Consider the following 54866-nt stretch of genomic DNA (forward strand, 5'->3'; position numbering starts at 1 on the left):
GCCGCGGAACGCGAGCGCGAACCGGACGGCGTCCACGTCCTCGGGGTTGGGATGCTCGGGCAGGTAGACCGGCGGAAGCCCTGTCGGGGGCTCCTCGAGCCCCCGAGGTGCGGGCGCCGTCGCGCCGTTGCCCTGCGCACCGGGGCGCCGGCCCGAGGAGGCGCGGCCGACGTCTACGGCGAACCACGCGAGTCCCCCGGCCAGGACGATCGCGACGAAGACGAGGAAGAAGCTCACGCGCCCTCCGCCGTGCCCTCGATGTCCGGATCCTCATCGAAGTCGGGATCGGCGTTGCCGAACATGCCCCCGCGGCGCTCCACGGCGCCGAGGCCCCTGAGGACGTGGTCCACCGCGGTCTCCGGGTCATCCACCACGGCGATGAGGTCGAGGTCGGACTCGGAGATCATGCCCTCGCCCACGAGGGTCGCGCGGATCCAGTCGACGAGCGGATTCCAGAACTCGGAGCCCACCAGGACAATCGGGAACTGCGTCACCTTGCCCGTCTGGACCAGCACCATGGCCTCGAACAGCTCATCGAGGGTGCCGAGCCCACCGGGGAGGACGATGAAGCCGTGGGCGTACTTGACGAACATCGTCTTGCGCGCGAAGAAGTAGCGGAAGTTCACCCCGAGGTCGACCCACGAGTTGAGGCCGGTCTCGAAGGGCAGCTCGATCCCGAGCCCCACGGACGTGCCCGACCCCTCGACCGCGCCGCGGTTCGCCGCCTCCATCGAGCCCGGGCCGCCTCCGGTGATGACGGCCACTCCGGACTCGGCGAGCAGGCGCCCGATGGCCACCCCCGTCTCGTAGTAGACCGTGCCGGGCTTGGTGCGGGCAGAGCCGAAGACGCTCACCGCCGGCCCCAGCTCCGCGAGAGCGCCGAAGCCCTCGACGAACTCGCTCTGGATCCGCATCACCCGCCAGGGATCGGTGTGGACGAAGCGGCCGGCCCCCTTGGTGTCGAGGAGATGCTGGTCCGCGGTGCCCTGCTGCGTCTGGCGCCTGCGCAGCTCGATCGGGCCCTTCCGCCGCCACGGGACGTGGCCTCCGTTGCGTGCCGGGGTCTGCGCGGCGCCCGGCTCGCTGCCCGGCTGGGATTCGGTGCTCATGCACCCAAGGCTAGTCTCGCTTCAATCACGATTCAGGCATGCGGTCGGAGGCCGTCGCGCCGCACTGTTCATTGTCCGATACATTTTCCCTATGACTACCGACACATCGGCGACTGCGCTCGTCTCTGTCAAGGGCGTGAACAAGCATTACGGCCAGCTCCATGTGCTCCAGAACATCAATCTGGACGTCAGCAAGGGCGAGGTCGTGGTGGTCATCGGCCCCTCGGGCTCTGGCAAGTCGACGCTGTGCCGCGCGATCAACCGCCTCGAGACCATCGAGGACGGCGAGATCTTCATCGACGGCAAGAAGCTCCCCGAGGAGGGGAAGGAGCTCGCCCGCCTGCGGGCCGACGTCGGCATGGTGTTCCAGTCCTTCAACCTCTTCGCCCACAAGACGATCCTCGAGAACGTCACCCTCGGCCCGATGAAGGTCAAGGGCGTGGACAAGGCCACTGCCGAGAAGGAGGCCATGGCACTCCTCGAGCGGGTCGGCGTGGGGCACCAGGCCCCGAAGCTGCCCGCGCAGCTCTCCGGCGGGCAGCAGCAGCGCGTGGCCATCGCGCGGGCCCTGGCAATGAAGCCCAAGGTCATGCTGTTCGACGAGCCCACCTCGGCGCTGGACCCCGAGATGATCAATGAGGTGCTCGACGTCATGGTGCAGCTGGCGAAGGAGGGCATGACGATGATCGTCGTGACCCACGAGATGGGGTTCGCGCGCAAGGCCGCGGACCGCGTCGTCTTCATGGCTGACGGCCAGATCGTCGAGCAGGCCAAGCCCGAGGAGTTCTTCACGAACCCGCAGAGCAGCCGCGCGAAGGACTTCCTCTCCAAGCTGCTCACCCACTGACCCTCCATCACTTCCGCCTGCACCCGGGCCACGACGGCCCGAGAAGAAAGGAACGCTCCACCATGGCACTCTTCCGCACCAAGAAGGCCGTGCTGACTGCCGCCACGGCGGCCCTCGCACTCACCCTGTCCGCCTGTGGCGGATCCGGCGGCTCCGGCGGTTCCGGCGACGGCTCCTCGGCCTCGGCCGCCCCGTACAAGGTCGCCAGCAACGTCTCCCTCTCCGGCAGCCCGACGTTCGACAAGATCAAGTCCGCCGGCAAGGTGACGATCGGCGTCAAGCAGGACCAGCCCGGGCTCGGGTTCAAGGACGCGGCCACCGGCGAGTACAGCGGCTTCGACATCGAGATCGCCAAGTGGATGGCCGCCTCGCTGGGCTATGGCACGGACAAGATCGAGTTCAAGCCGATCCCCTCCGCCAACCGCGAGTCCGCCATCCAGAACGGCGACATCAACTTCTACGTCGGCACGTACTCCATCACCGACAAGCGCAAGAAGCTGGTCGACTTCGCCGGCCCGTACTTCGTCACCGGCCAGGGCCTACTGGTGAAGAAGGACAACACGACGATCAACAGCGAGAAGGACCTCGCGGGCAAGAACGTCTGCTCGGCGACGGGTTCGACGCCGATCCAGAACATCAAGGCGAACTTCCCGCAGACCAAGACCACGGAGTTCGACACGTACTCGCAGTGCGTCGAGGCCCTCAAGAACGGCCAGACGGACGCCGTCACGACCGACCAGGCCATCCTCCTCGGCTACGCCGCCCAGGAGCCGGACACCCTGAAGGTGGTCGGCCAGCCGTTCACGACCGAGAAGTACGGCATCGGCCTGCCGAAGGGCGACACGGCGCTGCGGAAGTTCTTCAACGACACGCTGACCAACGGCAAGGACACGTGGCAGAAGATCTACGACTCGACGCTCGGCAAGTCGGGCACGAAGGTCTCACAGCCCGCCGTCGACAACTACTGACAGGCACGGTGGGCGGGGCGCTCGGCGCCCCGCCCACCGCCGTTTCTGCTAGAAAGCGAAGGCTGCCGTGAGCACCCTCCTCGACAATCTCGACCTCTTCACCACCGGATTCAAGAACACGGTCATCCTGTTCGTCGTCTCCGGGCTGTTCGCCCTGATCCTCGGAACGATCGTGGGCGCCATGCGTGTCTCCCCCGTGCCGGCCCTGCGGGCCTTCGGGACCCTGTACGTCAACGTCATCCGCAACACGCCGCTGACCCTCGTGCTGTTCTTCTTCGCGCTCGGGTACCCGAAGCTCGGCCTCCCGGAGATCGACTTCATGACCGCCGCGACCATCGGCCTGAGCCTGTACACCGCGACCTATGTGGCCGAGGTGCTCCGCTCCGGCATCAATACGGTCCCCGTGGGCCAGGCCGAGGCCGCACGCGCCATCGGCCTGCCGTTCACCCAGACCCTCACGCTCGTGATCCTGCCCCAGGCCTTCCGCTCGGTGCTGCCGCCGCTCTTCAGCGTCCTCATCGCCCTTCTGAAGAACACGACCGTGGCCGCAGGCTTCTCGGTCGCCGAGGCCGGCGCGATCCGGGCGAACCTCTCCGAGCGCGGCTACCCCGCGATGGAGGGCCTGCTCTGGGTGGCCCTGTTCTTCGTGATCCTCGTCCTGATCCTCGCCCAGCTCCAGCGCTACTTCGAGAAGAAGTGGAAGGTGGCCCGATGAGCTCCGTCCTCTACGACGCCCCGGGCCGCAAGGCCCGCACCCGCCACCTCGTGCTCGGGGTCGTGGGCACGCTCGTGATCCTCGCCATCCTCGGCTTCATCGTGTGGCGCTTCGCGGAGACCGGCCAGTTCAGCGCCGCGAAGTGGAAGATCTTCACGTTCCCGCTCGTCCAGCGCACCCTCCTCAACGCCGTCGGCGCGACGCTCTCCGCCTTCGCGGTGGCCGCCGTGGGAAGCCTCGTGCTCGGCATCGTGCTGGCCATCGGCAGGCTCTCCGACCGCGTCTGGGTGTCCCGCCCGTTCCACTGGTTCACCGAGCTCTTCCGCGCGATCCCCGTGCTGATCCTCATGATGATGATCTACTACGGGCTCCCGCCGCTCTTCGGCGTGAACTGGCCGCCGTTCGTGGCCGTGGTCGTCGCGCTGATCCTCTACAACGGCTCGGTGCTCGCCGAGGTGTTCCGCGCGGGCATCGAGGCCCTCCCCAAGGGACAGCGCGAGGCGGGCTTCGCGATCGGCATGCGCAAGTCCCAGGTGATGCAGTCCATCCTGCTGCCGCAGGCCGTGCGCTCGATGCTGCCGGTGATCATCTCCCAGCTCGTCGTGACGCTCAAGGACACCGCCCTCGGCTTCATCGTCACCTACAACGAGATCCTGTTCCAGGCGAAGTACTTCGGCTCGCAGGCACAGTACGGCTCGCCGATCGTCCCCGCGGCGATCGTGGCCGGCGTGCTCTACGTGGGCATGTGCCTGATCCTCTCGGGCCTCGCGAAGTTCGCGGAGAGCCGCCTGCGCCGGAGCCCGCGCGTGTCCGGCGGCCGCAAGGGCACGGCCATGGTGGCAGCGCAGGACGCCGCAGCGCAGATCTGAGCCGGCCCCTTCTGGGAGTCACCTTCTGGGAGTCACCTCCTGCGGTCCACCCGCTAGAGGTGACTTCCAGGACGTGACTCCCAGACGGCTTTAACGGCTCCCTGACGGCTTCAGGCCCGGAGCCAGGCCTCGAGGGAGGCGAGGCACTCCCTGATGGCCGCCGCCTCGACCCGCTCGTCGTCCTTGTGGGCCAGCAGCGCGTCCCCGGGACCGAAGTTGACCGCCGGCACCCCGAGCTGGGAGAACCTCGCCACGTCCGTCCACCCGTACTTGGGCAGCGGGTCGCGGCCCACGACGGCGACGAACGCCGCCGCCGCGGGGTGGTTCAGGCCCGGCCGGGCACCAGGAGCGCCATCGGTGCGGACCACCTCGAAGCCCTCCAGGAGGGTCCGCACCGCAGCCTCGGCCTCCTCGATCCCCTTGTCCGGCGCGAAGCGGTAGTTGATGGTGACGGTGCAGCGGTCGGGGATCACGTTCCCCGCCGTCCCGCCGGAGATCCCCACGGCGTTGAGACTCTCCCGGTAGTCGAGCCCGTCCACGGTCACGGTCGCCGGAAAGTAGTCTGCGAGACGGGCGAGGATTGGGGCGGCCGCGTGGATCGCGTTCCGGCCCATCCAGGCGCGCGCTGAGTGCGCCGCCTCGCCCACCGTCGTCGCCTCGACGCGCAGCGTACCGTTGCAGCCGCCCTCCACCGTCCCGTTGGTGGGCTCGAGGAGGATCGCGAAGTCGCCGGCCAGCAGGTCGGGGTGGTTCGCCGCGAGCCGTCCCAGCCCGCTCTTCGAGGCCTCCACCTCCTCGTGGTCGTAGAACACGAAGGTGACGTCCCGGGCGGGGGACGCAGGTGCGGCAGGCGAGGCGCCGGCGTCGTGCGTCCCGGCGGCGGGGAACAGGCGGGCGGCGAGGGCGAGCTGGACCGCCACGCCTCCCTTCATGTCGGTCGCGCCGCGCCCCCACAGCGTCCCCTCCCCCGGCTCCCCGTCCCACGACGACGGCACGGTTCCCCGTGCACCGTCAACGGTGGGGAGCGGAACGGTGTCGATGTGCCCGGCGAGGATGACCCGCTCGCTGCGGCCGAGCCCGGAGCGGGCAACGATCGCGTCGCCGTCGCGCACGACGGACAGCGACGTCTGGGCGCGCAGCGCGCGCTCGATCGCGTCCGCGAGGGCCGTCTCCTCGCCCGAGACGCTCTTGGCATCGATGAGCGCGGCGGTGAGGAGGGCGACGTCCTGCGTCAGGTCAAGGTCCGCGGAGGCTGGTGAAGTCACCCGCCCAGCATAGTTTCTGGCACCCCCTGCGGTGCGGACCGCGGGCGCGGCCGCCGATAGACTGGGAACCATGACTGAGACCCCTGCCGCACCCCGCGCTGCCCACGGCTTCGGCCTCGCCACCATCCACGTGGCCACCTCTGCGACCGGAGCCGATGAGGCCACCGTGCTCGACGTCTGGTTCCCCGCCCCTGCGCTCGGAGAGGCCGCCGAGCACCTCGCGGACGCCGTCGTCGACGCCGCGCCGGCCGAGCTCGTGGACGCCGCGGAGAACGGGGCCGACGCCGATCGGAGCACGCAGACCAAGGTGGTCTTCGTCCAGATCGACCTCGACCAGGCTCCGGCCGACACCGCGGACGCCTACCTGCGCCTCCACCTGCTCTCCCACCGGCTCGTGCGCCCGAACACGGTCAACCTCGACGGCCTGTTCGGCAAGCTGCCGAACGTCGTGTGGACCAACTTCGGCCCGTGCCACCCGGCCGGCTTCGAGGCCACGCGCGCCCGTCTGCGGCGCCGCGGCGCGGTCACGGTCTTCGGCGTGGACAAGTTCCCGCGCATGGTCGACTACGTCGTGCCGTCCGGGGTCCGGATCGCCGACGCCGACCGCGTCCGCCTCGGCGCCCACCTCGCCGAGGGGACCACGGTGATGCACGAGGGCTTCGTCAACTTCAACGCCGGCACGCTGGGCACCTCCATGGTCGAGGGCCGCATCTCCGCGGGCGTCGTCGTGGGCGACGGGACGGATGTGGGCGGGGGCGCGTCCATCATGGGCACGCTCTCCGGCGGCGGCCGCGAGCGGATTGCGCTCGGCGAGCGCGTGCTCCTCGGCGCCAATTCGGGCGTGGGCATCTCGATCGGCGACGATTCCGTGGTGGAGGCCGGACTGTACGTGACGGCCGGCACCCGCGTGCGGATCGGCGGCTTCAAGGACGCGTTCGGCGAGAACGCGGAGAAGGTCGTCAAGGCCGTCGAGCTCTCCGGCCAGTCGAACCTCCTGTTCCGCCGCAACTCGACGACGGGCCAGGTCGAGGCGCTCCCCCGCAACGGCCAGACGGTCGAGCTCAACGAGGCCCTGCACGCCAACTGACGCTCCCCGCGTCCTGGGGCGGCCCGCGCACGTCGCTGGGCCGCCTGTGTCCCCACGCCCACAGCAAGGAGTCGCCGGATGGCCAACGCCCGCAGACTGCGGCGCACGCTCACCGTCCTCGTGGCCCTCGCACTGGCCGGCGTGGGGATCTACATCACCTCACTCGTGCTGAACCGCAACGACAAGCCCATCGTGGAGGGCTGCACGGCGCCGCTCGGCGACTCCCCGCAGCAGCTCGCCACCGACCAGACGGCGAATGCCTCGCTCATCGCCGCCATCTCGGTGCGCCGCGGCCTGCCGCCCCGGGCCGCGACGATCGCGATCGCGACGGCCCTGCAGGAGTCCAAGCTGCGCAATCTCAGCTACGGCGACAGCGCCGGCCCGGACTCCCGGGGCCTCTTCCAGCAGCGCCCCTCCCAGGGCTGGGGCACCGAGGCGCAGATCATGGACCCGGAGTACGCGACGAACGCGTTCTACGACGGGCTGGTCAAGATCAGCGGCTACCAGGACCTGTCCATCACGGAGGCCGCGCAGAAGGTCCAGCGCTCCGGCTTCCCCGAGGCGTACGCCCAGCACGAGGACACGGGCCGCGCCTTCGCCTCGGCGCTGACGGGCCAGTCGCAGGCAGCGCTGACCTGCACCCTCCGCAAGCCGGACGCCGCGGGCGACCCCTCCGCCGTCAAGTCCCAGCTCACGCGGGCCTTCGGCGCGCTGCCCGCGACGGCCGGCGGCCGCACGGTCACCGTGCGGGCGCAGGGCACGCAGGGCTGGTCGGTGGCGCAGTGGGCGGTGGCCAACGCCAAGGCGCTGGCGATCACCGAGGTCGACTGCTCGGGACACAGCTGGATCCGGGACGGGAACAAGGGCTGGACCGACTCGGCCGCGCCCGATGGCACCGTGACCGTGACGGTGGCCGCCGCGCCCTGACGCCGGGCTCTCAGACGAGGATTTCGACGACCGGCGTGAGGTAGCTCCTGAACGCCTCGCGGTCCTCGAGAAGCCCCTGGCTCATGATGACCTTGTCCGCATTGACGAGCCACGCCCGGTCCTCGGACAGCGGGAGCTCGATGATCGTGAGGGCGAAGTCCCTGGCAGACGGGCCCACCTCGAGCTGGCGCTCCTCGACGATCTCCCGCAGCACCGAGGTCGCATCGCTGGCCTCGCGCTCCTTCTCGAGACGCTCGTACTCAGCCCGCCGCTCGCGCGCCCAGGTGAGCGCCGCCCCGAAGTGGGCCTGGAGGGACCGCTGCAGGGCCGGGGTCGTGCCGAAGGCAGGGAACTCGGGCGGCTCGACTGCGGGGCTCATCTCGGGGTGGTTCTCGATGAGGTGCTGCCACCAGGCCTCCCACTCGCGCCGGAGGGCAGGGAGGCCGCCCACGTGCTGCATGAGCTGGTGATGGTCTGCCTCGCGGACCCGGGGCTGCGCAGGGGCCACCGGGGGCATCCCGGCCCCTGTGAGCCCCGCGTGGTCCTTCAGGTAGAGCGCGAGGAGCAGGGGGCCGGACGTGTCCATCGTGATCCGCCAGCCGGGTCCTCCGGTGTGGTGCATGGGTTATTCGCTTCCTTGCCGGTCTTCTCTCAGTGTATTCCCGCCGCGGCACCCGCGGCCCCGGCACCGGCGAGTCCGACGCTGGCGACCTGGGCCCGGACCACCTCCGTGCACAGGTCGGCATCGAGCCACCTGCCGTGCAGCATGGCGTGCAGGCCGAGGCCCTCGACCGTGGCCAGGAGCCGCTCGGCCTCCCGGACGAGGTCCTCCTGCGCGAGCGCGGGACACAGCCGCACCAGCGCGCGGCCCAGCGCCGCCGCGACGGCACGGTGGCTCCGCTCCGCCGGGGGTTCCAGCTCGGGCCGGGTGCGGGCCGCGAGCTTGAACTCGGTCCACACGCACAGGTCCACGGCCCGCGCCTCGTCGAGCGGCAGGAGCTGGCACAGCTGTGCCACACAGCCGTCCTCCGCCGTCCCGTGCGCGGCGGCCCCGGCGGCCTCGAGCCGGCCGAGCACACTGTCGGTAACCGCATCGAACGCATGGGCCGCGAGTTCCGCCGACGAGCCGAAGTAGTGCCGCACGGAGCCGACGACAAGGCCAGCCTCGGCCGCGACCTCCCGCAGCGAGACGCGCCCCAGTCCGTCCGCGATGACGATCCTCTTGACCGCCTCCACGATCTCCTGGCGGCGCAGGGCCGCGTCCACGTTTCTGGGCACCCCCTGTTCCTAGCACACTTGTGCGTCCGCGCGCCTCGGGGCGCCGTCCGGGGCACCGTCTTCGGCCCAGTAATCTTCGGGGATCTCGATAGGATGGGCGCATGCGCATCCTCGTCACCGGCGGCACCGGCTACATCGGCTCCCACACGGTCCTGACCCTCCTGGAGGCCGGGCACGACGTGGTGGCGGTCGACAATCTGTCCAACTCGAGCCCCGAAGCGCTCCGGCGCGTCGGGGAGCTGGCCGGGCGCGAAGCCGCCTTCGTCCAGGCAGACATCACGGACGAGGACGCCCTGGACACGGTCTTCGCCGAGCACTCCCCCGAGGCCGTCATCCACTTCGCCGGCCTGAAGGCCGTCGGCGAGTCGGCGCAGATCCCCCTCGACTACTACTTCAACAACGTCGCCGGCACGATCGCGCTCCTGCGGGTCATGGAGCGCCGCGGCGTGCGCACCATCGTCTTCTCCTCCTCCGCCACGGTCTACGGCGACCGCAACCCCATCCCGTACGTGGAGTCGATGGAGATCGGCGCCATGAACCCCTACGGGCGCACCAAGGAGCAGATCGAGGACATCCTCACCGACCTCGGCGCCTCCGATCCGACGTGGCGCATAGCACTGCTGCGCTACTTCAACCCGGTCGGCGCACACCCCTCCGGCCGCATCGGCGAGGACCCGCAGGGCATCCCGAACAACCTCGTCCCCTTCATCGCGCAGGTCGCGGTGGGCCGGCGCGAGAAGCTCATGGTGTTCGGCGGCGACTACGACACGCCGGACGGCACGTGCCAGCGCGACTTCATCCACGTCGTCGACCTCGCCGAGGGCCACGCCGCCGCCCTGGACTACCTCGGCGACCACGACGGCGTGCACCGGTGGAACCTCGGCTCCGGAACGGGCACCAGCGTGCTCGAGATGCACCACGCCTTCGAGAAGGCCGTGGGCGAGCCGATCCCCTACGAGATCGCACCCCGCCGCGCCGGCGACCTCCCGGCCTTCTGGGCCGACGCCTCCGCCGCCCACGCCGACCTCGGCTGGTCGACCTCGAGGACCATCGAGCAGATGTGCGAGGACCACTGGCGCTGGCAGAAGAACAACCCGATGGGCTACCAGGCCTCCTGACCGGCCCCGGCTCCGAACCGTTTCGGGTACGCATCTCGTCGCCCATAACCCGTTTCGGGTACGAGGAGCGGCGCGGCTTCCGCTCGTGAACCGCGCCCTGCTCGCGGATCCACCAGGGCTCGGCTCGCATTCCGGCACATACGACGACGGCCGGCACCTTCCAGCGGAAGGCACCGGCCGTCGTCGTACCCGAAACCCCCGAATCCCGACGAGATGCGTACCCGAAACGGGCGGTGGGCCGGGGCTGGCGCGGAGGGCGGGAGCGGGGCGGGGTGAAGGGTCAGCGCGCGGGGTAGTCCCGGTGCGCCTCGCCCACGTAGAGCTGGCGCGGGCGCCCGATCTTGGTCTGCGGATCCTTGATCATCTCGCGCCACTGGGCGATCCAGCCCGGCAGGCGGCCGATCGCGAAGAGCACCGTGAACATCTTCTCCGGGAAGCCCATCGCCTTGTAGATGAGGCCCGTGTAGAAGTCCACGTTCGGGTAGAGCTTGCGCTGGATGAAGTAGTCGTCCGCGAGGGCCTTCTCCTCGAGGCGCATGGCGATCTCGAGGAGCTGGTCGTTGCCGCCGAGCTTGCCGAGGATCTCGTGCGCGGTCGCCTTGATGATCTTGGCGCGCGGGTCGTAGTTCTTGTAGACACGGTGCCCGAAGCCCATGAGCCGGACGCCGTCCTCCTTGTTCTTGACCTTCTCCATGAAGTCCTCGGGCTTGATGCCGTCGGCCTGGATGCGGCGCAGCATGTTCAGCACGGCCTCGTTGGCGCCGCCGTGGAGCGGGCCGAAGAGCGCATTGATACCGGCCGAGACGGAAGCGAACATGTTCGCATTCGCGGAGCCGACGAGGCGCACGGTCGAGGTCGAGCAGTTCTGCTCGTGGTCCGCGTGCAGCACGAGCAGGAGGTCGAGGGCCTTGACCACGAGCGGGTCGAGCTCGTAGGGCTCGGCGGGCAGCCCGAAGGAGAGGCGCAGGAAGTTCTCCACGAGGTTCATGGAGTTGTCCGGGTACAGCAGGGGCTGCCCGATGGACTTCTTGTGGGCGTACGCCGCGATGACCGGCAGCTTCGCCATGAGGCGGATGGTGGAGAGCTCCACCTGCTCCTCGTTGAACGGGTCCAGCGAGTCCTGGTAGAACGTCGACAGCGCGGACACGGCCGAGGAGAGCACGGGCATCGGGTGCGCGTCCCGCGGGAACCCGGCGAAGAAGCTCTTGAGCTCCTCGTGCAGCAGGGTGTGCCGGCGGATGCGCTGGTCGAAGGCGTCGAGCTCGGCCGGCGTCGGGAGGTTCCCGTAGATGAGGAGGTAGGAAACCTCCAGGAAGCTCGAGTGCTGTGCCAGCTGCTCGATCGGGTAGCCACGGTAGCGGAGGATGCCCTCATCGCCGTCGATGAACGTGATCGCGGAAGTCGTGGCTGCGGTGTTCATGAAGCCCGGGTCGAAGGTGACGGCGCCCGTCTCCTTCAGCAGCTTCGAGACGTCATAGCCGTCATTTCCCTCGACGGCGGCGATGCGGGGAAGCGGGAGCTCTCCCCCTTCGTGGCGCAGGATGGCGCCATTCATCTCAGTCATGGTTCCCCTTCATGGGTAGCTCGCAACCCTCTAAAGCTACTCCGAGATCCTTCTCCGGACTAATTGATACCGGCGGTCCGGTGGTCTCTGACGGGCCCCGGGGACTGTGCCGGGGCCCCGGACCGCTAGCGCTCGGTGAGCCTCTCGACAGCCGCGTCGATGCGCTCGTCGCTGCCCGTGAGGGCCACGCGGACGAACCCCTGGCCGGCCTCCCCGTAGAACACGCCGGGGCCGACGACGATGCCGAGGCCAGCGAGCCGGCCCACGGTCGTCCAGGTGTCCTCCCCCGCGGTGCACCACAGGTAGAGGCCGGCTTCCGAGTGCGAGAGCGTGAGGCCGAACGCCTCGAGGGCAGGCAGGAGCCGTTCGCGCCGGGACCGGTAGAGGTCCTTCTGGGCGAGGACGTGCGCCTCGTCGCCGAGGGCCACGCGCATGGCCTCCTGCACGGGGTACGGCATGATCATGCCGGCGTGCTTGCGGCTGTTGACGAGGTTGGGCATGAGTTCCGGGGCGCCGGCGACGAACGCCGCGCGGTAGCCGGCGAGGTTGGACTGCTTGCTCAGCGAGTACACGCTGAGCAGGCCCGTGAGGTCGCCGCCGCTCACCCGGGGGTCCAGCACGGACGGAACGGGCTCGCCGCCGCGCTGCACGTCCCACGCGCCCCAGCCGAGCTCCGCGTAGCACTCGTCGGAGGCGACGACGGCGCCGAGCTCGCGGGCACGGTCGACGACGTCGCGCAGCTGGGCGGCATCCCGCACCGACCCGGTGGGGTTGCCGGGCGAGTTGACCCAGACGAGGCGGACCCGGGCCCGGGTGGCCTCGTCGAGCTCCTCGAGGCTGTCCGCGGCGACCGCCGTGGCGCCGGCGAGGCGCGCGCCGATGTCGTAGGTCGGGTAGGCGACGGTGGGCCGGACGACGACGTCGCCCTCGCCGAGCCCGAGCAGGAACGGCAGCCAGGCCACGAGCTCCTTCGAGCCGACCGTGGGCATCACGGCCTGCTCGTTCAGCCCCGTCACGCCGCGACGGCGGGCGAACCACTCGACGACGGCCTCGCGCAGCGCGGTCGTGCCGTGCACGGTCGGGTAGCCGGGGGCGTCGGCGGCGGCGCGCAGGGCCTCCTGCACCACCTCGGGGGTGGGATCGACGGGCGTGCCGATCGAGAGGTTGACCACGCCACCGGGATACTCGGCCGCCGTCGCCCGGTAGGGCGCCATGGCCTCCCACGGGTAGTCGGGCAGGTCGAGGCCGAACTGCCTCGTAGAGCTGGGGCGGTTCCGCACGCTCAGCTGTCGGCGCTCTGCGGCGGCAGGGCCGCCACGAGGGGATGGTCCTTGTGGGTGTTGCCGAGCTTCGCAGCGCCGCCGGGCGAGCCGAGGTCGTCGAAGAACTCGACATTGGCCTTGTAGTAGTCGCTCCACTCGTCCGGGACGTCGTCCTCGTAGTAGATGGCCTCGACCGGGCACACCGGCTCGCACGCGCCGCAGTCGACGCACTCATCGGGGTGGATGTACAGGGACCGCTCGCCCTCGTAGATGCAGTCGACGGGACACTCCTCGACGCAGGCCTTGTCCTTCACATCCACGCACGGCTGTGCGATCACGTATGTCACGGTGCCACCCTCTCTTCCGCCACTACTACCGGGCCGATTGAGCCTATTATCTATCGCCCGGCCGCCGCCACTCCAACGTCATACGGGGCCACCCCGCCCCGCGCCTACGATGGAGCATGCCTTCCACCCCAGCGGACCTCCTCCGTTCCCTCCCGCTCGGCACGCGCGTGGTCGTGCGGGCCAGGGTGCCTGGCGGGTTCAGCGATGCGCTGGGGGATCTGGTGGCGGCCGACGGCGATGCCGTCACCGTGCGCACAAGGCGCGGCACCGCCGTCGTGCGCCTCGGCGACGTGGTGGTGGCGAAGCCGGTCCCGCCCGCGCCGGAACGCCGCGGGCGGCGGCCGCAAGGCTAGGGCTGCACCATCCGCTGGTTGGTGTTGGTGTAGCTGATCGAGTCGGCCGTGGCACCGACCAGGCCCATCGTGACCCTCAGCAGGCCGGGGGCCACGTCGTCGAGCGGCGGAGGTGTGTCGGTGCCGAGCGCCAGGCTGCGGCCGTTGGAGGTCGTCGCGGTGGCCGATCCCAAGTACACGCTGACATGGCCGCTGAGCACCATCTTGTCCGCCGAGGTGACGAGGCCGGGGCCGTTGGCGTGCCGCACGGTGAGCGAGAACCCCGTGATGGTGATCGAGTCCGCCGTGATCTTCAGCACGCGTTCGCCGCTGCCGTCGGCGGTCGGCACGGTGACGATGCCGACCGAGCTCAGGCCCGTGAAGGAGATGTTCTGGGAGCCCATGGAGGCCGGGGTCTTGGTGAAGATCGGCGTCCCGCTGTCCCGCGGCGCGGCCACCGGCGCGGTGGACGTGGGGTCGGGGGTCGCGGTCGAGCTGGGGCTGGACGTCGGTCCCGCCCCGGGAACCGCCGGGAGGCTGGGGCTCGCCCCCAGGCCCGGCAGCAGGGTGCCGGGCACGGCGGGGAGTTCGGGAGCGGCCGGGGCCTGGGTCGGGGTGCCCGGTCCCGGCGCCGAAGGACTCGGCGTCGGGGTGGGGCAGGCGGCCAGGAGCGGCACGCACAGCGCCGTCGGGACGCTGTCCGGGGCCCGTGCGGCTCCGAGGGTGAAGGGCAGCGCCAGGACGGAGCCGGTCAGGACGGCGGCCACGGCGCGGGTGCGGCGCATGGTCACTCTGCTCTCTTTCCTCGCGTCACTCCCGGCCCCATCCACGCGACGGCCAGTACCCCGCCGGTTCCCGAGAGGAGCATGCCGATGATGAAGCCGCCCATATTCACCCCGACGAGGGAGTAGATCGCGACCACGAGGGTCAGGACCCCGTAGAACACGTGGTGCGCCGGCATGGTGACCGACAGGATGCCCAGCAGCACCAGCGCGATCGGGATGACGGTGGCCTGGAGCCCTTCGATCCCGAGCTGGATGTGCAGGTGGCCGAGGTCGAGCTGCCCGGAGAAGAACATCTCCACCCCGCCGAGCGCGGCCAGCAGGCCGCCGACGAACGGCCGGCTCCGGCGCCACTCCCGGAATCGGCGGGCCCGCGCCGGGGCCTGGCCGGCCCCGGGCTGCGCGGAGACGCTCTGGTCCGTGGTCATCGGGGCGCGACGGCTCAGAAGCATCCCTTGGACCCATCCGTCAGCTGCATGCTCATCCCGGTCAGGGTGAACACCGAAGCCTGCGTGCTCCAGGCGGTCTGCTGCAGGTTCGTGATCGTGATGCTCCCGGAGTCCTGGGCGAAGTCGCCGACCGAGCCCTTCGCGGCGGTGTTGACCGTCGAGGCGTCCACGCCGATGCGGATGTTGCCGAAGGCCGCATCGCCCTTCAGACCGGTCATCCCGATCTGCAGGTCCGAGGCGGAGGCCGGGCTGTTCCCGCCGCCGGCCTTGATCAGTACGCCCACCTTGCCCAGCGGGGTCTCCGTGACCACGGCCTGGCACAGGTCCGAGAGGGTGGCGCTCTTGATGTTGGCGATCGCGACCGCGTGCTCCTTGCCCTCCGTGTCCTTGGCGACGCCGGCGTACTGGGAGAACCCGGTTCCGTTGAGCTTCGAGGCTCCGATCTGGAACTGGCTGCCGGAGACGGCGAAGGACACCGGCACCGCGCCCTCGGCGACGCCGCCCATCAGGAGCGAGGCGGTGAGCGCAGCGGGCACCGCGACGAGGACGATGCGGCCGGCGTGGGAGGCGCGCATCCTGCGGACGCGCTGCGAGACGGGGAACTTCATTGATCCTCCTGGAACAGGGCCCGCCCCTGGCGGCGGGAACTCGGTCGAAGATACCGAGGCTATTGACCAATAGTCAATAGCCGTCCGGGGCGCCGGGCCGCAGGTCAGTAGACTTTCTGCTGTGTCCGAACCGCACCGCGCCCGCCTCAGCCCCCAGGACCGGAGGGCGCAGCTCGTCGCGGTCGGAGTGAACTTCCTGATCGACCACACGCTGGATGAGCTGACGATGGACGAGCTGGCCCGGAGGGCCGGTGTGTCGCGCCCGCTGGTGTTCCACTACTTCGAGACCCGCCAGGGCATGCACCTCGCGGTGGTGACGACGGCGCGGGACAGCCTGCTCGTCGCGAGCGCTCCCCGCCAGGACCTCGCGCCGCGCGAGCGGATCCGGGACACGCTGCTGAGGATCACCGTGTTTGTGCAGGAGCACCGCGGCACCTTCTACTCGCTGGTCAGGGGCACCGCCAGTGGGGACCCGGCGGTGCGGAAGATCGTGGACGAGTCACGGGAGCTGAACGCCGAACGCCTGTCGGATTCCTTCATCGAGCTGGGCCTCGCCGACACCGCGGTGCTCCGCATCGCGCTGCGGTCCTGGGTCGCCTTCGCCGAGGAGACGCTGGTCAGCCTCGCGATCGAGCGGGACACGAGTGCCGACGACGTGGTGCGGTTCCTGGAGGCCTCCCTGCACGGCATGGTCAACGCGGTCCGCGACCAGAGGCTCTGACGGCCCCGGCGCCGGATGCCGCCTACTCCTCGACGGCGTCGGGCAGCGTGCGCAGCCGGAAGAAGGGGCCGGCCGCCACGGGGAGGACGGCCAGGAGCTGGCCCGCGATGCCGGTCCACAGGGTCGGGACGAGCCCCCACTGCTCCCCGAGCCAGCCGCCGAGCAGCGAGCCGAGGGGCATGACCCCCCAGACGGCGCAGCGGATCGAGGCGTTCATCCGGCCGAGGAGGCGCGGGGGGCACACCCGCTGCCGCATGCTGACCTGCATGACGTTGTAGACGATCACGCCGAAGCTCATGGCGAACTCGCCCACGCTGAGCAGCACCAGCGCCACCGGGCCGGGCCCTGCGGCGAGGGCGAGGGGGAAGAGGACCACCCCCGCGCCGCCCACCATGAGCCCGAGCGGCAGGAGCGGGCCCTCGCCGATGCGGGCGGCGAGACGCGGCGTCGCGAGGGCGCCGAGGAGGCCGCCCACGGACCCGATCGAGAGCATGACGCCGAGCCCCGCCGGGCCGAGGCCGAGTTCCCGCAGGATCACGAGAGGCATGAGGACATAGGCGAGGGAGGAGAACAGGTTGCTGGTGGCCGTGCTGGCGACGATGCGCCGGATGAGCCGGTGGGAGGCGACGAACGCGGCCCCCTCGCGGATCTCCGCTGCCAGGCTGCTGCCCTCGCGGGGCACGGGGGTTCCTCGGTGTCGTGGACCCTCGTCAGGCACAGGGCGGAGGCGAGGTAGCCGCCGGCCTCCGCGGCGAACAGCACGGGCGCGCTCACGAGGGTGAGCAGGAATCCCCCGAGCGCAGGACCGCCCATACGGGCCACCTGCGCGGTGGCCTCGAGCTTGCCGTTGGCCTCGGCGACCTGGGCACGGTGCACGAGGAGGGGGATGTAGCTCTGGTACGCCACATCGAAGAACACGGTGGCCACACCCACCACGGCCGCGACGACATACAGGTGCCACATCTGCAGCGCCCCAGCCCACCACAGCACGGGCACCGCGGCCATGGCGGCCATCCGGACCAGGTCGGCGCGGACCATGGTGCGCCGCTTGAGCCAGCGGTCCACCCAGGCCCCCGCGGGAAGCCCCACCACGAGGAATGCGGCCATCGCGGCGGCATTGAGCACGCCGAGGTCCATCTCGCCGGCACCGAGCAGGCTCACGGCGAGCACGGGGAGGGCGAGCTGGCCCAGCTGGACGCCGAGCTGGCTGACGCCCTGCCCTGTCCAGAAGGCGAGGAACGAGGGGCTGCGGACAAGGGCGGGAGCCACATCGCCCGAGGTGCGGGAGGCCATGCGGTCAGTGTGGAGCCAGTGATTGAGAAATGTCAATCACTCGCGGCTAGAGTGGGCCCATGATCGAGTCGGACGAGGCGGCCAAGGGCCGCGCGCTCAGCTCCCCGCTGCGGCTGCGCATCCTGCGCATGTGCCTCCACCATCCCCGCACCAACAAGGAGATCGCCGACCTCCTCGGCATCAATCCCGCCACCTGCCTCCACCATGTGCGCACCCTCGTGGGCACCGGATTCCTCGAGGCGCTCCCGGCACGGCGCGGCAACCGGGGGGCCAAGGAGGTGCCCTACCTCGCGACGCGGAAGTCGTGGAGCCAGCAGGTGGAGGACGTCTCGCCCATTCTCATCGAGACCTTCGTCCAGGAGACGGCAGCCCTTCCTCCCGAGGACATCGAGGTCTGGAGGCTTGGGCTCAGGCTCAACGAGCAGCACCGGTCCGAGCTCATGGCGCGGCTGCGCGAGGTGGTCAACGAGTATGTGGCCATGCCGAGCGACCCCGACGGCGAGGCCACGTCCCTCATGATCGCCCACCACAGGGACCCCACGGCCGACTGACCCCGCTCCCCCGCCGCACCCCCTTTGCGTTTCGGGTACGCATCTCGCCCCGATTTCCCCGTTTCGGGTACGCAGACGACGCCGGCCGGCACCTTCCGTGCGGAAGGCACCGGCCGGCGTCGTACCCGGAACCCCTAAAGGGCGACGAGATGCGTACCCGAAACGGGTGGGGGTCAGGCGCGGGCGCGGCTGCGGGCGGCCTTGAGGCGCTCGTTCGCGTCGAGGATGACCTTGCGGATGCGGATGGCCTCCGGCGTGATCTCCACGCACTCGTCCTCGCGGGCGAACTCGAGGGACTCCTCGAGCGTGAGGGTCTTCGGCGGGGTCAGGCCCTCGAAGTTGTCCGCGGTGGAGGAGCGCATGTTCGTGAGCTTCTTCTCCTTGGTGATGTTCACGTCCATGTCGTCGGCGCGCGAGTTCTCGCCCACGATCATGCCCTCGTACACCTCGGCCGTGGGCTGGATGAAGAACGTGCCGCGTTCCTGGAGGTTGATCATGGCGAACGGGGTCGCCACGCCGGCGCGGTCGGCCACGAGCGAGCCGTTGGTGCGGTACTCGATCTCACCCTGCCACGGCTCGTAGCCCTCCGCGATCGAGGACGCGATGCCCGCGCCGCGCGTGTCCGTGAGGAACTTGGTGCGGAAGCCGATCAGGCCACGGGACGGCACCATGAACTCCATCCGGACCCAGCCCGTGCCGTGGTTGGCCATGTTGGTCATGCGGCCCTTGCGCGCGGCGAGGAGCTGCGTCACGGCCCCGAGGTACTCCTCGGGCACGTCGATCGTCATGTGCTCCATCGGCTCGAGCACCTGCCCGTCGACCTTCTTGGTCACCACCTGCGGCTTGCCGACCGTGAGCTCGAAGCCCTCGCGGCGCATCTGCTCGACCAGGATGGCCAAGGCCAGTTCACCGCGGCCCTGGACCTCCCACGCGTCCGGACGCTGGGTCGGCAGGACGCGGATCGAGACGTTGCCGATCAGCTCCTTGTCGAGGCGGTCCTTGACCTGGCGCGCGGTGACCTTGGCACCCTTGACCCGGCCGGCCAGCGGCGAGGTGTTGATGCCGACGGTCATGGAGATGGCGGGGTCGTCGACCGTGATGAGCGGCAGCGGGCGCGGGTCGTCCACGTCGGTGAGGGTCTCGCCGATGGTGATGTCCTCGATGCCGGCGACGGCCACGATGTCGCCGGGGCCGGCGGACTCGGCGGGGACGCGCTCGAGGGCCTTCGTGGCGAGCAGCTCGGTGACCTTGACCGTCTTGAGCGATCCGTCGTGGCGGGCCCACGCGACCTGCTGGCCCTTGCGGAGCGTGCCGTTGTAGATGCGCAGGAGGGCGAGGCGGCCGAGGAACGGGGACGCGTCGAGGTTGGTCACGTGCGCCTGGAGGACGCCCGCGGGATCGTACGTCGGAGCCGGGATGTGCTCGAGGATCGTGGCGAAGAGCGGCTCGAGGTCGGTGTTGCCGGGCGCCTGGCCGTTCGCGGGCTGCTCGAGCGAGGCGGCGCCGACCTTGGCGGCGGCGTACACGACCGGCACGTCCAGGACCTTGTCCAGGTCGAGGTCGGGGACCTCGTCCGCGAGGTCGGAGGCGAGGCCGAGCAGGAGGTCCATGCTCTCGTGGACAACCTCGTCGATGCGCGCGTCCGGGCGGTCGGTCTTGTTGACCACGAGGATGACGGGCTTGTGGGCCGCGAGCGCCTTGCGGAGCACGAAGCGGGTCTGCGGGAGCGGGCCCTCGGACGCGTCGACGAGGAGCACCACGCCGTCCACCATCGACAGGCCGCGCTCGACCTCGCCGCCGAAGTCGGCGTGGCCCGGGGTGTCGATGACGTTGATGGTGATGCCCTCGGGCTCCCCGGCCTTCGCCGCGGACGGGCCGGCGTAGCGCACGGCCGTGTTCTTCGCGAGGATGGTGATGCCCTTCTCGCGCTCGAGGTCGCCGGAGTCCATGACGCGCTCCTCGACCTCACCGTGGGAGGCGAAGGAGTTCGTCTGTCGCAGCATGGCGTCGACCAGGGTGGTCTTGCCGTGGTCGACGTGCGCGACGATGGCAACGTTGCGGAGGTCGGTGCGGGAAGCGGTGGACACAGTTTCAGTCATACGCGTGAGGCTCGATTCGGGTGGTTCGCGACTTGTCCGGCGCCCGACGCGGGACCCGTCAGGTCGGGCCGGAGGCACAGCGGAACAGACCCCGTTGAGGGCCAGCACCTACAATTTTACTCTCTCGCCGGGGTCTGCCCGTCCGCCGGGTCCTTGGACATTGGCGCGACGGGGCCCGCGCCCCGCATGATAGTGACGATCGACTCTCACAGAGGACAGGCATGGACCGAGCCCGACGTCACGCGAACCGCCCGGCCGCGGCCGTGCTCGTGGCGCTCCTGACGGTCCTCCTCACCGGCTGCGAGGCTTCGCAGGTCCTCCCCCCGCCGTCCCCCGAGCCGTCCGTCCCGGCCGCGGCACCGGCCCCGGCACGGGCCGTGGGCAACCCGTCACCGGTCCTGTTCGGCAGCGCCCCGCTCGTCCTCTCCCCGCGCACGACGACGGCCAGCCGGCTCACGCCCGCAGCGTACCTCCCGCTCGGCTCGCTCTCGAGGGATCCCGCCACCCAGCGCATCGAGCCGGTCCTCGGCGACCTCTCCCGCACGGCCGTGCTCATCGGAGACTCGCAGTCCGTCCCGCAGGACAGCTGGGTTCGGGGCGGGCTCCGGGGCGCCGGCTACTCGGTCTACTTCGCCGGCGCCGGCGGCACCGGGTACACGGTGGGCAACCGGCGCGTGCACGCCTACACCGACGCGCTGCGGCGGGGCGACTGGCGCCTGCCGGCCGGAGCCCCGCGCCTCGTGGTCGTCGAGGGCGGCGGCAACGACGCCACCCGCGGGTCCAGCAACCCGGCGATCGCCGCCGGCGCCCGGAACCTCATCGCCGAACTGCGCCGCACCTACCCCGGGGCGCGGATCGTCATGGTGGGCACGCTCGCCCGCGCGGCGGCCGACGGAGGTGGGCGCCGCACCCGTGTCGACACCCTCCTGCGGCGCACCGCCGACGGCCTCAAGGTGCCGTTCGTGAGCTGCGGCGACTGGATCTCCCGCTACCACCTCAAGGGCGAACTCGCCGACAGCGTCCACCTCAAGCCCGCTGGGCGTGCCCGGCTCGCCCCGGTGCTCGCGGCGGCGCTGAAGGCGCGGGGCCTGGCCATCACCTAGCCAGGCCCCGGAACGTGGGTCAGTCGATGCCGCTCGTGGCGAGCAGCTCGCGCAGTTCACGCCGCTCGCGCTGCTTCTCCGGATCGGGCAGCGGGACCGCCGCGAGCAGGCGCTGCGTGTACGCCTCCTGCGGATTGCGCAGGATCGCATCGCGCGAGCCCTGCTCGACGATGCGGCCGCGCTGCATGACGCAGATGTAGTCCGCGAGCACGTCGATCACCGCGAGGTCGTGGGTGACGAAGAGGCACGCGAAGCCCAGCTCCTTCTGGAGCGCCTGGAACAGCTCGAGCACCTTCGCCTGCACCGAGACGTCGAGGGCGGACGTGGGCTCGTCCGCGACCATCAGCTTCGGCTTGAGCGAGAGCGCACGGGCAATGCCCACGCGCTGCTTCTGGCCGCCCGAGAGCTCGTGCGGGTACCGGTTGCGGTACCCGCGCGGGAGCTCGACCTGGTCCAGGAGCACCTCGACCTTCTTCTGCAGCTCGGCGCCCTTCGCCACGCCGGCGAGGAACATCGGCTCGCCGATGGACTCGCCGATCGGCAGACGGGGGTTGAGGGACGACGACGGGTCCTGGAACACCATGCCCACAGAACGCCGGATCTCGTGGAGCTCCTTGGAGTTCTTCTTGAGGTTGGAGATCTCGCGCCCGGTGACCATGAGCGAGCCCTCCGCGACGGGGAGCAGGCCCACGGCGGCACGGCCGATCGTCGTCTTGCCCGAGCCCGACTCGCCCACGAGGCCCACGACCTGGCCGGGGTAGACCGTGAGGTTGGCTCCCTCCACTGCCCGGAAGGCCGCGACGCGCCCCTGCTTGGGGTACTCGATCGCGACGTTCTCGAGGGACAGGACCGGTTCCCCGCGCCCCGCGGCCGCGGCGGCGTGCGACGCCAGCGCGCGCTCGTTCTCCCGCTCACGGGCCGCGAGCTCGGCCGCGTCCACCGCCTCGAGCTCAGCGCCGGTGGCCGCTGCGAGCGCGGCCGTGATGTCGACGTCGTCCGCGTCGCCTTCCCCGCCCTGCCCGAGGTGCGGGACCGCGGCCAGCAGCGCCTGGGTGTAGGGGTGCTGGGGCCGGTGGAAGATCTCCTCGGCCGAACCGGTCTCCACGATCAGGCCGCGGCGCATCACGGCGATGCGGTCGGCGAGGTCCGCGACCACGCCCATGTCGTGGGTGATGAGGATGACGGCGCTGTTGAGCTTGTCCTTGAGGTGGCGCATGAGGTCGAGGATCTCGGCCTGCACCGTCACGTCCAGCGCCGTGGTCGGCTCGTCGGCGATGAGCAGCTTGGGGTCACAGGAGAGCGACTGGGCGATCATGGCGCGCTGGCGCTGGCCGCCCGAGAGCTGGTGAGGGTAGGACTTGAACGCCTTCACCGGGTCGGGCAGCTCGACGAGCTCGAGCATCTTGATCGCCTTGGCCTTGGCCTCGTCCGGGGAGACTGCGCTGTGGAGCCGGATGGTCTCCACGATCTGGTTGCCGATCGTGTAGACGGGGTTGAGCGCGGTCATCGGCTCCTGGAAGATGACCGCGACGTCGTTGCCGCGCACGCTGCGCGTCGCTGCCACGCGGTCCTTGCCCATCAGCTCGCGGCCCATGAGCTTCACGCTGCCCGAGACCCGGCTGTTGGAGGGCAGGAGGCCGAGGAGCGCCATGGAGCTGGCCGACTTGCCCGAGCCCGACTCGCCGACGATCGCGAGGACCTCGCCCGCCTTGACCTCGTAGTTGAGGCCGATGGCGGCGGGCACCCATTCCTTCTCGACGCCGAAGTCGACGCTCAGGTCGTTGACCTCGAGGACCTTCTGGCCCTTCACGAGGTCCGCTGCGACCTTCTCGCCCTTGTTCCGGGACCTGCGGGGCTCCCCCGCTGTGCCGAGGTTCTCAGCCATCGTTGTGCTTCCTTCCGTCCGCCGCCCCGCCCGAGCGCCTCGGCTCGGGGAGCGGAATCCTGCATTCGATCAGACGTCCTGCATCATGGGGGGCATGAGCACGATGCACCATGCCGGCCCGACGGACGTCTACAGGGCCCGCAGCAACAGGCTGCTGGCCCTCCTGCTGTGGGCGCTCGCCGCCCTGGGCCTGGTGGTCACGCTCGTTCAGGCCGGGCTGCCCGGTCTGCGCTTCATCGCCCCGCTCGCCCTCATGGCGTACGCCGGCTGGGCGCTGTTCTGGCGCCCCGCCGTGGTGGTGAGCGATTCCGGCGTCGAGCTCGTCAACCCGGCGCGCCGCATCGGCGTGCCGTGGGAGGCCCTCGCGTACGTCGACACGAAGTACGCCCTCACGCTGGGTACGGCGGGCGGCCGATTCGCCGCATGGGCCGCGCCCGCGCCGGGCGCGCTCGGCGCCCGCCGCGCCCAGCCGGAGCACCTCGTAGGCCTGCCCGAGAACAGCTACGGTCCTGAGCACACGGTCCGCCCGGGCGATCTGGGGAACACCGTCTCCGGCCAGGCGGCCATCCTCGTGCGCCGCCGCTGGACCGAGCTCATGGAGCGCGGCGCGGTGGCCGCGGGCCGCGCCGACGAGACGCCCGTGTCCCTCCGGATCGAGTGGGGCATCGTGGTGCTCGGCGTGGTCCTCGTGGCGGCGGCCGCGGTGACGATCCTGGCCTGAGCCCGCGAGGGGGCGCCCGGCCGTCAGGGCACGCACGTCAGACGTTCCTGCCGCTCGGGTCCTCGGTCCGACGCTCGGGGGCTCCGCCGAACGCCTCGCTGTCCGGTACGTAGCCGGACACGGAGCTGACGCCCTCGCCGACGTCCATCGCGGTGGCCGGAGCCAGCTCCGGGCCCGCGCTCGCGTGGGTGCGGCGCGACTTCGCCTTCTTGGCGTTGAACTTCTTCTGGCGCGGGTCGAACGCGTCCCGCAGGCCGTCGCCGATGAAGTTGATGCACAGGCAGATGAGCACGATGAACAGGCCCGGCCACCAGAAGAGCCACGGCCGGGTGGAGAAGGCCTCCTGGTTCTGGGAGATGAGCAGGCCGAGCGAGGTGTCCGGGGCCTTGACCCCGACGCCCAGGTAGGACAGCGCGGTCTCGAGCAGGATCGCGGAGGACATGATGAGCGTGCCGTTGACGATCACCACGCCCACGGCATTGGGCAGGATGTGCTTGAAGATGATCCGGGCGTTCGAGGCGCCCGAGATGCGCGCGGCGTCGACGAACTCGCGCTCGCGCAGCGAGAGGAACTCGCCGCGGACCAGGCGGGCCAGGCCGACCCAGACCACGAAGCCCAAGAAGATGCCGAGCACCACGACGCCGTTGTTCGCCGCGAACTGGGCGAACCACGTGCCGGAGTCCCGGCGCCCGGCGGTCTGGGACATGACGGCCGCGAGGAGCAGCACGGGGATGATGATGATGATGTCGGTCAGGCGCATGAGGACCGCCTCGGCCCAGCCTCGGAAGTAGCCGGCGAGGGCCCCGACCACGACGCCGATGATCCCGGCCACGAGGCCGATGATGACCATGATGATGATCGACTGCTGGGCGCCGCGCATCGTCATCGCGAACAGGTCGCGTCCGATCCGGTCCTGGCCGAACGGGTGGTCGCCGAAGCTGAACGGCGCGAAGCTCCACGTGGGGGTGCCGTCGTTGACGAGCGGGGTGACCTGATCGTGCTGGTACTTCCACCAGCCCGGGATCGGTCCCCAGCCCTCGGAGGAGAAGGCGAGGATGAAGATGACCGCGAAGACGATCAGGCCGATCAGCGCGCCCGTGTGGCCGAAGAAGCGCTTGCGGACAATCTGCCCGAGGCTGAGGCCCTTGGCCTCGATGACGGGCTCGACGCCCGCCGCCGGCTCGGTCCGCTGTCCGGGGGCCGGGCTGCCGGCCACGGTCTCCTGCTGCTGAGACTGCTGGCTCATGTCACTTCACCCTAACGCGAGGATCGAGCGCGGAGTACACGAGGTCCGCGATGAGATTGAACACGAGGGCGGTGATGGCCACGCACAGGAACACGCCCATGACGGGGTTCGGATCCACGTGCGAGATGCCGTCGAGGAACATGAAGCCCATGCCCCGCACCGAGAAGACCGTCTCGGTGATCACCGCGCCGCCAATCAGCTGGCCGATGTCCAGCGCGACCACCGTGGCGATCGGGATGAGCGCGTTGCGGAACGCGTGGCGCATGACGACGCTGCGCTCGCTCACGCCCTTGGCCCGGGCGGTGCGGATGTAGTCCATGTTCATGACCTCGAGCATCGACGACCGCGTGTAGCGCGTGTAGCTCGCGAGCGAGACGAGGATGAGGGCCACGGTGGGGAGGACTAGGTGGGTGAACGAATCGATCCCCGAGGTCCAGAAGTCGCCCTGGAGGTTCGGCGTCGAGGCGCCGATGGTGGCGATCGGGCGGCCGCGGATCTTGCTGCTGTCGAAGTAGGCGGGCCAGGACTGCATGAAGCGGTCCAGCATGATCAGGCCCGCGATGAGGAACGCGGTGATCGCGCCCACGCGCATGCCCTGGCCGCGGTCGTAGCCGCCCCAGAAGTATCCGGCGGCGAGGCCGAGGGCGACCGTGATCACCGCGAGGATGACGATCATGAGCGGCGTCGCGAGGTCCAGCAGCGGCTGGACCGGGAAGTACAGGATGGCGCCGACGACGACCATGGTCAGGCCCGCGTAGAGCGCGCGGCGGTTCTGCAGGCCGGCCGCCAGGACGGTCACGCCGAAGGCGATGCCCACTCCCGCGATGAGGATGACGCCGAGGCCCAGGCCCGGGAAGCGGAACCACTGGGTGAGGTCTGCGATCACGAGGACGATGGTGACGAAGGCGAACACGATGCCGCCCACGATCGCCCTCCGCCGGAGATCGCCGCCGGCGGCGACCGCGGTGACGAGGCCGAAGACGACCCCGATGCCGAGCGCTACCGGAAGCGGGATGTTCGGGTGCGCGAGGAAGTTGTTGAACCCGATGGCGCCGTACTCCTTGAGCAGGACGGCGACCCAGAAGATCGGGAGCGAGAAGAAGAGGAAGGCCATGAACGTCACGCCGTAGTCGAGGGCGCTGTACTGGCGCAGGGCGGTGATGATGCCGAGCGCGACGCCGATGAGGATGGCGAGGATGGTGGCGCCCGTGACAAGGGTGAGGGTCTGGACGAGGGCCTGGCCGAGGGCCTGGGTGACGGGCTGGCCGGCGATGGTCTTGCCGAGGTCACACTGACCGACGACGCACCCTGCGGCGCCGCCGAGCCACTTGAAGTAGCGGATGGGCGCGGGGGTGTCCAGGTCCAGGAGTTGGGAGCGCGACTGCATGAGCTGCGCGGCATTGGGGGCAGAGCTGGCGCGGAACTCCGCTAGCGGATCCCCGGAGAGCGCGGTGAGGATGTACACCAGGAAGGACGCTCCGAGAAGGATCAGTGCTGCGGTGATGAGGCGCCGGACGACATAAGTCACCATGTTGTGTTGTACCTCTAATATGGTCCGCCCCGGAAGGATGCGGGGCGACGCTTGGGGGCCGTCGGCTTCGCCACGCGGTCGGCGCGGCGCCCGGCGGCAGGTGGCGGGATCTGCCGGGGGCGCTGCGAAGCGCCGGGACCCACGAGCTCGGTCCCGGCGCTCCGCTGCGCATCAGAACTCCGGAAGCTACTTGGTAGCCCACTCCCAGAAGTTCCACCAGACGCCGGTCTGGTTCGGCATGTACTTCACGCCGGTGACCTTGTCGCTGTACGCGTCCACCCCCACGGACTGGAACAGCGGCAGGCCGTACGAGGAGGCCCAGATCTTCTGGTCGATCTGCTTCTCGAGGTCAACCTGCTTGCTCTGGTCCGTGGTCTGGATCAGCTGGTCCATGAGCTGGTCGGCCGCCGGGTCGGAGAACTTGTTGAAGTTCGAGCCGTTGCCGGTCTTGAAGATCTGCGGGACGCCGGAGACGCCCACGCCCGGGTTGATCCAGCCGAAGATGGTGGCATCGTAGCCGCCCTTGCCGAGCGCCTTGCCCCAGTCGGACTTGCCCAGACCGCCGTCGACGATCTTGAACCCGGCCTTCGACGCGCTTGCGGCGATGAGCGTGTAGGCGTCGACGCGGTTCGGGTTGTCCTTGTTGTACATGATGCGGATCGTCGGGGTCTTGCCGGCAAGGAGCTGCTTGGCCTTGTCGATGTTGACCTGCTGGAAGTCAGCCGACCCGTTGTTCTTCACGCTGTCCGCGTAGGCGGCCTGCTGCGGGACGAAGATCTGCGAGTCGAGCGGCTTGGCGTTCGGATCGAGCTTCTTGATGATCTTGTCGACGATGTCCTGGCGCGGGACGGTCAGCATGAACGCGGTGCGCACATCCTTGTCGGCGAGCGGACCCGAGAAGTTCAGGTCGATGTGGTCGTAGGAGAGCTGGTTGCCCTGGTCGACCGTGACGCCGGGGATGGCCTTGAGCTGCTCGACCGTGTCGGACGAGGCCTGCGGGGCGATGATGTCCGCCTCGCCGTTCTTGAGCGCCTGGACCTGCGCGGGCGCCGAGCCGATGTACCGGACGACGATCGAGTCGACGTTCGGGGTCGGGCCCCAGTTGTAGTCCTTGTTGCGCACCAGGGTCATCGACTGGTCCGGGACGATGTCCTTGACGATGAACGGGCCGTTCGAGAGGAACAGGCTCGTGTCGCTCGGGAGGGTCTTGGTGTCGAAGCCGGTGTTGTAGAAGTCGGCGGCCTTCTTGAGCGTCTCGTTCGCCGGCTGCGGCTTGGACGGGTCGCCCTTCTTGATGCCCTTCATGAGGTCATAGAGCGCCTTGCCGTCGGACAGGCCCGCGTGCTTGGCCACGACGTTCGAGGGGATGTCCACGACCGAGCCGAGCGCGATCTCCCAGTCGGCGAACGCCTTGGTGTACTTGAGGGTCATCGACTTGCCGTCGGAGGACACCTCCGGGAACTCCGTGTTGTTCAGGCCCGTGGTGTCACCGGCCGTCGAGAAGTAGGAGGTTCCGGTCTTGGCCTTGGGGTCGGCGTCGTCGTACCAGCCAGAAGCTGCCGCCCACTGGAGGGCGACGTCGTACGCGGTGACAGGCGTTCCGTCGGACCACTTCACACCGTCGTTGACCGTGTACTTGACGGTCAGCGGGCTGTCGGAGACCTTCTCGAGCTTGCCGAACTTGTCGTTGTGGACGACGTTCAGCTTGTTGTCGATGTAGTAGAAACCCGAGTGCGTCGGGTAGCTGATCTTCGAGTTGATGTCGGTGTTGCCGTCAGCAGTGTTCGAGTTGAACGTGTTGAACGCGTTCACCTCGACGACCGTGACGGTACCCCCCTGCTTGGCGCCGGCCGATGCGGTGCTGGTGTTCGAACCGCCGCCCTGGGTCGCGCAGGCGCTGAGCGCGACCGCGGCAACCGCGGTGACGCCCACCGCCTTGGAAATACGCCCGAAACGCATTCCGCCTCCTCTAGTGCTTCTGTAGACGTGTGCCGGTAGCCCGGCCGCAGGCGGACCCGCCTTCCCCAGCGGATGGCGTGGCGCGCCTCACATGACCGACAGACTAGCCCGCCGCTGAGTGGGGAGGCTACGAAAGTTCCGTTTCAGATCAGCGTCGTTATCAAGATGCAACATATCTTTCAGGTTCTGGGGGCTCAGGTCTCGTATGCTCGCGCGATTGGCGTTTCCCAATCGATCGAGGGCTGCCGAGCGCGAGCCTACGCGCGGGTAGGCCGGCGCCGTCAATCACTCGAGGGCGCGTCCTCCCCCAGGGTCCAGTCGCGGATCGCTGCCGGGTCGTCCCCGAACTCGCGGGTGTATGCCCGTGCCTGCGCGAGCTCGTCCTGGTACCGCTGGCGCAGGCCCGCGCGGCGCTCGGCCAGGCCCGGGACCCGGTCGAGGACGTCGATGGCCAGATGGAACCGGTCGATCCGGTTCAGCATCGCCATGTCGAACGGGGTCGTCGTCGTGCCCTCCTCGATGTAGCCGCGCACATGCAGGTTGCGGTGGTTCGTGCGCCGGTAGGTGAGGCGGTGGATGAGCCATGGGTAGCCGTGGTAGGCGAAGACGACCGGCCGGTCTGTGGTGAACAGGGCGTCGAACTCCCGGTCCGGGAGCCCGTGCGGGTGCTCCCGCTCGTCCTGCAGGCGCATGAGGTCGACGGCGTTGACCACGCGGACCTTCAGCTCGGGCAGGTCGCGGCGCAGCATCTGGGCCGCGGCCACGGCCTCGGCGGTCGGGACGTCCCCAGCGCAGCCGAGCACCACATCCGGCTCCTGGCCGGGAACCTCGTTGCCCGCGAAGCCGAGGATCCCGATCCCCCGCGCGCAGTGCAGCCGGGCCTCGGCCGGCCCGAACCACTGCAGGGACTGGGCCTTCCCAGCGACGACGACGTTGACGTAGTCGCGGCTGCGCAGGCAGTGGTCCATGGTGGACACGAGGGTGTTCGCATCCACCGGGAGGTAGACGCGCACCACCTCGGCCTTCTTGTTGACCACGTGGTCGATGAAGCCGGGATCCTGGTGCGAGAAGCCGTTGTGGTCCTGCTGCCAGACATGGCTCGAGAGCAGGTAGGTCAGCGAGGCGACCGGCATGCGCCAGGGCAGCTCGCGGTGGACCTTGAGCCACTTGGCGTGCTGGTTGAACATCGAGTCCACGATGTGCACGAAGGCCTCGTAGGAGGTGAAGACGCCATGCCGGCCGGTCAGCAGGTAGCCCTCGAGCCAGCCCTGGCACAGGTGCTCGCTGAGGACTTCCATCACCCGGCCGGCGCGGGCCAGGTGCTCGTCCACGTCCTCGATCCGCTCCTCCCAGACCTTGTCCGTGGCGTCGTAGACGTCCTGCAGCCGGTTCGAGGCGGTCTCGTCCGGGCCGAACAGGCGGAAGTCCGTCGGGTTCGCGCGGATCACCTCGCGCAGCCAGCCTCCGAGGTTGCCCATCGCCCCCGCGCGCACGACGCCGGGCGCCTCCACCGGCACCATGTGCGCCTCCTGCTCGGGCAGCCGCAGGTCCCGCAGCAGCCGGCCGCCGTTGGCGTAGGGCGTGGCGCTCATGCGGCGGTCCCCGCGGGGGCGAGCCTGGACAGCTCGGGCGAGCGGGCGCCGTCGTGCGTGAAGAGCTCCTCCGGGCGGTAGGAGCGCATCCACGCCTCGAGCTGGGCCAGGTGCTCGGGATTCTCATGGATGGCGCTCAGCGGGACCTGGTGGGCGCGCCAGGTGCCCTCCACCGGCTTGCCGTCCACCGTGGCCGGGCCCGTCCAGCCCTTCGGGGACCGGAACACGATCATGGGCCAGGGCTCCGGCGTGGAAGACGGCGCCCGCTCCCCCGCCTCGCGCGCCCGGCGCTGGATCGCAGCGATCTCCTCGAGGCAGTCGTCGAGCGCGGCGGCGAAGTCGCGGTGCGCCTGGGCCTGCGCGGACGGGTCGGCCACCGTGACGAAGCGCGGCGCATAGCCGAGCCCCTCGAAGTACTTCCGCACCTGGTCCTCGGGGCGGCGCGCGAGGACCGTGGGATTGGCGATCTTGAACCCGTTCAGGTGCAGGATCGGCAGGACGGCGCCGTCGTGCGCCGGGTCGAGGAAGGCTGTGGACTGCCAGCTCGTCGCCAGCGGCCCCGTCTCGGCCTCGCCGTCGCCGACCACGCACGCGACCACGAGGTCGGGGTTGTCGAACGCCGCGCCGAACGCGTGGGCGAGCGAGTATCCCAGCTCGCCGCCCTCGCTGATCGAGCCCGGCGTCTCGGGCGCCGCGTGGCTCGGGATGCCGCCGGGGTAGGAGAACTGCCGGAAGAGCTCGCGGAGCGAGTCCTCGTCGTCGCCGAAGCGCGTGTAGATCTCTGAGTACGTGCCCTCCAGATAGGCGTTGGCGACGTTGGCCGGGCCGCCGTGCCCCGGTCCGGTGACGAAGAGCATCGCCTGCTCGCGTTCGATGATGGCGCGGTTGAGGTGGGCGTAGATGAAGTTCAGGCCCGTCGTGGTGCCCCAGTGGCCCAGGAGGCGCGCCTTGACATGCTCTCCGGCGAGCGGCTCCCTCAGGAGCGGGTTGTCGCGGAGGTAGATCTGGCCCACCGAGAGGTAGTTCGCCGCCCGCCACCAGCGGTGGAGGTCTTCGAGGCGCTCGTCGGTCAGGGTCGTCGCTGCGTCGGTGGCTGTCATGGCTCGGGCCCGCCTTCTGCGTCGGCTGCCGCGGCGCACGTGGCGCCCTCGGCCGGTCCCTGCCCAGCCTAGCGAGGTGAGCCGACATTGTCGGCGCCGCAGGCGCACGTTTGCCGGCGCCCTCGGCTGGGAACGGTGACACCATGAGCGATGCTCCGGACTACCGTGCTGCCCTCTCCCTGCTCTGCCCGCTCTCCGACCCTGAGACGGGGACGCTGCTGCGGTTCGACGGGACCTTCTGGCCCACCGACGAGCCCACCTCGATGACCGCCCTCGGCCTCCTCCCGGACGCTGCCGTGCACAGGCTGGTGGAGGAGTTCCCGCAGGCGGCGCGGCCCGCCCGGCACCACGTCGGCACGGCGGTGGAGATGCTCGCGGCCGCGGTCGAGGACTATCGCGGCACGCGCGGCCGGGACTGGTCGGCGCTCCCGTCCGCCTGCGCCGCCCTGAGGGCAGACGTCGCCAATGCCCTCGCGTACCGGGAAGTGCTCGACGCCGTCTGCGGCGCCGAGGACGACGACGGGTGGCGGGAGAGCGCGCTGCCGGTCGCACTCGCCGCATTCGAGACCGGCGAGGCGCCCACGGAGACCCACGAGGAAGGGACGGCGGCCCTGGTCACGACCGACTACCTGACCGCGGAAAGGGACGTCCGCGAGCGTGCCGGGGCCTTCCTCATGGCCTTCACGCTCGCCCCAGAATGTCCCAGCGCCCCGCCGAGGATGTCCAGCGCCGGCGAGCCCGACGGTCCGGTCACCGCGTTCGCCCGCGAGCACCTCCACCAGCCGCGCCTGTACGCCGAGGCCGTCCGGGCGCAGCGCACGCTGGATCCGCAGGCGCTCGCACCAGTCATCGCCCAGCGGGCGCCCGTTCCCGCTGCCCTTCCCTGGGGAGCATGAGGCGCTGCCTCCGACTGCTGACGGCAACCGGGAGTTCGAGGCGGCTCCGTCTGGGTAACGGCCCAACGGCGGTGGCAGGCCGGACCGATGTGCAGGACACCGGGGCGCACCGGCGCTGCCACCGCCACCTGCGCGCCGCGCTTCGGCGGCAGGCCGTCAGGGGCTCAGGGTTCTCCGCCGGCGACCAGGGGACCTGCGTGGCCGCCCGCGCACAGCCAGGCCCCGTCTGCACGGACCCAGACCTGCGTCATCATCATCCGGCGCGTTTCTGGCTGACCGCCTCGACTGACCTCGTCCGTCGCCTCGGTCTGCAGCAGCGCCGCGCCACCGAAGAGCCCTATCCGAGGGGACCCGAGGTCCTGCGCCAGCCAGCGCAACTCCCCGGCCGTGTTCCCGGCGATGTAGGAGTCCCGGTCGAACCGCTCCCCCGTGTGCGAGACCCATTGGAAGCCCGGGTGCAGCAATCGGCGCAGAGCCTGCGCGTCGCGGGCCACGAGGGCCTCCGCCCGGGCCATCGCGGCCGCGACCACCTCGTCCCTGGCGTCCATGGGAGGACTTTACGTTCCCCGAACAGTGGCCGAACAGGACTCTTTCCGAAGCGCCCCATCATCGCAACGGAGCGGGACAATACGGGCAGGGCGTGGAAGGACAGTGCCGTGAATCCCAGGACGAGGCAGAGACCCAAGGATCCGAAGGCAGCAGCCGGTCAACAGCCGAGCAGGCGCCGGCGCCTGGGGCTGTGGGCGGCCCGGCATCCGTCCCTCGCCGCGCTGTCCGCCGTGGCCGTCCTGGTCCTCATCCTCGGCGGCGGGTTCTTTGCCGCGACGGCCCGCACGGCGGGGGCCGGGCCAGCCATTCCCGGGATCTCGAAGATCCAGCATGTGGTGATCATCATGCAGGAGAACCGCTCGTTCGACAGCTACTTCGGCACGTTCCCGGGTGCCGATGGCATCCCCATGAGCAACGGAGTCCCGACGGTCTGCGTCCCGGATCCGGCGTCCGTCGCGTGTGTACGGCCATATTACGATCCGGCAGATCGGAATTCCGGGGGCCCGCATGGCCAGGCCAACGCGACGGCAGACGTCGATGGCGGGAAGATGGACGGATTCATCGCCCAGGCCGAGCAGGCAGCCTCCCACTGCGCGGCGAATGAACCCTCCTGCGCGGGTGGCGGCACGACCGATGTCATGGGCTACCACGACGGCAGCGACCTGCCGAACTACTGGGCATACGCGAAGGACTTCACGCTCCAGGACCACATGTTCGAGCCGAACGCCTCGTGGAGCCTGCCGGCCCACCTGTACATGGTGTCCGAGTGGTCAGCCAAGTGCAGCACAGCGGGGGATCCCCAGTCGTGCGTCAACGCCCTGCAGAACCCCGGCAATCCGCCCGACTTCGGCAACGGCTTGAGGAACACCCTCATCGGCAAGTGCCGTGCCGGGCTCGGGACCACGGCGTGTCAGAGTGCCCTCAACTCCGCCGGAATCAGCCCGGATCTGGCAGCCAGCCTGCATACCTTCATCACCCAGCACTGCAAGGCGACCGATTCCTTCGCCACATGCCAGACCGCCATCGACCAGGCCCAGCTCCCGGACAGTCTCAAGCAGAAGCTCCTCGCCGCCGCCCAGCAGATAGCGCCGCCGGACTACGCGTGGACCGATCTGACCTACCTGCTGCACCAGCAGAACGTCTCGTGGGGCTATTACGTCTTCAACGGCACGGAACCGGACTGCCGCGACGACTCCGCCGTCACCTGCGCCCCGGTCACGCAGAACGCGAAGACGCCGGGGATCTGGAACCCTCTCCCCTACTTCGACACCGTCAAGCAGGACGGCCAGCTCGGCAACATCCAGTCACTCACCAACTTCTACACAGCGGCCAAGGACGGCACCCTCCCTGCCGTGAGCTGGATCGACCCGACTGGGGCGGTCAGCGAGCATCCACCGGCCCTCGTCAGTACGGGGCAGGCCTACGTCACCGGGCTCGTCAACGCCATCATGGCCGGTCCCGACTGGGACAGCACAGCCATCTTCCTCTCGTGGGACGACTGGGGCGGGTTCTACGACCACGTGGCTCCGCCGACCGTCGACCAGAACGGCTACGGGCTGCGCGTGCCCGGCATCGTCATCAGCCCGTACGCGAAGAAGGGGTACATCGACCACCAGACCCTCAGCCACGATGCGTACGTGAAGTTCATCGAGGACGACTTCCTCCACGGGCAGCGCCTCGACCCGGCCACGGACAGCCGACCCGACCCCCGTCCCGACGTCCGCGAGAACAGTCCGCTCCTGGGCAACCTCGCCGAGGACTTCGACTTCAATCAGACGCCGTCTCCACCGGTCATCCTTCCCAACGCCGCCACCTACTGACGGTCACAGCCATGGGAGGACTGACCGATACGAGCCCGTAGCGAGGCAGAAGGAACGCGGCTAGACGTTGAAGCGGAACTCGACCACGTCGCCGTCGGCCATCACGTAGTCCTTGCCTTCGATCCGGACCTTGCCGCGGGCCTTGGCCTCGCTCATCGACCCCGCGTCGATGAGGTCCTCGAAGTGCACGACCTCGGCCTTGATGAAGCCGCGCTGGAAGTCGGAGTGGATCACGCCGGCGGCCTGGGGCGCGGTGTCGCCCTGGCGGATGGTCCAGGCGCGAGCCTCCTTGGGTCCGGCCGTGAGGTAGGTCTGGAGGCCCAGGGTGTGGAAACCCACGCGGGCGAGCTGGTCGAGACCGGACTCGTCCTGTCCGTTCATCTCGAGCATCTCGCGCGCCTCCTCCTCGGAGAGCTCAACGAGGTCCGCCTCGAGCTTGGCGTCGAGGAAGATCGCATCCGCCGGGGCCACGAGGGCGCGCAGCTCTGCCTGCTTCTCGGGGCTGCCCAGGATGCCCTCGTCCGCGTTGAAGACGTAGATGAAGGGCTTGGCGGTGAGGAGGTTGAGCTCCTTGAGGTGCTCCATGTCGAGCTTGTCCGAGGCGATCGAGGAGAAGATCGTGTCGCCGCGCTCGAGGACCTTCTTCGCGGCCTCGATGGCGGCGAGCTCGGCGGCCTCGCGCTTCTTGATCTTCACTTCCTTCTCGACGCGCGGAAGGGCCTTCTCGATGGTCTGGAGGTCGGCGAGGATCAGCTCGGTGTTGATGGTCTCCATATCGGAGCGCGGATCCACCTTGCCGTCCACGTGCACCACGTCGGGGTCGTCGAAGACGCGGATGACCTGGGCGATCGCCTGGGCCTCGCGGATGTTGGCGAGGAACTGGTTGCCGAGGCCCTCGCCCTCGGAGGCGCCCTTGACGATGCCTGCGATGTCGACGAAGGAGACCGTCGCGGGGAGGATGCGGGCACTGCCGAAGATCTCGGCGAGCTTGTCCAGCCGCGGATCAGGGAGGCTCACCACGCCCACATTCGGCTCGATCGTGGCGAACGGGTAGTTCGCCGCGAGAACCTGGTTGCGGGTCAGGGCATTGAAGAGCGTCGACTTGCCGACGTTGGGGAGACCGACGATTCCGATAGTGAGAGCCACGGTCATCCATCATACCGGCGCGCAGGCCGCCTCCCCCGCCGGGAACGGCGGCCGAGAATTGTCGGTGCCGCGTGCGACAGTGGGCCCATGGACGGAACGCAGATTCTCGTGATGGTGCTCGTGGCGCTGCTCGCCTTCGTGCTAGGGGCGCTGGCCGGGGCCGCGCGGCAGCGGCGGAAGGCCGCGCACGACGGCGGCGACCTCCCCGCGCTGCAGTCCCGCCTGGCGTCGGCGGAGGCAGCCCTGGCCGCCGCGGGCGCGGAGCGGGACCTCTTGGCGCGGCAGAACGCCGCCCTCACCTCGCTCGACGAACAGGAGAACACCGTCCTCCATGCCCTCGCCCCGGTGGCGGAGAAGCTCAGTGCCGTCCAGCGCGCCGTCGCCGTGCTCGAACGCGATCGGGTGGAGCAGTTCGGCCAGCTCGCCCAGCAGCTGCAGGACGCCCGGGCCTCGGACGCGGCGCTGCTGCAGACGGCGCACGCCCTGACCGCGGCGCTCGCGAACAACTCCTCCCGCGGGACGTGGGGCGAGATCCAGCTGCGCCGGGTGGTCGAGGCCGCGGGGATGCTCGACCGCGTGGACTTCGCGGAGCAGGTCTCCACCTCGGGCGACGGCGGTGCAGTCCGGCCCGACCTCGTGGTGCAGCTGCCGGGCGGGAAGCAGATCGTCGTCGACTCCAAGGTGCCACTCGGGGCCTACCTCAAGGCCCAGGAGCACGCGCAGGACCAGAGCCCTGCGGGCCTCGCGCAGCGGGACCGGCACCTCGCCGAGCATGCCAAGGCGCTGCGGGCGCATGTGGACGCCCTTGGGAGCAAGAAGTACTGGGAGGCCGTCGGGTCCAGTCCGGAACTGGTCGTCTGCTTCCTCCCCGCTGAGTCCTTCCTGGCCGAGGCGCTCCGCGCCGACGCCGGGCTGCTCGACTACGCCTTCGGACGCAACGTGGCGCTCGCATCTCCGGCGACGCTCATGGCCCTCCTCAAGGGGGTCGCCTTCGGCTGGCGGCAGGAGCTCCTCACCGAGAACGCGCGCGAGCTGTTTGACCTCTCCCAGCAGCTCTATGGGCGGCTGAGCACGATGGGCGGCCACGTGGCCCGCCTCGGGTCCTCCCTCAAGGGGTCCGTGGAACGGTACAACGCGTTCATCGGTGCCCTCGAGTCCCGGGTCCTCCCGACCGCGCGCCGGATCAGCGCGCTCGATCTCGGCTCGCCGGAGACCCTGCCGGAGCTGCCTCCCGTCGAGACGACGCCCCGCGTGCTGAGCGCGAGCGAGCTCCTCGACGAGCAGATGTGGAAGGACAACGGGATCACGGCACTGCCGGGCACGCTCGGGGGCACCTCGGCGGAAGCAGCCTCGGGCGAGGGCGCCCAGGAACTCCACGAGGGCGCCGAGGGCTCGCGGCGGCATTCGGCCTGAGCCGGGCGGGCCGCGTGCCCTCGCGGTGGCGCGGGCTTCCTTGGCGTCAACGGCCGAGCGCGCGGACCACGCCGAGGTCACGGGCGGGGCCCGCCGACGCCGGGTCCGGCGCCGACCGAGGTCCGGGGCCGGGCCGTAAAACCGGCCGTCGGGACGCCACTCCCCCATCCGGCAACTGGAAAAGTGCCGTTCTCGCCAGGAAGTCTGCGCCTCGGGGACTTTCCGCGCAAAACGGGACTTCCACCGCTTTGGGCTCGTCCCGGCATCCCCGTGCAGATCGGACTGACGCGACGTCATGAAGGGCCCCGTCAGGCTCTCGCGGGCGACCTCGGCGTCAGCTCTGGGGGCGGCGCCCCCGGCCACCGAGGCCGCGACTCGCGTCGCCGGCGTCGCGCAGGGTCGCGCGGAGCTCCTTGGGGAGCGAGAAGAGGATGTCCTCCTCCGCCGTGACGACCTCCTCGACGGTGCCGTACCCGTACTCGGCGGCGAGCCGCAGGACGTCCTGGACGAGCACATCCGGGACGGACGCGCCGGAGGTCAGGCCGATCGTCTCGACCCCCTCGAACCAGGACTCATCCACCTCGTTGGCGAAGTCGACCCGGTGGGCGGCCTTCGCACCGTACTCGAGGGCGACCTCCATGAGCCTGACGGAGTTCGACGAGTTGGCCGATCCGACCACGATGACGAGGTCGGCCTGCGGGGCGATCTTCTTGATCGCCGCCTGGCGGTTCGACGTGGCGTAGCAGATGTCGTCGCTGGGCGGATCCTGGAGGTTGGGGAACCGCTCGCGCAGCCGGCGCACCGTCTCCATCGTCTCGTCGACGGAGAGCGTGGTCTGCGAGAGCCAGATGAGCTTGTCCGGGTCCTTGACCTGGATGGTGTCGGCCTCCTCGGGAGAGTTCACGACCTGCGTGTTCTCCGGGGCCTCGCCGTACGTGCCCTCGACCTCCTCGTGGCCCTCGTGGCCGATGAGAAGGATCTCGTAGTCGTCCCGGGCGAAGCGGACGGCCTCGCGGTGCACCTTGGTCACGAGCGGGCACGTCGCGTCGATGGTCCGCAGCCCGCGCTCCTCGGCAGAGCGCACGACGGCGGGGCTCACCCCGTGCGCGGAGAAGACGACGAGGGCGCCCTCGGGGACCTCGTCGGTCTCCTCGACGAAGACCGCGCCGCGCTCCTCGAGGGTCTCGACGACATGCCGGTTGTGCACGATCTGCTTGCGCACGTACACCGGGGCGCCATAGTGCTCGAGCGCCTTCTCGACGGCGATGACGGCCCGGTCGACCCCCGCACAGTATCCCCGCGGGGCCGCGAGCAGGACCTTCTTCTCGCCGGCGACGGGAACCGCGGCGGCCACGTCCTCCGGCGCGCGGCGCCGCCGCGGGACCGTGGGCATGGACAGGGGAACCGAGGTGACACTCATGGATTCCATGCTACCGGCGCCCGCTGACCGCACGGCGCCGGACGCCGAGCGCGATCGCGAGGATCAGGAAGGCCGCCCCGACGAGGGCCACGACCCCGCCCACGGCAGGAACGAGTCGGCGAAGAGCTTCCCTGCCCGCGTCGCGAAGACGGTTGCCACGCTTCCCGAGCCGCCCTGGGCCGAGGCCACTCCCGAGGCGAGGAACGCCCCTGCGGCGAGCACCGCGGCGACCAGGAGCAGGCCCAGGCCGGACCAGCCGAGGGCGACCCGGCGGCGTCGTGCGAAGAGGAGCCCGAGCGCGAAGGCGAGCACGGCCCCCACCGTGAGCGGCCAGGCGTACGAGGCCGCTTCCTGGGCAGCGGTGAGCCAGGAGCGCTGCTGCGCCGTGCCCACCGGCACCTGGATGCTCGGCGCCTGGCCCGCCTGCACGCCGAGGCTCGAGCCGAGCCTCTTGAGCAGGACGTCGACGAACGGCCGCAGCTCGAGCGTGAAGGTGGAGTTCGACGCCGCGGCCTGGCTGAAGTTGAGCCGGTGGCTCTCGCGCAGCGTCTCGTCCCACGCGCCGGGGAAGCCCGGGTCCGTGGTCAGGCCGTTGGTGATCTCGTTCGCGAGGCGCGTCGCCGCCGGCTGGAACGCCTGAGGGACGCCGGAGGCCGAGGCGACGGTGGTCGCGAGCGAGTTCGCGAGCGCGGACTGGAACGCGGCGTCGCTGCGCAGCGGTTCGAGGAGGCGGACGAATCCGCCCTCGTCCACCACGTTGCGCTCGATCCACAGCGAGGGGACGGCGGCAGCGGTGAGCACCACGGCGAGGAGGATGGACAGGGCGGAGAGAACGGAGCGCATGGACTTCCCGGGGTCGGCAACCCCACCATCCTAGCGACGCCGGCGCCCGCCGCTTTCGACCCCGCGGCGCCGCCGCTGCCGGCCCGGGGCCCTGCCGGAGTGTCGGAGGGGCGTGATAGTCGTGAACTATGGTGGCAGAGATGGAAGCATCCCCAGATTCCATGAGCCCCGACGCCATGGGCAGCACCGACCGCGCGGACCCGGGCGGCGCCGCCGGCGACGAGGGCCAGGGCCCGGCGGCCGAGGCGTCGGCCTCGACCCTGCCGGCGCGCGCCTCCGACACCAGCCCGGAGAACCCGTGGCCGCTCCACGTACTCTCCCGCAAGCTCAAGGAGCACATCGAGCGTTCGCCCCACGTGTGGATCGAGGGGCAGGTCATCGAGATGACCCGCCGCGGCCAGACCGCCTACATGACCCTCCGGGACGTCGACGCCGAGATCTCGCTGCCGGCCTCCGCCTGGGGCAGCGTCATGGCCCGGCTCCGCGAGCCGGTCCAGCGCGGCTCCCGCGTCGTGGCCCTCGTCAAGCCCGAGATGTGGCTCAAGACCGGCCGGCTCAGCATGGCCGTGCGGGACATGCGCCCGGTGGGGCTCGGTGACCTGCTGGCCCGCATCGAGAACCTGCGTCAGGCCCTCGGGGCGGAGGGGCTCTTCGCCGAGGAGCGCAAGAAGCGCCTGCCGCTGCTCCCCCACAGGATCGGCCTGATCACCGGCCGCGACTCCGACGCCAAGAAGGACGTCATGCGCAACGCCGCCCTGCGCTGGCCGGCCGTCGCCTTCGAAGTGCGCGAGGTCGCCGTGCAGGGCACCAACGCCGTGGCCGAGGTCCTCGGGGCCCTGAAGGAGCTCGATGCCCGCCCCGAGGTCGACGTGATCGTGATCGCCCGCGGCGGCGGATCGCTCGAGGACCTGCTCGCCTTCAGCAACGAGGCGCTCGTCAGGGCCGTGGCCGGGGCCGCGACCCCCGTCGTCAGCGCGATCGGGCACGAGGCGGACCGGCCCATCCTCGACGACGTCGCCGACCTGCGGGCCTCGACCCCCACGGACGCGGCGAAGCGCATCGTGCCGGATGTGGCCGAGGAGCTCCTGCGCGTGCGGCAGTGCCGCGACCGGATCGACCGGCAGGTGCGCCTCTTCGTGGAGCGGGAATCGGACCGGCTCGCCTCGATCCGGAGCCGGCCGGTCCTCGCCGCGCCGGAGACCATGGTGGCCACGCGGCACGAGGAGCTCGAGCGCCTCAGGGTCAGCTCGCGGGCCGCGGTGAGCGGCGCCGTCGAACGCGCGGCCGACGCCGTGGCGCACCTGCGCGCCCAGGTCCGCTCCCTCTCCCCGCAGCAGACCCTCGACCGCGGCTACTCGGTCGTGCAGATCCTCGACGGGCCGGCTGCCACGGTGGTGTGCGCCCCCGAGGACGCGCCCGCCGGGACCGCGCTGCGGGTCCGGCTCGCCCGCGGGACGATCGCGGCCCGCAGCGAGGGCCAGCTCGCGGACATCACCCACCCCGCGCCGCAGGGCGCAGCATTCCAGACGGGCAGCCCCGCAGGAAGGACCGACCCATGAGTGAGGACACCAAGGAGACCTTCGAGGACCTCTCCTACGAGCAGGCGCGCGAGCAGCTCGTGGCCGTCGCCTCGCGGCTCGAGGCCGGCGGGGTGAGCCTGGAGGAGTCGCTCGCGCTGTGGGAGCGGGGCGAGGCGCTCGCGAACCGCTGCGAGGAATGGCTCGAGGGCGCACGACGCCGGCTGGACGCCGCGCGCGGCGAGGGCACCCCGGCGGCGGGGGCTGGGGCGGAAGGCTAGGCCCCGGCGCGGTCAGCTCTGCGCCAGCAGCTCCTTCTGCTCCTCGATATCGAACGCCGGCGCGGGCCACTGCGGGTCCATGCGCTCGAGCGCGGCGACGAGGAGTTCCTGGACCACCATCCGCGCGTACCACTTGTTGTCCGCGGGCACCACGTACCAGGGGGCGTAGGGCGTGCTCGTGCGCTCGATCGCGATCTGGTACGCGTCCATGTAGGAGCCCCAGAGCTTGCGCTCCGTGAGGTCGGAGGGGCTGTACTTCCAGTACTTCGTCGGATCGTCGAGCCGTGCGGCGAGGCGGCGCCTCTGCTCCTCGCGGCTGATGTGCAGCATGACCTTGATGATCTCGGTGCCGGAGGCGTGGAGGTGCGCCTCGAAGTCCTGGATGGCCGAGTAGCGCCGCTCGAGCTCGGCGGCGTCGGCCCAGTTGTGCACGCGGTGGATGAGGACGTCTTCGTAGTGGGACCGGTCGAAGCATCCCAGCATCCCGGGCCCGGGGAGCTGCCTCTCGACCCGCCAGAGGAAGTCGTGCTCCTTCTCCTCGTCCGTCGGCGCCCTGAAGGCGGCGAGCTGGACTCCCTGGACGTCCACGGCGCCGACCACGTGGCTGATCATCCCGCCCTTCCCGGCGGTGTCCATGGCCTGCAGGATCAGCAGGAGCGAGCGGGTTCCCCCGCCCTTGCCCTCGGCGAACAGCCGCTCCTGGAGGTCTGCGAGGTGGGGGTCCCGCTGGGCGAGGATGGCCTCGCCGTCGGACTTGCTGCCGGTGAAGCCGGGGGTGGAGGCCGGGTCGATGCGGTCGAGCCGGAAGTCCGGCCCGACCACGAGGAAGTCCTCGGGTGCTTCGGTGAAGCCGTGCCCCGCCTTGCGCTTGCCCATGCGGCCCCCTCGCCGTCAGACCCGGGCGTCCGGGTCAGTTGCCCCTGTACCTGCTGAGGAAGTCTGCCATACGGCCGATCGCCTCCTCGATGTCCGCCACGGCCGGGAGCGTGACCATGCGGAAGTGGTCCGGAGCGTGCCAGTTGAAGGCCCTGCCGTGGGAGAGGAGGATCTTCTGCTCGCGCAGGAGGTCCAGGACGAACTTCTCGTCGTCCCGGATCCGGTAGACCTCCGGGTCGAGCCGCGGGAACAGGTACAGGGCCCCCCTGGCCTGCTTCGTCGAGACGCCCGGGATCGAGTTGAGCATCTCGTAGGCCTTGTTGCGCTGCTCGAGCAGCCGGCCCCCGGGCAGGATGAGGTCCTTGATGCTCTGGTAGCCGCCGAGCGCGGTCTGGATGGCGTGCTGGGCGGGGACGTTGGCGCACAGGCGCATGTTGGCCAGGAGGTTGATGCCCTCGAGGTAGTCCGCGGCCTCCTTCTTGGGCCCGGAGATTGCCATCCACCCGGCCCGGTACCCGCAGACGCGGTAGGCCTTGGACAGGCCGGAGAAGGTCAGGCAGAGCACGTCCTCGCCGGTGAACGCGGCCAGGTTCGTGTGCGTGGTGTCCTCGTAGAGGATCTTCTCGTAGATCTCGTCGGCAAAGATGATCAGGCCGTGCTTCTCGGCCAGCTCGACGATCCGGCGCAGCGTGGAGTCCGAGTAGACCGCCCCGGTGGGGTTGTTCGGGTTGATCACCACGATGCCCTTGGTCCGGGAGGTGATCTTGGACTCAAGGTCCTCGAGGTCGGGCTCCCAGTCGAGGTCCTCGTCGCAGAGGTAGTGGACGGCGCGGCCGCCTGCCAGGGACACGGAGGCCGTCCACAGGGGGTAGTCCGGCATCGGGACCAGGATCTCGTCGCCCTGCTCGAGCAGCGCCATGAGGGACATCGTGATGAGCTCGGAGACCCCGTTGCCGAGGTAGATGTCATCCACGTGGATGTTCTGGATGCCGCGGGTCTGGTAGTACTGCGAGACCGCGGTGCGGGCCGAGAAGATCCCGCGCGAGTCGCTGTAGCCCTGCGCGTGCGGGAGATGGCGGATCATGTCCACGAGGATCGCGTCCGGCGCTTCGAAGCCGAACGGGGCCGGGTTGCCGATGTTCAGCTTCAGGATGCGGTGGCCCTCGGCCTCCATCTGCTGGGCAGCCTCCAGGATCGGGCCCCTGATGTCGTACAGGACGTTGTGGAGCTTGGAGGACTGCGTGAACTGGGCCATTCACCCAATATGCCACAGGGCGTGGGCGGCACCTGTGCGATGCTGCTCACACCCTGTGGCGTGCCCCTGCGGGGGTCAGGAGGCGAGGCCCTTCTCCTTCAGCCACGCCTTGGCGGCGTCGGCCGGGGACTGCTTCTGGTTCCCGCTCACTGCCCGGTTGAGGTTCACGAGGTCGTCGGTCGTGAGCTGCTTCGAGACCGCGTTGAGCACCGACTTCGCCTTGTCCGTGACGGTGTCCGTCCGCACGAGCGGGACCACCTGCTGCGCGATGAAGTTGTTCTTCGGGTCGTCGAGCACCACGAGTCCGTTGTCCGCGATGGACGGCGTGGTGGTGAAGATGTCGGCGACCTGGATGTCGTTGGACAGGAGCGCCTTGAGCGTCACGGGCCCGCCGCCGTCGCTCATCGGCTGGAACTGCTTCGGGACGCAGTTGTACTTGTCCTTGAGCCCGGGCAGCCCGTAGGCGCGCTTCTCGAAGGTCGCGGGCGCCCCGATCACGAGGTCGCCGCACACCTTGGCCATGTCCTCGAGGCTCTTGAGCTGGTACTTCGCGGCCGTGGCCTTGGTGACCACCATGGCGTCCTTGTCCTCGGCCTTCGCCGGGTCCAGGATCCCCAGGCCCTGCGGGAGCTTGCCCGGGAGCGCCCCCGCGATGTCGGCGGCCGAGACCTGGGTGGCCTTCGGGTCCACGTACAGCAGGAGGTTGCCGGTGTAGTCGGGGACCACGTCGATGGAGCCGTCCTGCACCGCCTTGTAGTAGACCTCGCGGGCCCCGATGTTGGGCTTGGTCGTGGCCTGCACGCCCGCGGCGTTGAGGGCACCGGCGTACAGCTCGGCGATGATCTGGCTCTCGGTGAAGTCGGCCGAGCCGATGACCAGGGCCTTCCCGGCGCCGCCGCTGGCGGGGGCGGCGCTGCCGGAGCTGAGCGGGTTCGAGGAGCCGCCGCAGGCGCTCAGGGCCAGGGTCAGCCCGAGGCCCGCTGCCGCGGTCAGCGCCGTGCGGCGGGTGAAGGGGATGTGCTGGGTCATGGCATTCCTTCCGTAACGGCCGCGGCGGGGGCTGCTGCCTCCCTCGCGGAGGGCGTGCGTGGGACGAGGACGCGCAGGAGCGTGCCCAGGACGAGGTCGGTCACGACGGCGAGGGCCGCCACGAGGACCGAGCCGCCGAGCATCTGGGGGTAGTCGGAGAGGGCGAGCCCGTCGAAGATGTACCGGCCGAGGCCGCCAAGGTTGGTGTAGGCCACGACGGTCGCCGTCGCGATCACCTGGAGGATCGCGGCCCGTGCCCCGCCGAAGATGACGGGGACGGCGTTGGGCAGCTCGACCTGCAGCAGCACCTGGTACTCGCGCATCCCCTGCGCCCGCGCGGCGTCGACCACCACGGGGTCCACCGCCGCGATGCCCGAGTAGGTGCCGGCCAGCAGCGGCGGGATGGTGAGGATGACGAGGGCCCAGATCGGCGGCATGAGGCCGATCCCAGCGAGCAGCACGAACAGCACGAGCAGCCCGAGGGTGGGGATGGCGCGCAGGGCGCCCGCGACGGCGACGACGAGCACGCGCCCGCGGCCCGTGTGGCCCACGTAGGCGCCGATGGGCAGGGCGATGGCCGCGGCGATGGCCAGGGTGAGCACGGTGTAGAAGACGTGCTCGCCGAGGCGTCCCGGGATGCTGGAGTACCCGCTCCAGTTCATCGGGTCGGTGAGCCATGCCCACGTCTGCGCGAGGAGGTTCACGAGCGCGCCGCCTTCCGCTGCCCCGCGCCGTCGACGAGCCGGGCCCACGGCGAGAGCAGCCGCCCGGCCAGCACGAGCGCGAGGTCCATGACGAGGGCCAGGACGAGGATCGCCACGAGTCCGACGACGATCTCCGTGACGAAGCCGCGCTGGAGGCCCTCGGTGAAGAGGACCCCGAGGTTGGGCATGCCGACCAGCGCGGCGACGCTCACGAGTGAGATGTTGCTCACCGACACGGCCCGCAGCCCGGCGACGAGCACGGGCAGCGAGAGCGGCAGGTCGACCCGGAAGTAGCGGGTGGTGGGCGTGTGGCCGAGGGCCTCGGCGGCGAGGCTCAGCTCTCCGTCCACCGAATCGAGGGCGTCGAGGGAGGACCGGACGAGGAGCGCGACGGCGTACACGGTGAGGGCCACGATCACGTTGACGGGATCGAGGATCCTCGTGCCCAGGACCACCGGGAGGATGATGAACAGGGCGAGCGAGGGGACGGTGTAGAGGACCGAGCTGAGCGTCAGCAGCCCCGTGCGCCAGGCGCGCCGGTGGCGCACCGCCTGCGCGAGCGGGAGGCTGATGAGCAGGCCGAGGAGGAGCGGAACCAGCGCGAGCACGAGGTGCTGCCCCGTGAGGGAGAGGATCCGCGCCAGGTTGGCGACCGCCCACTCCATCAGGCGCGGCCCTCCGGGACCGCGGCAGCGCGGGCGCGCTGGGACTCGGTGCGGCGGCGGTCGGCGTGAGCGATGACCTCGCCGGCGCCGACCGTGCCGAGGAGGCGGCCGGCGTCGTCCACCACCACGCCGCGGCCCGACGGCGAGGACAGCGCCGCGTCGAGCGCGGAGCGCAGCGTGCTGCCGGCGCGGTGCAGGGAGCCGCCGCTCACGAGCGTGCCCGGGAACGCTGGACCGGCCCAGCCCACCGGGCGCCCGTCCGCATCCAGCGCCACGGCCCACTCGTCCACCCTGCCCGAGGGGACGTCCGCCGCGCGGACGGTCTCGGCCGGCTCGACGGGGAGCCCCGAGTCGTCGTAGAAGCCGAGGTGGCGGAAGCCGCGGTCGCGCCCCACGAAGCCGGAGACGAAGTCGTCCGCCGGCGCGCGCAGGAGCTCTTCGGGGGCGGCAACCTGCGCGAGCCGGCCGCCGACGGCGAACACCGCGATCCGGTCGCCCAGGAGCACGGCCTCGTCGATGTCGTGCGTGACGAACACGATCGTCTTGCCGAGGTCGCGCTGCAGCCGCACGAGTTCCTGCTGGAGCTCGTGCCGCACCACGGGGTCCACCGCGCTGAACGGCTCGTCCATGAGCAGCACGGGCGGGTCGGCGGCGAGCGCCCGGGCCACGCCCACGCGCTGCTGCTGGCCGCCCGAGAGCTGCGCGGGGTACCGGCCGCCGAGGTTCTGCGGGAGCCCGACGACGTCGAGCAGCTCGCGCGCGCGGGCGCGCGCGGCGGAGCGGGAGACTCCGTTGAGCCGGGGGACGGTGGCGATGTTGTCCTCGACCGTGCGGTGGGGCATGAGGCCGGCCGCCTGCATGACATAGCCCATGGACCGGCGCAGGAGCGGCGCGGGCTGCGAGGCGACGTCGCGGCCGTCCACGGTGATGGTCCCGGAGGAGGGCTCGACCATGCGGTTGACCATGCGCAGCGAGGTCGTCTTCCCGCAGCCGGACGGGCCGACGAACACGGTGATCTGTCCCCGGGGCACGCTCAGCTCGAGGCGGTCCACGGCCGTGAGGCCGCCGTAGACCTTGCTCACCTCGTGGAACTCGATCATGGGATCGGACACGTACACCTCGATGGTCGCTGACAGTCTGTCTCGGCGTGCTGAGGGGAGCCTATCAGCGCGGAACCGCGCGCCCTCAGGATTGCGCTGGCCGGTCTGCCCCTGCCGATGCGGCGGCGAGCTCGATCGTGCCGAAGATGGGGTCCCGGTCCAGGACCCGCACATCGTCGATGCCCTGCTCGGCGAGCGCGGTGCGGAACCCCTCCTGCAGCCGCGGCACGTTCATGCCCAGCCCGCTGCCCAGGATCACCGGACCGTCGATGCCGAGCTGGCGGGCCACCTGGGCCGCCATCCGGGCGAGGTCGTGGGCGGCCTGGTCGATCAGGAAGCGGGCGCCGGCGTGCCCGGCGTCGGCGGCCTGCGTCACCACGCGCGACTGCTGCGCCCAGTAGCGCCTGCCCGTCTCGGGCGAGTGGAAGTGGGCGATGAGCTCCCCGGGCTCGGCGAGCCCGGTGGCGGCCAGGAGGCCGAGGGTGAGGGCGTCCGGCTCGAGGCCGAGGTTCATGCGGTGGAGGCTGTAGCGGACGGCCTCGCGGCCGAGCCAGTACCCGCTGCCCTCGTCGCCGAGGAGGTAGCCCCAGCCGCCGGCCCGGGCCTCCTCGCCGGCGGTGTTGGTCCCCCAGGCCGCCGAACCGGTTCCCGCGATCACCGCCACCCCGGTCTGCGCCCCTCCGGCGGCGAGCAGGAGGCGCGAGTCGTGGACGACCTCGACCCTCGCGGCCGGCACATGCGGGCGGATCAGCGAGGCGAGCGCCTCGGCATCGGCGGCGGTGTCGATGCCGCCCGCCCCGGCGAAGACGAGGGCGGCGTCCGCGGCGTCGAGCCGCGCGAAGAGTTCGGCGAGGTTGGCTGCTGCGGTCTCGCGGCTCACGTTCTGGACGTTGGCGCTGCCGACCTCGAGATCGGCCACGACCTCTCCGTCGACCACCTTGATGCCGCGGGTCTTGGTGCCGCCGATGTCGAGGCCGACCATGGGGCCGCCCGAGGGGGTCTGGATGCTCACCTGCCCAGCCTACTGACCGCGTAGGGTGGGCGCATGGATGCGACGCTGCCGGTGGACCTGTTCGGAGGCGGCGTGGTCGCCGCGCCGATGGCGGGCGGCCCGAGCCGGCCCGAGCTGGCCGCGGCGGTCGGCGCCGCCGGCGGCCTCGGGTTCCTCGCGGGCGGCTACAAGGCGCCCGAGGCGCTCGCCGCCCAGCTCGACGCGATGGACGGCGGGCGGCCGTTCGGCGTCAACCTCTTCGTCCCTTCTCCCGCGGAGGCGGACCGGGAGGCGGTGCTCGCCTTCCGGGAGCGGCTCCTGCCCGAGGCGGCCGCCGTGGGGGCAGACGTGCCGGAGCCGCGCTGGACGGACGACGACGGGTACCCGGCCAAGCTCGATCTCCTCCTCGGGCGGGTCCCGGCAGCAGTCTCGTTCACGTTCGCGCTGCCGGCCCGCAGCGCCGTGACGGCCCTCCGGGCTGCGGGGGCGTTCACCCTCCAGACCGTCACGGGCCCCGACGAGGCGCTGGCCGCCGCCGAGCTCGGTGTGGATGCCCTCGTCGTCCAGCACCCGGACGCGGGCGGCCATTCGGGATCCTTCCTCGGCCTGCCGGCGTTCGCGGGCACGCTCCCGGAGCTCGTCGCCGCCGTCCGCGCCGCCCTCTCCTCGGCCGGGGCGCAGCTGCCGGTGGTCGCCGCCGGCGGGATCGGCACGCCCGAGGCGGCCGCCGCGGCCCGGGACGCCGGAGCAGCCGCCGTCCAGCTCGGGACCGCGTTCCTGCGCACTCCGGAGGCGGGGACCAATGCGGTGTACCGCGCCGCGCTGGCGGACCAGGACTTCGCCCGCACGGCGCTCACCCGCTCCTTCTCGGGGAAGTGGGCGCGCAGCCTCGAGAACGGGTTCATGCGCAGGTTCGCCGACGCGCCCGCGGCGTACCCCGTGCTCCACTACCTCACCGCGCCGATGAAGGCGGCCTCGGTCCGGGCCGGCAGCCCCGAACGGACGAGCCTGTGGGCCGGGACCGGCTGGCGCGGGGCACACGACGAACGGGCCGCCGACGTGGTGGCGCGCTTCGCGCGCTGACCGGCCTCTGCCCCCATCCGGGGGCGCGGTCCTAGGCTGGGGCCATGGATACGGCACCGCTCATCACGCTTCCGTCCGGACACTCCATCCCGCAGATCGGCCTCGGCACCTGGCCCCTCGACGACGCCCAGGCCGCCGAGGTCGTCGCAACGGCGCTCGAGCTCGGCTACCGCCACATCGACACTGCGGAGAACTACGGCAACGAGGCCGGGGTCGGCGAGGGCATCCGCCGCTCCGGGCTCGACCGCCGGGACGTGTTCATCACCACCAAGTTCAACCGCGAGTGGCACAGCGTCGACGGCGTGCGCACCGCGTGGGAGAACGCCGTCCGCAAACTCGGCGTCGACTACCTGGACCTGTTCCTCATCCACTGGCCCAACCCCGACCAGGACACCTATGTGCAGGCCTGGGAGGGCCTGATCAGGCTGAGGGCAGAGGGGAAGGTGCGCTCGATCGGGACGTCCAACTTCTTCCCCGGGCACCTGCAGCGCCTCATCGATGCGACCGGGGTCGCCCCGGACGTCGACCAGCTGCAGATCAGCCCGTACTGGGTCAAGCACGAGGCCCGCGCGTTCAACCTCGGCCACGGCACGGTCACCGAGTCCTACACCCCGATCGGGCGCGGGCAGGAGCTGCTCGCCGAGGAGGCCGTGGTCTCCGCCGCCCGGGCGCACGGGGTCACACCGGCCCAGGCGGTGCTGCGCTGGCACACCCAGCACGGGCTCGTGGCGATCCCGAAGTCGGCCCACCCCGAGCGGCTGGCGGCGAACCTGGACGTGTTCGGGTTCGACCTCACCGGCGAGGAGCTCGCGGCGCTGGATGCGCTCGACGGCCGCGGCCCCGAGGCCGCGGACCCGGAGACGTTCGGCCACTGAGCGCCCCGGGGGGCCGCCTCGCGCGGAGGCTCTAGCGGCCGAACGCGTCGGCGAGCAGGCCGGCGTCGAGCGCGAGCACGTGCTCGCGGAAGAGGCGCACCTGCGGCGGCTCCCCGACGATCCGCGGCCAGACGAGCCCGATCTCGCGGAAGGCGCCCTCGTCCTCGAGGGCCAGCTCGGCCCAGCCCAGCGCCTCGCCGTGGCGCGTCGAGCCGTACACCGCGCCGTGCCCCGCGCTCGAGGGAGGCACGAGCGCCACGCCCAGGCCCGCCGAGACGAGCCCGAGCAGCGTGCGGGAGTCCTGGCCCGAGAACGCGATGTCCGGCCGAAAGCCCGCGTCGCGTCCGAGCCGGTCGAGGATGCTGCGCATGCCGAACCCGCGCTCGAGCGCGACGAACGGCTCGTCGGCGACCTCGGCGAGCCGCACGGACGCCCTCCCCGCGAGCCGGTGCCCGGCCGGGACCGCGAGCCGCACGCCCTGGACATAGAGGGTGGCGCTGTCGAGGTCCCGAGTGGGCTCCGGCCGCGGGGAGACGATCGCGAGGTCCACCCGGCCGTCGGCGAGGGTGTCGAGGCAGTGCTGGCGGGAGCCCTGGATGAGCTCGAAGCGGACGTCCGGGTGATCCGCCCGGAAGCCGCTGACGAATACCGGCACGGCCGATTCCCCGAAGGTCATCTGGAAGCTGAGCCGCACGAGCCCGCGGGCCTGGTGCGCGCGCTCATGGAGCGCGTCGAGCCCGCGCTGGAGTTCCTCGAGGGCCGTGCGCACCGCCGGCAGGAGCTGCTCCGCCGCCGGGGTGAGCCTGATCCCGCGGCCCTCCTTCCGCACCAGCTCGGCGCCGACGACGCCGGCCGCCCGGGCCAGCGCCCGGCTCACCGTGGGCTGCGGCACGCCCAGGAGCTCTGCCGCGGCGGTGACGTGGCGGGTCTGCCCGACCGCGTCGAGGACGGGAAGGAGCGGCAGGAGCCTCGCGAGCTCGCCGTGGAGCGGGGCCGAGGGCCTGGCTGCCTGGGTCATGCCACACCACCTATGCGTTTGCGCCATGCGTTTGGTCGACAAGTGTATTGGACGCATGCATCCGTGCCTTCCTAGGGTGGAAGGCATGAGCGCAGGCCCCGGCACAGCACCAGCAGCGGCCCGTTGGCAAGGCCACCCGAAGGGCAGCCGCGGCTACCGGCGGCTCATCCTGGCGCTCGCGTTCGCCGGGGTGGCGACCTTCGCCCAGCTCTACTCGCCCCAGGCCCTGCTCCCCCGCCTCGCCGCAGAGCTGGGCATCGACCCCGCCCGGGCCGCGCTCACGGTCTCACTCGCGACGATGGGCCTCGCGGTGGCCGTCCTGCCATGGTCCTTCGTGGCCGACCGGATCGGACGGGTCGGAGCCATGCGCTGGGGCATCCTCGCCGCGACCGTGCTCGGGCTCGCCGGGCCGCTCGCCCCGAGCTTCGAGGCGCTCCTCGCCCTGCGCTTCCTGGAGGGCGCGGCCCTCGGCTCCGTGCCCGCGATCGCGATCGCGTACCTGAGCGAAGAGGTCAGCAGGGCCCACGCCGCGGTGGCCGCGGGCACCTACATCGCGGGCACCACGGTGGGCGGCCTCGCCGGGCGCCTCGTCGCCGGCCCGCTCGCGGACGTTCTCGGGTGGCGGCTGGGGATCATCGCCGTCTCCGTGCTCGGCGCGGCGGCGGCGGTGGCGTTCATCGTCCTCGCTCCGCGGGCCCGGGGCTTCTCCCCCGCGCCGCGGACCCCGGGCGGGATCGGCGCGGCCGCGGCCGCGGTGCTCCGGACGCTCGCTGCACAGCTGCGCAGCCTGCGCCTGCTCATGCTGTACACGCAGGCGTTCCTGCTCATGGGCTCCTTCGTGGCGGTGTACAACTACCTGGGCTTCCGCCTCGAGGCCGCGCCGTTCTGGCTCCCGGCGAGCCTCGCGAGCCTGGTGTTCGTCGCCTACCTCTCGGGCACGTTCAGCTCGGGCTTCGCCGCGCGCCTGAGCGAGCGCTACGGCCGCCGTGCCGTGATGACCGCGAGCACCGTGGCCATGGCGGCGGGCGCCGCCGTGATGGCCGCGGACTGGCTGCCGGCAGTCCTGGCCGGCCTGCTCGTGTTCACGGCCGGCTTCTTCGCCGCCCACGGGATCGCCTCGGGCTGGACCGGGGCACTCGCCGCCGCGGGAAGGGCCCAGGCGGCCTCCCTGTACAACCTCGGCTACTACGGCGGCTCGAGCCTGCTGGGCTGGGCCGGGGGGCTCGTCTTCCATGCGGGCGGCTGGGCCGCGCTCGTGCTCGGCGTCACAGGAGTGGCGCTCACGACGGCGCTCGCCTCGTGGGCGGTGCACCGCGCCGACCGCTGAGCTCCCCTCACATATCATGGGCACGCCCCAACCGAGGAGGAAACCCGTGACCACGCCGAGTCCCGGCCGACCGCAGTCCGCCGCCGGCCATCATCCTCCGGGCGGCGAGCCCCTCGACGAGGTGGACCGCAGGACCCTCGCGGCCCTCGTCGATGACGCCCGGATCACCAACAAGCAGCTTGCCGAGATGGTCGGGATCGCCCCGTCGACGGCGCTCATGCGCACCCGCTCGCTCTCCGAGCGGGGCATCATCACGGGGTACGAGGCCAAGGTGGACCTTTCGGCGGTGGGCCGGAGCGTCCAGGCGCTCATCTCGGTGCGCCTGCGAGCGCACGATCGCGACCAGATCGACGCGTTCACCTCCCGGGTGCCGCAGCTGCCGGGAGTGCTCGCGACGTTCCACACCTCCGGCGCGGTGGACTACCTGCTGCACATCGCCGTCGGCAGCACCGAAGAGCTGCGTGACTGGGTCCTGGACCACCTGACGACCGATCCGGTGGTGGGGCACACCGAGACGACGCTCGTGTTCGAGCAGATCCCCGGGCGCGGACCGCTTCCGGACTGAGCCCTCTGGCCCGACGCTAGCGCAGCCAGTGGTGGAGGCCGAGCGGCTCGGCGAAGCGCGCGTCGGCGCGCCGGTCCTCCGCCCGGGCGAGGCGCTCGACGTCGACCCCGTGGTCCCGGGGACGCTCCGCCCAGGCAACGAGGGCCTCCCCGAGCCGGAGCGCGAGCTCCTCTGCCGGGGTGCGGCGGTCGCGACGGGATGCCGGACGGGCGATGGCGGCGGTGCTCATGGCTTCTCCTCAGAGGATGTGCGCGGGGCTGCGGCAGCAGGCCTGCCGACGGCCAGGGGGAAGGCGTTGATGTGGATCTGGACGGGGCGGACGCCCTCCGCGGCGCCCTGTCCGCGGTACGGAGCGAGCAGCTCCGCGGCGTAGGCCTCGAGCTTGGCCGAGACCTCGGCCAGCTGCGCGGCGGTGAGGCGGACGTTGCTGGTGCTGACCATGGCGGAGTCCGACCACTCGGAGGGCTCCTCGAGCCAGCCGTGCTCCATGAAGTCGGCCAGGGCGGCAGCCCGATGGTGCTCGAACTCGCGGCTCACGAGGTGGGCGGCCTCGCTCGTCGCGGGATTGTCGGCGAGCTCGCGCGTGACGATCTGGAGGCTGCCCTTGGGACGGTCCCACCACCGCTCGCGCCCGGAGCCCCGCCCCTCGACCTCGCGCAGGAAGTCGTGCCTGGCGAGCTGGCGGAGGTGGTAGCTCGTGGCGCCCGTGGACTCGCCGAGGATCTCGGCGAGGGTCCCTGAGGTCTGCGGGCCCAGCCGCGAGATGGTGTCGAGGATCTGCACCCTCAGCGGATGCGCGAGGGCCTTGAGCGAGGCGACGTCGACGGTGCGCTTGGGCTCGGGGGTGCCGGCTCCTGGGGTGGTCTCCACGCCTCAAGGGTAGGTTCGCAAAGGAGTCTTTGCAAGCAATTCTTTGCAAACAGATGTTTGCGACCGTGCCCGTGCACGGCAGCCCGCGGGTCAGCGGCCCTGCACCGTCGGCCTCCCGGCGAGGACGGCGAGCAGGGCCGCCGCGGCGGCGCACGCGCCGAGGAAGCCGACCGCGGCCGGGCCCAGGCCCACGGCCCCCACCAGTGCGCCGAGGCCCACCACCGGAACGGCGCTCCCGAGGTAGGTCACTACGTAGAGCAGGCTCACGGTCCGGGCGTGCGCCGCGGCGGGCACCGAGGCCGCGACGGCGTCGAACCCGGCCCGGAACGCCGCGCCCTGCCCCACACCGGCCGCGATGCTCGCGATGATGAGGACGGCGGGGCTCTCCGCCGCGGTGCCCCACGCGAGGGCGGCAAGGGAGGCCGCGAGCACCGCGAGCCCGAGCGGGCCATCGCCGCGCGCACGGCGCCGGCCGGCCGGTGCGAGCACCTGGCTCACCGCCGAGGAGGCGAGGGACAGCCCGGCGAGCGCGCCGAGCAGCGGCGGGGACCCGGCCCCGAGCGCGCGGGCGAAGACGCCCGGCGAGAGGGCGAGCTGGTAGCCGAACACGGCGAAGCTGAGGAAGCCCGTCGCGGCGGCGACCCAGAACGAGCCGCGCGCGGGCGGCGCGGGGACGGCGCCGCGGAGGCTGCGCGGGGCGAGCACCCGGCCGGGCCTGCCCCCTGCGGGCAGCTGCGGGGCGGGCCTGGCCCGCACGAGCACGAGCGGGACAAGCAGCGCCGCGAGGGCGGCGGCGTGGACGAGGAACGGGACCGCGGTCCCACCCGGGGCGAGGGCCAGGGCGCCGCCGAGGAGCGGCCCCAGCGCGACCCCGCCCGAGGAGGCGAGCAGCGTGAACCGCGAGGCCCATTCGGGCCGGTGCGGGAGCAGTTCCCGCAGAGCGGCTGCGCACGCCCCGGTGGCCAGGCCCACTGCCATGCCCTGCAGCGCGCGGCCGGCGCAGAGCTGGGCGAGCGAGCCCGCGGACGCGAACACGGCGCTGCCCGCGATCCCCACCAGGACGGCGAGGACCATGGCCGCGCGGCGCCCCAGGTAGTCGGACCAGTGGCCCGCGCTCACGAGCACCGCGACGAGGGCCACGACATAGCTCGCGAACGCAACCGAGGTGCCGAGGCTGCCGTACCCGAGGCGCCGCTGCAGGCCCGCGTACAGCGGGGTCGCGAGGTTCGCGCCGATCAGGAGCAGGAAGAGCACCGATCCGGACAGCACGAGGCGGATGCCGCGCGTGGCATCCC

54 protein-coding genes and 1 pseudogene (2 of these 55 cut by a window edge) are annotated in these 54866 nt (G+C 71.0%); 21 read left to right on the forward strand and 34 right to left on the reverse strand.

Annotated features, from left to right (window positions below; all coding sequences use genetic code 11):
* Both SA2016_RS13535 and SA2016_RS13540 read right to left on the reverse strand, forming a co-directional pair.
* Positions 1 to 237, reverse strand: the 5' portion of a protein-coding gene (locus SA2016_RS13535) for a DivIVA domain-containing protein (RefSeq protein ID WP_066498977.1). Its footprint begins 126 nt before the window's first position; only the first 237 of its 363 coding nucleotides appear in the window; the start codon lies at positions 235 to 237; its stop codon lies beyond the left edge, outside the window.
* Positions 234 to 1109 (reverse strand): LOG family protein, encoded by an 876-nt coding sequence (locus SA2016_RS13540; protein WP_084249522.1) that lies wholly within the window; start codon positions 1107 to 1109, stop codon positions 234 to 236. Before SA2016_RS13540 ends, SA2016_RS13535 begins: the two co-directional genes overlap by 4 nt.
* Before the next feature lie 91 nt (positions 1110 to 1200).
* Here SA2016_RS13540 and SA2016_RS13545 point away from each other — a divergent pair, with 91 nt between their 5' ends.
* From SA2016_RS13545 to SA2016_RS13560, 4 genes are all read left to right on the forward strand, one after another.
* Positions 1201 to 1956 carry an amino acid ABC transporter ATP-binding protein gene (locus tag SA2016_RS13545; RefSeq protein WP_066498979.1) on the forward strand — a complete coding sequence of 252 codons (756 nt, stop codon included), beginning with the start codon at positions 1201 to 1203 and terminating at the stop codon, positions 1954 to 1956.
* Between the two features lie 62 nt (positions 1957 to 2018).
* Entirely contained in the window at positions 2019 to 2924 is a 906-nt protein-coding gene (locus tag SA2016_RS13550; protein ID WP_066498980.1) for a glutamate ABC transporter substrate-binding protein, read from the forward strand.
* Positions 2925 to 2991: 67 nt separating this feature from the next.
* Positions 2992 to 3639 (forward strand): amino acid ABC transporter permease, encoded by a 648-nt coding sequence (locus SA2016_RS13555; RefSeq protein ID WP_066498983.1) that lies wholly within the window; start codon positions 2992 to 2994, stop codon positions 3637 to 3639.
* A complete protein-coding gene (locus tag SA2016_RS13560; protein WP_066498986.1) occupies positions 3636 to 4508 on the forward strand; it encodes an amino acid ABC transporter permease in 873 nt (290 codons plus the stop codon). The genes SA2016_RS13555 and SA2016_RS13560 overlap by 4 nt, the downstream gene beginning before the upstream one ends.
* Before the next feature lie 110 nt (positions 4509 to 4618).
* Here the strand turns inward: SA2016_RS13560 and dapE are convergent, their stop codons facing one another.
* Positions 4619 to 5773, reverse strand: a complete 1155-nt coding sequence (gene dapE, locus SA2016_RS13565) for a succinyl-diaminopimelate desuccinylase (protein WP_066498989.1) — start codon at positions 5771 to 5773, stop codon at positions 4619 to 4621.
* Positions 5774 to 5843: 70 nt separating this feature from the next.
* On the opposite strand from dapE, the gene dapD reads away from it, so the two are divergent.
* Together dapD and SA2016_RS13575 are read left to right on the forward strand one after the other, a co-directional pair.
* Positions 5844 to 6860, forward strand: a complete 1017-nt coding sequence (dapD, locus tag SA2016_RS13570) for a 2,3,4,5-tetrahydropyridine-2,6-dicarboxylate N-succinyltransferase (protein WP_066498991.1) — start codon at positions 5844 to 5846, stop codon at positions 6858 to 6860.
* A gap of 78 nt (positions 6861 to 6938) precedes the next feature.
* Positions 6939 to 7787 carry a hypothetical protein gene (locus SA2016_RS13575; protein WP_066498992.1) on the forward strand — a complete coding sequence of 283 codons (849 nt, stop codon included), beginning with the start codon at positions 6939 to 6941 and terminating at the stop codon, positions 7785 to 7787.
* Positions 7788 to 7797: 10 nt separating this feature from the next.
* On the opposite strand, the gene SA2016_RS13580 is transcribed toward SA2016_RS13575, so the two are convergent.
* Together SA2016_RS13580 and SA2016_RS13585 are read right to left on the reverse strand one after the other, a co-directional pair.
* Positions 7798 to 8409, reverse strand: a complete 612-nt coding sequence (locus SA2016_RS13580; protein ID WP_066498995.1) for a hypothetical protein — start codon at positions 8407 to 8409, stop codon at positions 7798 to 7800.
* A 29-nt stretch (positions 8410 to 8438) separates the two neighbouring features.
* Entirely contained in the window at positions 8439 to 9065 is a 627-nt protein-coding gene (locus tag SA2016_RS13585) for a TetR/AcrR family transcriptional regulator (RefSeq protein ID WP_066498997.1), read from the reverse strand.
* Between the two features lie 101 nt (positions 9066 to 9166).
* Between SA2016_RS13585 and galE the strand changes: the two genes are divergently transcribed.
* Complete coding sequence (gene galE / locus SA2016_RS13590; RefSeq protein WP_066499000.1) at positions 9167 to 10183, forward strand: UDP-glucose 4-epimerase GalE; 1017 nt, start codon at positions 9167 to 9169, stop codon at positions 10181 to 10183.
* Positions 10184 to 10463: 280 nt separating this feature from the next.
* Here galE and SA2016_RS13595 read toward each other — a convergent pair whose 3' ends face one another.
* From SA2016_RS13595 to fdxA, 3 genes are all read right to left on the reverse strand, one after another.
* Complete coding sequence (locus SA2016_RS13595) at positions 10464 to 11747, reverse strand: citrate synthase (RefSeq protein ID WP_066499002.1); 1284 nt, start codon at positions 11745 to 11747, stop codon at positions 10464 to 10466.
* Between the two features lie 125 nt (positions 11748 to 11872).
* Positions 11873 to 13027 carry a succinyldiaminopimelate transaminase gene (gene dapC, locus SA2016_RS13600; RefSeq protein WP_257125765.1) on the reverse strand — a complete coding sequence of 385 codons (1155 nt, stop codon included), beginning with the start codon at positions 13025 to 13027 and terminating at the stop codon, positions 11873 to 11875.
* A gap of 2 nt (positions 13028 to 13029) precedes the next feature.
* On the reverse strand, positions 13030 to 13356 hold the full coding sequence (gene fdxA / locus SA2016_RS21920) for a ferredoxin (RefSeq protein WP_066499004.1): 327 nt from the start codon (positions 13354 to 13356) through the stop codon (positions 13030 to 13032).
* Between the two features lie 116 nt (positions 13357 to 13472).
* Between fdxA and SA2016_RS13610 the strand changes: the two genes are divergently transcribed.
* A complete protein-coding gene (locus tag SA2016_RS13610; RefSeq protein ID WP_066499005.1) occupies positions 13473 to 13709 on the forward strand; it encodes a putative acetyltransferase in 237 nt (78 codons plus the stop codon).
* Here the strand turns inward: SA2016_RS13610 and SA2016_RS13615 are convergent.
* From SA2016_RS13615 to SA2016_RS13625, 3 genes are read right to left on the reverse strand one after another with little or no spacing between them, the layout of a single operon-like run.
* A complete protein-coding gene (locus SA2016_RS13615; RefSeq protein ID WP_084249784.1) occupies positions 13706 to 14473 on the reverse strand; it encodes a hypothetical protein in 768 nt (255 codons plus the stop codon). The two genes, SA2016_RS13610 and SA2016_RS13615, sit on opposite strands and share 4 nt — an antisense overlap.
* 2 nt (positions 14474 to 14475) lie before the next feature.
* On the reverse strand, positions 14476 to 14922 hold the full coding sequence (locus tag SA2016_RS13620; RefSeq protein ID WP_066499007.1) for a DUF6114 domain-containing protein: 447 nt from the start codon (positions 14920 to 14922) through the stop codon (positions 14476 to 14478).
* Positions 14913 to 15527, reverse strand: coding sequence for a DUF6230 family protein (locus tag SA2016_RS13625; RefSeq protein WP_066499009.1), 615 nt, complete (start codon positions 15525 to 15527; stop codon positions 14913 to 14915). The genes SA2016_RS13620 and SA2016_RS13625 overlap by 10 nt, the downstream gene beginning before the upstream one ends.
* A gap of 121 nt (positions 15528 to 15648) precedes the next feature.
* Between SA2016_RS13625 and SA2016_RS13630 the strand changes: the two genes are divergently transcribed.
* Positions 15649 to 16248, forward strand: a complete 600-nt coding sequence (locus SA2016_RS13630) for a TetR/AcrR family transcriptional regulator (RefSeq protein WP_066499014.1) — start codon at positions 15649 to 15651, stop codon at positions 16246 to 16248.
* A 22-nt stretch (positions 16249 to 16270) separates the two neighbouring features.
* Here the strand turns inward: SA2016_RS13630 and SA2016_RS22295 are convergent, their stop codons facing one another.
* Positions 16271 to 16897, reverse strand: a complete 627-nt coding sequence (locus SA2016_RS22295; protein ID WP_257125863.1) for an MFS transporter — start codon at positions 16895 to 16897, stop codon at positions 16271 to 16273.
* Positions 16783 to 17541, reverse strand: a complete 759-nt coding sequence (locus SA2016_RS22300; protein WP_257125766.1) for an MFS transporter — start codon at positions 17539 to 17541, stop codon at positions 16783 to 16785. The genes SA2016_RS22295 and SA2016_RS22300 overlap by 115 nt, the downstream gene beginning before the upstream one ends.
* 59 nt (positions 17542 to 17600) lie before the next feature.
* Between SA2016_RS22300 and SA2016_RS13640 the strand changes: the two genes are divergently transcribed.
* A complete protein-coding gene (locus tag SA2016_RS13640; protein WP_066499015.1) occupies positions 17601 to 18092 on the forward strand; it encodes an ArsR/SmtB family transcription factor in 492 nt (163 codons plus the stop codon).
* A 173-nt stretch (positions 18093 to 18265) separates the two neighbouring features.
* Here SA2016_RS13640 and typA read toward each other — a convergent pair whose 3' ends face one another.
* Positions 18266 to 20191 carry a translational GTPase TypA gene (typA, locus tag SA2016_RS13645; protein WP_066499027.1) on the reverse strand — a complete coding sequence of 642 codons (1926 nt, stop codon included), beginning with the start codon at positions 20189 to 20191 and terminating at the stop codon, positions 18266 to 18268.
* Positions 20192 to 20412: 221 nt separating this feature from the next.
* Between typA and SA2016_RS13650 the strand changes: the two genes are divergently transcribed.
* The gene (locus SA2016_RS13650; protein ID WP_066499030.1) at positions 20413 to 21294 is read left to right on the forward strand and encodes an SGNH/GDSL hydrolase family protein; all 882 of its coding nucleotides are present in this window, start codon (positions 20413 to 20415) and stop codon (positions 21292 to 21294) included.
* A 19-nt stretch (positions 21295 to 21313) separates the two neighbouring features.
* Here the strand turns inward: SA2016_RS13650 and SA2016_RS13655 are convergent, their stop codons facing one another.
* Positions 21314 to 23179: an ABC transporter ATP-binding protein gene (locus SA2016_RS13655; RefSeq protein ID WP_084249525.1), complete on the reverse strand. Its 1866-nt coding sequence runs from the start codon at positions 23177 to 23179 to the stop codon at positions 21314 to 21316.
* Positions 23180 to 23273: 94 nt separating this feature from the next.
* Between SA2016_RS13655 and SA2016_RS13660 the strand changes: the two genes are divergently transcribed.
* On the forward strand, positions 23274 to 23900 hold the full coding sequence (locus SA2016_RS13660) for a PH domain-containing protein (RefSeq protein WP_066499033.1): 627 nt from the start codon (positions 23274 to 23276) through the stop codon (positions 23898 to 23900).
* A gap of 37 nt (positions 23901 to 23937) precedes the next feature.
* Here SA2016_RS13660 and SA2016_RS13665 read toward each other — a convergent pair whose 3' ends face one another.
* From SA2016_RS13665 to SA2016_RS13680, 4 genes and pseudogenes are all read right to left on the reverse strand, one after another.
* Positions 23938 to 25146 (reverse strand): ABC transporter permease, encoded by a 1209-nt coding sequence (locus SA2016_RS13665; protein WP_084249526.1) that lies wholly within the window; start codon positions 25144 to 25146, stop codon positions 23938 to 23940.
* A 1-nt stretch (position 25147) separates the two neighbouring features.
* Positions 25148 to 26677: an ABC transporter permease gene (locus SA2016_RS13670; RefSeq protein ID WP_066499035.1), complete on the reverse strand. Its 1530-nt coding sequence runs from the start codon at positions 26675 to 26677 to the stop codon at positions 25148 to 25150.
* Between the two features lie 186 nt (positions 26678 to 26863).
* Positions 26864 to 28636 (reverse strand): ABC transporter family substrate-binding protein, encoded by a 1773-nt coding sequence (locus SA2016_RS13675; RefSeq protein WP_066499037.1) that lies wholly within the window; start codon positions 28634 to 28636, stop codon positions 26864 to 26866.
* Between the two features lie 281 nt (positions 28637 to 28917).
* Positions 28918 to 31328 (reverse strand): annotated as a pseudogene (locus SA2016_RS13680) (phosphoketolase family protein).
* A gap of 143 nt (positions 31329 to 31471) precedes the next feature.
* Here SA2016_RS13680 and SA2016_RS13685 point away from each other — a divergent pair.
* Positions 31472 to 32224 carry a hypothetical protein gene (locus SA2016_RS13685; RefSeq protein ID WP_066499038.1) on the forward strand — a complete coding sequence of 251 codons (753 nt, stop codon included), beginning with the start codon at positions 31472 to 31474 and terminating at the stop codon, positions 32222 to 32224.
* Positions 32225 to 32388: 164 nt separating this feature from the next.
* Here the strand turns inward: SA2016_RS13685 and SA2016_RS13690 are convergent, their stop codons facing one another.
* Complete coding sequence (locus tag SA2016_RS13690) at positions 32389 to 32772, reverse strand: nuclear transport factor 2 family protein (protein ID WP_066499044.1); 384 nt, start codon at positions 32770 to 32772, stop codon at positions 32389 to 32391.
* 231 nt (positions 32773 to 33003) lie between these two features.
* Here SA2016_RS13690 and SA2016_RS13695 point away from each other — a divergent pair, with 231 nt between their 5' ends.
* Positions 33004 to 34593, forward strand: coding sequence for an alkaline phosphatase family protein (locus SA2016_RS13695; protein WP_257125767.1), 1590 nt, complete (start codon positions 33004 to 33006; stop codon positions 34591 to 34593).
* A gap of 60 nt (positions 34594 to 34653) precedes the next feature.
* Here the strand turns inward: SA2016_RS13695 and ychF are convergent, their stop codons facing one another.
* Complete coding sequence (ychF, locus tag SA2016_RS13700; RefSeq protein WP_066502566.1) at positions 34654 to 35739, reverse strand: redox-regulated ATPase YchF; 1086 nt, start codon at positions 35737 to 35739, stop codon at positions 34654 to 34656.
* A gap of 87 nt (positions 35740 to 35826) precedes the next feature.
* On the opposite strand from ychF, the gene SA2016_RS13705 reads away from it, so the two are divergent.
* Complete coding sequence (locus SA2016_RS13705) at positions 35827 to 37152, forward strand: DNA recombination protein RmuC (protein ID WP_084249527.1); 1326 nt, start codon at positions 35827 to 35829, stop codon at positions 37150 to 37152.
* Positions 37153 to 37486: 334 nt separating this feature from the next.
* On the opposite strand, the gene SA2016_RS13710 is transcribed toward SA2016_RS13705, so the two are convergent.
* Positions 37487 to 38572, reverse strand: coding sequence for a 4-hydroxy-3-methylbut-2-enyl diphosphate reductase (locus tag SA2016_RS13710; RefSeq protein WP_066499046.1), 1086 nt, complete (start codon positions 38570 to 38572; stop codon positions 37487 to 37489).
* A 63-nt stretch (positions 38573 to 38635) separates the two neighbouring features.
* On the reverse strand, positions 38636 to 39415 hold the full coding sequence (locus SA2016_RS13715) for a hypothetical protein (RefSeq protein ID WP_066499047.1): 780 nt from the start codon (positions 39413 to 39415) through the stop codon (positions 38636 to 38638).
* Between the two features lie 176 nt (positions 39416 to 39591).
* Between SA2016_RS13715 and xseA the strand changes: the two genes are divergently transcribed.
* Positions 39592 to 40974: an exodeoxyribonuclease VII large subunit gene (xseA, locus tag SA2016_RS13720; protein WP_084249528.1), complete on the forward strand. Its 1383-nt coding sequence runs from the start codon at positions 39592 to 39594 to the stop codon at positions 40972 to 40974.
* Complete coding sequence (locus SA2016_RS13725; protein WP_066499048.1) at positions 40971 to 41213, forward strand: exodeoxyribonuclease VII small subunit; 243 nt, start codon at positions 40971 to 40973, stop codon at positions 41211 to 41213. Before xseA ends, SA2016_RS13725 begins: the two co-directional genes overlap by 4 nt.
* A gap of 12 nt (positions 41214 to 41225) precedes the next feature.
* Here SA2016_RS13725 and SA2016_RS13730 read toward each other — a convergent pair whose 3' ends face one another.
* The 7 genes from SA2016_RS13730 to SA2016_RS13760 all read right to left on the reverse strand — a co-directional run bounded on the left by SA2016_RS13730 (position 41226) and on the right by SA2016_RS13760 (position 47824).
* Positions 41226 to 42089: a polyphosphate kinase 2 family protein gene (locus SA2016_RS13730; RefSeq protein ID WP_066499050.1), complete on the reverse strand. Its 864-nt coding sequence runs from the start codon at positions 42087 to 42089 to the stop codon at positions 41226 to 41228.
* A gap of 34 nt (positions 42090 to 42123) precedes the next feature.
* Complete coding sequence (locus SA2016_RS13735) at positions 42124 to 43344, reverse strand: pyridoxal phosphate-dependent aminotransferase (protein WP_066499053.1); 1221 nt, start codon at positions 43342 to 43344, stop codon at positions 42124 to 42126.
* Positions 43345 to 43419: 75 nt separating this feature from the next.
* Positions 43420 to 44373, reverse strand: coding sequence for an ABC transporter substrate-binding protein (locus SA2016_RS13740; RefSeq protein ID WP_066499055.1), 954 nt, complete (start codon positions 44371 to 44373; stop codon positions 43420 to 43422).
* Complete coding sequence (locus SA2016_RS13745) at positions 44370 to 45077, reverse strand: ABC transporter permease (RefSeq protein ID WP_229710769.1); 708 nt, start codon at positions 45075 to 45077, stop codon at positions 44370 to 44372. Before SA2016_RS13745 ends, SA2016_RS13740 begins: the two co-directional genes overlap by 4 nt.
* Entirely contained in the window at positions 45074 to 45742 is a 669-nt protein-coding gene (locus SA2016_RS13750; RefSeq protein ID WP_066499056.1) for an ABC transporter permease, read from the reverse strand. Before SA2016_RS13750 ends, SA2016_RS13745 begins: the two co-directional genes overlap by 4 nt.
* Positions 45742 to 46854, reverse strand: a complete 1113-nt coding sequence (locus SA2016_RS13755) for an ABC transporter ATP-binding protein (RefSeq protein WP_276508581.1) — start codon at positions 46852 to 46854, stop codon at positions 45742 to 45744. The genes SA2016_RS13750 and SA2016_RS13755 overlap by 1 nt, the downstream gene beginning before the upstream one ends.
* A gap of 73 nt (positions 46855 to 46927) precedes the next feature.
* A complete protein-coding gene (locus SA2016_RS13760; protein WP_084249786.1) occupies positions 46928 to 47824 on the reverse strand; it encodes an N-acetylglucosamine kinase in 897 nt (298 codons plus the stop codon).
* A gap of 63 nt (positions 47825 to 47887) precedes the next feature.
* Between SA2016_RS13760 and SA2016_RS13765 the strand changes: the two genes are divergently transcribed.
* Both SA2016_RS13765 and SA2016_RS13770 read left to right on the forward strand, forming a co-directional pair.
* Positions 47888 to 48916 carry a nitronate monooxygenase gene (locus SA2016_RS13765; protein WP_066499060.1) on the forward strand — a complete coding sequence of 343 codons (1029 nt, stop codon included), beginning with the start codon at positions 47888 to 47890 and terminating at the stop codon, positions 48914 to 48916.
* Positions 48917 to 48960: 44 nt separating this feature from the next.
* Complete coding sequence (locus SA2016_RS13770; RefSeq protein WP_066499062.1) at positions 48961 to 49791, forward strand: aldo/keto reductase; 831 nt, start codon at positions 48961 to 48963, stop codon at positions 49789 to 49791.
* 31 nt (positions 49792 to 49822) lie between these two features.
* Here SA2016_RS13770 and SA2016_RS13775 read toward each other — a convergent pair whose 3' ends face one another.
* On the reverse strand, positions 49823 to 50809 hold the full coding sequence (locus SA2016_RS13775; protein WP_066499070.1) for a LysR substrate-binding domain-containing protein: 987 nt from the start codon (positions 50807 to 50809) through the stop codon (positions 49823 to 49825).
* An 85-nt stretch (positions 50810 to 50894) separates the two neighbouring features.
* Between SA2016_RS13775 and SA2016_RS13780 the strand changes: the two genes are divergently transcribed.
* Both SA2016_RS13780 and SA2016_RS13785 read left to right on the forward strand, forming a co-directional pair.
* Positions 50895 to 52136 carry an MFS transporter gene (locus SA2016_RS13780; RefSeq protein ID WP_066499073.1) on the forward strand — a complete coding sequence of 414 codons (1242 nt, stop codon included), beginning with the start codon at positions 50895 to 50897 and terminating at the stop codon, positions 52134 to 52136.
* A gap of 46 nt (positions 52137 to 52182) precedes the next feature.
* Positions 52183 to 52701, forward strand: coding sequence for an Lrp/AsnC family transcriptional regulator (locus tag SA2016_RS13785; RefSeq protein WP_066499075.1), 519 nt, complete (start codon positions 52183 to 52185; stop codon positions 52699 to 52701).
* 16 nt (positions 52702 to 52717) lie between these two features.
* On the opposite strand, the gene SA2016_RS13790 is transcribed toward SA2016_RS13785, so the two are convergent.
* The 3 genes from SA2016_RS13790 to SA2016_RS13800 all read right to left on the reverse strand — a co-directional run.
* A complete protein-coding gene (locus SA2016_RS13790; RefSeq protein WP_066499076.1) occupies positions 52718 to 52930 on the reverse strand; it encodes a hypothetical protein in 213 nt (70 codons plus the stop codon).
* Positions 52927 to 53571 carry an ArsR/SmtB family transcription factor gene (locus SA2016_RS13795; protein ID WP_066499079.1) on the reverse strand — a complete coding sequence of 215 codons (645 nt, stop codon included), beginning with the start codon at positions 53569 to 53571 and terminating at the stop codon, positions 52927 to 52929. Before SA2016_RS13795 ends, SA2016_RS13790 begins: the two co-directional genes overlap by 4 nt.
* Positions 53572 to 53661: 90 nt before the next feature.
* Positions 53662 to 54866, reverse strand: the 3' portion of a protein-coding gene (locus SA2016_RS13800; protein ID WP_066499080.1) for an MFS transporter. Its footprint extends 52 nt past the window's final position; only the last 1205 of its 1257 coding nucleotides appear in the window; its start codon lies off the right edge, out of view; it ends in the stop codon at positions 53662 to 53664.

It is taken from the genome of Sinomonas atrocyanea (assembly GCF_001577305.1).
GTDB lineage: Bacteria > Actinomycetota > Actinomycetes > Actinomycetales > Micrococcaceae > Sinomonas > Sinomonas atrocyanea.

Bases quoted from the DNA above. Each gene is read 5' to 3' on its own strand.
- SA2016_RS13540 (WP_084249522.1), bottom strand. From the start codon at position 1,109: ATGAGCACCGAATCCCAGCCGGGCAGCGAGCCGGGCGCCGCGCAGACC.
- SA2016_RS13545 (WP_066498979.1), top strand. From the start codon at position 1,201: ATGACTACCGACACATCGGCGACTGCGCTCGTCTCTGTCAAGGGCGTG.
- SA2016_RS13550 (WP_066498980.1), top strand. From the start codon at position 2,019: ATGGCACTCTTCCGCACCAAGAAGGCCGTGCTGACTGCCGCCACGGCG.
- SA2016_RS13560 (WP_066498986.1), top strand. From the start codon at position 3,636: ATGAGCTCCGTCCTCTACGACGCCCCGGGCCGCAAGGCCCGCACCCGC.
- dapD (WP_066498991.1), top strand. From the start codon at position 5,844: ATGACTGAGACCCCTGCCGCACCCCGCGCTGCCCACGGCTTCGGCCTC.
- SA2016_RS13575 (WP_066498992.1), top strand. From the start codon at position 6,939: ATGGCCAACGCCCGCAGACTGCGGCGCACGCTCACCGTCCTCGTGGCC.
- SA2016_RS13580 (WP_066498995.1), bottom strand. From the start codon at position 8,409: ATGCACCACACCGGAGGACCCGGCTGGCGGATCACGATGGACACGTCC.
- galE (WP_066499000.1), top strand. From the start codon at position 9,167: ATGCGCATCCTCGTCACCGGCGGCACCGGCTACATCGGCTCCCACACG.
- SA2016_RS13595 (WP_066499002.1), bottom strand. From the start codon at position 11,747: ATGACTGAGATGAATGGCGCCATCCTGCGCCACGAAGGGGGAGAGCTC.
- SA2016_RS13610 (WP_066499005.1), top strand. From the start codon at position 13,473: ATGCCTTCCACCCCAGCGGACCTCCTCCGTTCCCTCCCGCTCGGCACG.
- SA2016_RS13615 (WP_084249784.1), bottom strand. From the start codon at position 14,473: ATGCGCCGCACCCGCGCCGTGGCCGCCGTCCTGACCGGCTCCGTCCTG.
- SA2016_RS13620 (WP_066499007.1), bottom strand. From the start codon at position 14,922: ATGCTTCTGAGCCGTCGCGCCCCGATGACCACGGACCAGAGCGTCTCC.
- SA2016_RS13625 (WP_066499009.1), bottom strand. From the start codon at position 15,527: ATGAAGTTCCCCGTCTCGCAGCGCGTCCGCAGGATGCGCGCCTCCCAC.
- SA2016_RS22300 (WP_257125766.1), bottom strand. From the start codon at position 17,541: ATGGCCTCCCGCACCTCGGGCGATGTGGCTCCCGCCCTTGTCCGCAGC.
- SA2016_RS13640 (WP_066499015.1), top strand. From the start codon at position 17,601: ATGATCGAGTCGGACGAGGCGGCCAAGGGCCGCGCGCTCAGCTCCCCG.
- typA (WP_066499027.1), bottom strand. From the start codon at position 20,191: ATGACTGAAACTGTGTCCACCGCTTCCCGCACCGACCTCCGCAACGTT.
- SA2016_RS13650 (WP_066499030.1), top strand. From the start codon at position 20,413: ATGGACCGAGCCCGACGTCACGCGAACCGCCCGGCCGCGGCCGTGCTC.
- SA2016_RS13655 (WP_084249525.1), bottom strand. From the start codon at position 23,179: ATGGCTGAGAACCTCGGCACAGCGGGGGAGCCCCGCAGGTCCCGGAAC.
- SA2016_RS13660 (WP_066499033.1), top strand. From the start codon at position 23,274: ATGAGCACGATGCACCATGCCGGCCCGACGGACGTCTACAGGGCCCGC.
- SA2016_RS13665 (WP_084249526.1), bottom strand. From the start codon at position 25,146: ATGAGCCAGCAGTCTCAGCAGCAGGAGACCGTGGCCGGCAGCCCGGCC.
- SA2016_RS13670 (WP_066499035.1), bottom strand. From the start codon at position 26,677: ATGGTGACTTATGTCGTCCGGCGCCTCATCACCGCAGCACTGATCCTT.
- SA2016_RS13675 (WP_066499037.1), bottom strand. From the start codon at position 28,636: ATGCGTTTCGGGCGTATTTCCAAGGCGGTGGGCGTCACCGCGGTTGCC.
- SA2016_RS13685 (WP_066499038.1), top strand. From the start codon at position 31,472: ATGAGCGATGCTCCGGACTACCGTGCTGCCCTCTCCCTGCTCTGCCCG.
- SA2016_RS13690 (WP_066499044.1), bottom strand. From the start codon at position 32,772: ATGGACGCCAGGGACGAGGTGGTCGCGGCCGCGATGGCCCGGGCGGAG.
- SA2016_RS13705 (WP_084249527.1), top strand. From the start codon at position 35,827: ATGGACGGAACGCAGATTCTCGTGATGGTGCTCGTGGCGCTGCTCGCC.
- SA2016_RS13710 (WP_066499046.1), bottom strand. From the start codon at position 38,572: ATGAGTGTCACCTCGGTTCCCCTGTCCATGCCCACGGTCCCGCGGCGG.
- SA2016_RS13715 (WP_066499047.1), bottom strand. From the start codon at position 39,415: ATGCGCTCCGTTCTCTCCGCCCTGTCCATCCTCCTCGCCGTGGTGCTC.
- xseA (WP_084249528.1), top strand. From the start codon at position 39,592: ATGGGCAGCACCGACCGCGCGGACCCGGGCGGCGCCGCCGGCGACGAG.
- SA2016_RS13725 (WP_066499048.1), top strand. From the start codon at position 40,971: ATGAGTGAGGACACCAAGGAGACCTTCGAGGACCTCTCCTACGAGCAG.
- SA2016_RS13730 (WP_066499050.1), bottom strand. From the start codon at position 42,089: ATGGGCAAGCGCAAGGCGGGGCACGGCTTCACCGAAGCACCCGAGGAC.
- SA2016_RS13735 (WP_066499053.1), bottom strand. From the start codon at position 43,344: ATGGCCCAGTTCACGCAGTCCTCCAAGCTCCACAACGTCCTGTACGAC.
- SA2016_RS13740 (WP_066499055.1), bottom strand. From the start codon at position 44,373: ATGACCCAGCACATCCCCTTCACCCGCCGCACGGCGCTGACCGCGGCA.
- SA2016_RS13750 (WP_066499056.1), bottom strand. From the start codon at position 45,742: ATGGAGTGGGCGGTCGCCAACCTGGCGCGGATCCTCTCCCTCACGGGG.
- SA2016_RS13760 (WP_084249786.1), bottom strand. From the start codon at position 47,824: ATGGTCGGCCTCGACATCGGCGGCACCAAGACCCGCGGCATCAAGGTG.
- SA2016_RS13765 (WP_066499060.1), top strand. From the start codon at position 47,888: ATGGATGCGACGCTGCCGGTGGACCTGTTCGGAGGCGGCGTGGTCGCC.
- SA2016_RS13770 (WP_066499062.1), top strand. From the start codon at position 48,961: ATGGATACGGCACCGCTCATCACGCTTCCGTCCGGACACTCCATCCCG.
- SA2016_RS13775 (WP_066499070.1), bottom strand. From the start codon at position 50,809: ATGACCCAGGCAGCCAGGCCCTCGGCCCCGCTCCACGGCGAGCTCGCG.
- SA2016_RS13780 (WP_066499073.1), top strand. From the start codon at position 50,895: ATGAGCGCAGGCCCCGGCACAGCACCAGCAGCGGCCCGTTGGCAAGGC.
- SA2016_RS13790 (WP_066499076.1), bottom strand. From the start codon at position 52,930: ATGAGCACCGCCGCCATCGCCCGTCCGGCATCCCGTCGCGACCGCCGC.